The 56,318-nt window shown below is 65.9% G+C and carries 51 protein-coding genes and 1 tRNA gene (1 of these 52 running past the window's edge); 37 read left to right on the forward strand and 15 right to left on the reverse strand.

Features of this window, described 5'->3' with window-relative positions:
• Positions 1-187: 187 nt before the first annotated feature.
• Positions 188-264, forward strand: a tRNA-Met gene (locus tag WS75_RS22365).
• 275 nt (positions 265-539) lie between these two features.
• Positions 540-953, forward strand: a complete 414-nt coding sequence (locus tag WS75_RS22370) for an HNH endonuclease (RefSeq protein ID WP_082729702.1) — start codon at positions 540-542, stop codon at positions 951-953.
• 4 nt (positions 954-957) lie between these two features.
• Here the strand turns inward: WS75_RS22370 and WS75_RS22375 are convergent, their stop codons facing one another.
• Entirely contained in the window at positions 958-1,290 is a 333-nt protein-coding gene (locus tag WS75_RS22375) for a hypothetical protein (protein ID WP_179948938.1), read from the reverse strand.
• 252 nt (positions 1,291-1,542) lie between these two features.
• Here WS75_RS22375 and WS75_RS22380 point away from each other — a divergent pair, with 252 nt between their 5' ends.
• From WS75_RS22380 to WS75_RS22385, 3 genes are all read left to right on the forward strand, one after another.
• Positions 1,543-1,779, forward strand: coding sequence for a hypothetical protein (locus WS75_RS22380; RefSeq protein ID WP_059683247.1), 237 nt, complete (start codon positions 1,543-1,545; stop codon positions 1,777-1,779).
• Between the two features lie 170 nt (positions 1,780-1,949).
• Positions 1,950-2,183 carry an integrase core domain-containing protein gene (locus WS75_RS32680; protein ID WP_373558511.1) on the forward strand — a complete coding sequence of 78 codons (234 nt, stop codon included), beginning with the start codon at positions 1,950-1,952 and terminating at the stop codon, positions 2,181-2,183.
• Between the two features lie 362 nt (positions 2,184-2,545).
• On the forward strand, positions 2,546-3,223 hold the full coding sequence (locus WS75_RS22385) for a class I SAM-dependent methyltransferase (RefSeq protein ID WP_059683249.1): 678 nt from the start codon (positions 2,546-2,548) through the stop codon (positions 3,221-3,223).
• Between the two features lie 879 nt (positions 3,224-4,102).
• On the opposite strand, the gene WS75_RS22390 is transcribed toward WS75_RS22385, so the two are convergent.
• Both WS75_RS22390 and WS75_RS22395 read right to left on the reverse strand, forming a co-directional pair.
• The gene (locus WS75_RS22390; RefSeq protein WP_059683251.1) at positions 4,103-4,567 is read right to left on the reverse strand and encodes a plasmid fertility inhibition factor family protein; all 465 of its coding nucleotides are present in this window, start codon (positions 4,565-4,567) and stop codon (positions 4,103-4,105) included.
• Positions 4,568-5,373: 806 nt separating this feature from the next.
• A complete protein-coding gene (locus tag WS75_RS22395) occupies positions 5,374-6,117 on the reverse strand; it encodes a DUF695 domain-containing protein (RefSeq protein ID WP_059683253.1) in 744 nt (247 codons plus the stop codon).
• 204 nt (positions 6,118-6,321) lie between these two features.
• Between WS75_RS22395 and WS75_RS22400 the strand changes: the two genes are divergently transcribed.
• Together WS75_RS22400 and WS75_RS22405 are read left to right on the forward strand one after the other, a co-directional pair.
• Complete coding sequence (locus WS75_RS22400) at positions 6,322-6,630, forward strand: hypothetical protein (protein ID WP_059683704.1); 309 nt, start codon at positions 6,322-6,324, stop codon at positions 6,628-6,630.
• Positions 6,631-6,750: 120 nt separating this feature from the next.
• Positions 6,751-7,224 (forward strand): VOC family protein, encoded by a 474-nt coding sequence (locus WS75_RS22405; RefSeq protein ID WP_059683254.1) that lies wholly within the window; start codon positions 6,751-6,753, stop codon positions 7,222-7,224.
• Between the two features lie 73 nt (positions 7,225-7,297).
• On the opposite strand, the gene WS75_RS22410 is transcribed toward WS75_RS22405, so the two are convergent.
• Entirely contained in the window at positions 7,298-8,269 is a 972-nt protein-coding gene (locus WS75_RS22410; protein ID WP_059683256.1) for a GGDEF domain-containing protein, read from the reverse strand.
• 250 nt (positions 8,270-8,519) lie between these two features.
• Between WS75_RS22410 and WS75_RS22415 the strand changes: the two genes are divergently transcribed.
• Complete coding sequence (locus WS75_RS22415; protein ID WP_059683707.1) at positions 8,520-8,738, forward strand: hypothetical protein; 219 nt, start codon at positions 8,520-8,522, stop codon at positions 8,736-8,738.
• 181 nt (positions 8,739-8,919) lie between these two features.
• On the opposite strand, the gene WS75_RS22420 is transcribed toward WS75_RS22415, so the two are convergent.
• Both WS75_RS22420 and WS75_RS22425 read right to left on the reverse strand, forming a co-directional pair.
• Positions 8,920-9,543, reverse strand: coding sequence for a phospholipase D family nuclease (locus WS75_RS22420; RefSeq protein WP_059683258.1), 624 nt, complete (start codon positions 9,541-9,543; stop codon positions 8,920-8,922).
• A 206-nt stretch (positions 9,544-9,749) separates the two neighbouring features.
• Positions 9,750-10,232, reverse strand: a complete 483-nt coding sequence (locus tag WS75_RS22425) for a winged helix-turn-helix transcriptional regulator (protein ID WP_059606626.1) — start codon at positions 10,230-10,232, stop codon at positions 9,750-9,752.
• A gap of 169 nt (positions 10,233-10,401) precedes the next feature.
• Here WS75_RS22425 and WS75_RS22430 point away from each other — a divergent pair, with 169 nt between their 5' ends.
• Together WS75_RS22430 and WS75_RS22435 are read left to right on the forward strand one after the other, a co-directional pair.
• Entirely contained in the window at positions 10,402-10,839 is a 438-nt protein-coding gene (locus tag WS75_RS22430) for a PaaI family thioesterase (RefSeq protein ID WP_059606628.1), read from the forward strand.
• A gap of 201 nt (positions 10,840-11,040) precedes the next feature.
• A complete protein-coding gene (locus WS75_RS22435) occupies positions 11,041-12,093 on the forward strand; it encodes an NADP(H)-dependent aldo-keto reductase (protein WP_059683260.1) in 1,053 nt (350 codons plus the stop codon).
• Between the two features lie 85 nt (positions 12,094-12,178).
• On the opposite strand, the gene WS75_RS22440 is transcribed toward WS75_RS22435, so the two are convergent.
• Both WS75_RS22440 and WS75_RS22445 read right to left on the reverse strand, forming a co-directional pair.
• Positions 12,179-13,465, reverse strand: a complete 1,287-nt coding sequence (locus WS75_RS22440) for an MFS transporter (protein WP_059683263.1) — start codon at positions 13,463-13,465, stop codon at positions 12,179-12,181.
• A 35-nt stretch (positions 13,466-13,500) separates the two neighbouring features.
• Positions 13,501-14,922 carry a M20 family metallopeptidase gene (locus WS75_RS22445; RefSeq protein ID WP_059683265.1) on the reverse strand — a complete coding sequence of 474 codons (1,422 nt, stop codon included), beginning with the start codon at positions 14,920-14,922 and terminating at the stop codon, positions 13,501-13,503.
• Between the two features lie 164 nt (positions 14,923-15,086).
• Here WS75_RS22445 and WS75_RS22450 point away from each other — a divergent pair, with 164 nt between their 5' ends.
• The 4 genes from WS75_RS22450 to WS75_RS22465 all read left to right on the forward strand — a co-directional run bounded on the left by WS75_RS22450 (position 15,087) and on the right by WS75_RS22465 (position 18,844).
• On the forward strand, positions 15,087-16,022 hold the full coding sequence (locus WS75_RS22450; protein ID WP_059683267.1) for a LysR family transcriptional regulator: 936 nt from the start codon (positions 15,087-15,089) through the stop codon (positions 16,020-16,022).
• 82 nt (positions 16,023-16,104) lie between these two features.
• Entirely contained in the window at positions 16,105-17,232 is a 1,128-nt protein-coding gene (gene mnmH / locus WS75_RS22455; RefSeq protein WP_059683269.1) for a tRNA 2-selenouridine(34) synthase MnmH, read from the forward strand.
• Positions 17,229-18,287 (forward strand): permease, encoded by a 1,059-nt coding sequence (locus WS75_RS22460; RefSeq protein WP_059683271.1) that lies wholly within the window; start codon positions 17,229-17,231, stop codon positions 18,285-18,287. Before mnmH ends, WS75_RS22460 begins: the two co-directional genes overlap by 4 nt.
• Before the next feature lie 134 nt (positions 18,288-18,421).
• Entirely contained in the window at positions 18,422-18,844 is a 423-nt protein-coding gene (locus WS75_RS22465) for a hypothetical protein (protein ID WP_059449632.1), read from the forward strand.
• Between the two features lie 51 nt (positions 18,845-18,895).
• On the opposite strand, the gene WS75_RS22470 is transcribed toward WS75_RS22465, so the two are convergent.
• A complete protein-coding gene (locus tag WS75_RS22470) occupies positions 18,896-19,729 on the reverse strand; it encodes an ABC transporter permease (protein ID WP_059683273.1) in 834 nt (277 codons plus the stop codon).
• Positions 19,730-19,735: 6 nt separating this feature from the next.
• On the reverse strand, positions 19,736-20,650 hold the full coding sequence (gene nodI, locus WS75_RS22475; RefSeq protein WP_059606650.1) for a nodulation factor ABC transporter ATP-binding protein NodI: 915 nt from the start codon (positions 20,648-20,650) through the stop codon (positions 19,736-19,738).
• A gap of 326 nt (positions 20,651-20,976) precedes the next feature.
• Between nodI and WS75_RS22480 the strand changes: the two genes are divergently transcribed.
• Positions 20,977-21,474: a universal stress protein gene (locus tag WS75_RS22480; protein ID WP_059683275.1), complete on the forward strand. Its 498-nt coding sequence runs from the start codon at positions 20,977-20,979 to the stop codon at positions 21,472-21,474.
• Positions 21,475-21,564: 90 nt separating this feature from the next.
• Here WS75_RS22480 and WS75_RS22485 read toward each other — a convergent pair whose 3' ends face one another.
• Genes WS75_RS22485 through lexA form a run of 3 tightly spaced genes read right to left on the reverse strand, consistent with a single transcriptional unit; the run spans position 21,565 to position 23,305 of the window.
• A complete protein-coding gene (locus WS75_RS22485) occupies positions 21,565-22,263 on the reverse strand; it encodes a DUF2939 domain-containing protein (RefSeq protein ID WP_059683277.1) in 699 nt (232 codons plus the stop codon).
• Between the two features lie 29 nt (positions 22,264-22,292).
• Positions 22,293-22,631: a hypothetical protein gene (locus WS75_RS22490; RefSeq protein ID WP_059683279.1), complete on the reverse strand. Its 339-nt coding sequence runs from the start codon at positions 22,629-22,631 to the stop codon at positions 22,293-22,295.
• A gap of 26 nt (positions 22,632-22,657) precedes the next feature.
• Positions 22,658-23,305 (reverse strand): transcriptional repressor LexA, encoded by a 648-nt coding sequence (lexA, locus tag WS75_RS22495; RefSeq protein ID WP_006754655.1) that lies wholly within the window; start codon positions 23,303-23,305, stop codon positions 22,658-22,660.
• 264 nt (positions 23,306-23,569) lie between these two features.
• On the opposite strand from lexA, the gene WS75_RS22500 reads away from it, so the two are divergent.
• From WS75_RS22500 to WS75_RS22585, 18 genes are all read left to right on the forward strand, one after another.
• The gene (locus WS75_RS22500) at positions 23,570-24,607 is read left to right on the forward strand and encodes a sulfate ABC transporter substrate-binding protein (RefSeq protein ID WP_059683281.1); all 1,038 of its coding nucleotides are present in this window, start codon (positions 23,570-23,572) and stop codon (positions 24,605-24,607) included.
• Between the two features lie 135 nt (positions 24,608-24,742).
• Positions 24,743-25,639 carry a sulfate ABC transporter permease subunit CysT gene (cysT, locus tag WS75_RS22505; RefSeq protein WP_059683283.1) on the forward strand — a complete coding sequence of 299 codons (897 nt, stop codon included), beginning with the start codon at positions 24,743-24,745 and terminating at the stop codon, positions 25,637-25,639.
• On the forward strand, positions 25,636-26,586 hold the full coding sequence (cysW, locus tag WS75_RS22510) for a sulfate ABC transporter permease subunit CysW (protein WP_059683285.1): 951 nt from the start codon (positions 25,636-25,638) through the stop codon (positions 26,584-26,586). The genes cysT and cysW overlap by 4 nt, the downstream gene beginning before the upstream one ends.
• A gap of 13 nt (positions 26,587-26,599) precedes the next feature.
• A complete protein-coding gene (locus WS75_RS22515; protein ID WP_059683287.1) occupies positions 26,600-27,658 on the forward strand; it encodes a sulfate/molybdate ABC transporter ATP-binding protein in 1,059 nt (352 codons plus the stop codon).
• 80 nt (positions 27,659-27,738) lie between these two features.
• On the forward strand, positions 27,739-28,665 hold the full coding sequence (locus WS75_RS22520) for a CysB family HTH-type transcriptional regulator (RefSeq protein WP_044843605.1): 927 nt from the start codon (positions 27,739-27,741) through the stop codon (positions 28,663-28,665).
• A 372-nt stretch (positions 28,666-29,037) separates the two neighbouring features.
• On the forward strand, positions 29,038-29,988 hold the full coding sequence (locus WS75_RS22525; RefSeq protein ID WP_059683289.1) for a sugar ABC transporter substrate-binding protein: 951 nt from the start codon (positions 29,038-29,040) through the stop codon (positions 29,986-29,988).
• Between the two features lie 145 nt (positions 29,989-30,133).
• Positions 30,134-31,747, forward strand: coding sequence for a sugar ABC transporter ATP-binding protein (locus WS75_RS22530; RefSeq protein WP_059683291.1), 1,614 nt, complete (start codon positions 30,134-30,136; stop codon positions 31,745-31,747).
• On the forward strand, positions 31,744-32,763 hold the full coding sequence (locus tag WS75_RS22535; RefSeq protein ID WP_059683293.1) for an ABC transporter permease: 1,020 nt from the start codon (positions 31,744-31,746) through the stop codon (positions 32,761-32,763). The genes WS75_RS22530 and WS75_RS22535 overlap by 4 nt, the downstream gene beginning before the upstream one ends.
• Before the next feature lie 38 nt (positions 32,764-32,801).
• Positions 32,802-33,833 (forward strand): LacI family DNA-binding transcriptional regulator, encoded by a 1,032-nt coding sequence (locus WS75_RS22540; protein ID WP_059683295.1) that lies wholly within the window; start codon positions 32,802-32,804, stop codon positions 33,831-33,833.
• On the forward strand, positions 33,830-34,759 hold the full coding sequence (gene rbsK / locus WS75_RS22545; protein ID WP_059683297.1) for a ribokinase: 930 nt from the start codon (positions 33,830-33,832) through the stop codon (positions 34,757-34,759). The genes WS75_RS22540 and rbsK overlap by 4 nt, the downstream gene beginning before the upstream one ends.
• Before the next feature lie 277 nt (positions 34,760-35,036).
• On the forward strand, positions 35,037-36,791 hold the full coding sequence (locus WS75_RS22550) for a methyl-accepting chemotaxis protein (protein ID WP_059683300.1): 1,755 nt from the start codon (positions 35,037-35,039) through the stop codon (positions 36,789-36,791).
• A 509-nt stretch (positions 36,792-37,300) separates the two neighbouring features.
• The gene (locus WS75_RS22555; protein WP_059524460.1) at positions 37,301-39,223 is read left to right on the forward strand and encodes a PrkA family serine protein kinase; all 1,923 of its coding nucleotides are present in this window, start codon (positions 37,301-37,303) and stop codon (positions 39,221-39,223) included.
• A gap of 125 nt (positions 39,224-39,348) precedes the next feature.
• Positions 39,349-40,617: a YeaH/YhbH family protein gene (locus WS75_RS22560; protein ID WP_059683302.1), complete on the forward strand. Its 1,269-nt coding sequence runs from the start codon at positions 39,349-39,351 to the stop codon at positions 40,615-40,617.
• Complete coding sequence (locus WS75_RS22565) at positions 40,614-42,293, forward strand: SpoVR family protein (RefSeq protein ID WP_059683304.1); 1,680 nt, start codon at positions 40,614-40,616, stop codon at positions 42,291-42,293. Before WS75_RS22560 ends, WS75_RS22565 begins: the two co-directional genes overlap by 4 nt.
• Before the next feature lie 235 nt (positions 42,294-42,528).
• Positions 42,529-43,833 (forward strand): MFS family transporter, encoded by a 1,305-nt coding sequence (locus WS75_RS22570; RefSeq protein ID WP_059683307.1) that lies wholly within the window; start codon positions 42,529-42,531, stop codon positions 43,831-43,833.
• A gap of 457 nt (positions 43,834-44,290) precedes the next feature.
• Positions 44,291-45,106 carry an ABC transporter substrate-binding protein gene (locus tag WS75_RS22575; protein ID WP_059683710.1) on the forward strand — a complete coding sequence of 272 codons (816 nt, stop codon included), beginning with the start codon at positions 44,291-44,293 and terminating at the stop codon, positions 45,104-45,106.
• Positions 45,107-45,212: 106 nt separating this feature from the next.
• Complete coding sequence (locus WS75_RS22580) at positions 45,213-45,935, forward strand: amino acid ABC transporter permease (RefSeq protein ID WP_059683310.1); 723 nt, start codon at positions 45,213-45,215, stop codon at positions 45,933-45,935.
• A gap of 2 nt (positions 45,936-45,937) precedes the next feature.
• A complete protein-coding gene (locus tag WS75_RS22585; RefSeq protein WP_059683712.1) occupies positions 45,938-46,663 on the forward strand; it encodes an amino acid ABC transporter permease in 726 nt (241 codons plus the stop codon).
• A gap of 138 nt (positions 46,664-46,801) precedes the next feature.
• Here the strand turns inward: WS75_RS22585 and WS75_RS22590 are convergent, their stop codons facing one another.
• Positions 46,802-48,067, reverse strand: coding sequence for a M23 family metallopeptidase (locus tag WS75_RS22590; RefSeq protein ID WP_059683312.1), 1,266 nt, complete (start codon positions 48,065-48,067; stop codon positions 46,802-46,804).
• A gap of 341 nt (positions 48,068-48,408) precedes the next feature.
• Complete coding sequence (locus WS75_RS22595) at positions 48,409-49,056, reverse strand: TetR family transcriptional regulator (RefSeq protein ID WP_059683314.1); 648 nt, start codon at positions 49,054-49,056, stop codon at positions 48,409-48,411.
• 150 nt (positions 49,057-49,206) lie between these two features.
• Between WS75_RS22595 and WS75_RS22600 the strand changes: the two genes are divergently transcribed.
• The 4 genes from WS75_RS22600 to WS75_RS22615 all read left to right on the forward strand — a co-directional run.
• Positions 49,207-50,394 (forward strand): MexX/AxyX family multidrug efflux RND transporter periplasmic adaptor subunit, encoded by a 1,188-nt coding sequence (locus WS75_RS22600; RefSeq protein WP_059683315.1) that lies wholly within the window; start codon positions 49,207-49,209, stop codon positions 50,392-50,394.
• A 19-nt stretch (positions 50,395-50,413) separates the two neighbouring features.
• On the forward strand, positions 50,414-53,551 hold the full coding sequence (locus WS75_RS22605) for a multidrug efflux RND transporter permease subunit (protein ID WP_059683317.1): 3,138 nt from the start codon (positions 50,414-50,416) through the stop codon (positions 53,549-53,551).
• Complete coding sequence (locus WS75_RS22610) at positions 53,548-55,014, forward strand: efflux transporter outer membrane subunit (RefSeq protein ID WP_059683319.1); 1,467 nt, start codon at positions 53,548-53,550, stop codon at positions 55,012-55,014. The genes WS75_RS22605 and WS75_RS22610 overlap by 4 nt, the downstream gene beginning before the upstream one ends.
• An 832-nt stretch (positions 55,015-55,846) precedes the next feature.
• Positions 55,847-56,318, forward strand: partial view of a fimbrial protein gene (locus WS75_RS22615; protein WP_059683715.1) — the 5' portion only. Its footprint extends 41 nt past the window's final position; 472 of the gene's 513 nt are visible here — the first part of the coding sequence; it begins with the start codon at positions 55,847-55,849; its stop codon lies beyond the right edge, outside the window.

Raw genomic sequence — 56,318 nt, forward strand, 5'->3', positions numbered from 1 at the left:
TCTTTCACCGATTGAGTTTGAGCGGCGCTACGCGCTAAACGGCTCGTGAGTGTCTATGAAACTCTGGCCGGTCCACGTCCTTAAAGTCAGGCGTCAGGTTACGCAATCGTCCTCAAACGCTCCACGGTTTCCCGCGATGAACCTTTTTTTTATTGCAGTGATGCGTCAGTTCACCTACAATCGCGGCCGCGGGGTGGAGCAGTCTGGCAGCTCGTCGGGCTCATAACCCGAAGGTCATAGGTTCAAATCCTATCCCCGCAACCAACAGCGAAGCCCGCTCTGCGACAGCAAGCGGGCTTTTTGCTTTGTGCCAGCACGTGTTCGAGTGGCATTTGAGGCGGGGTTTAAGTTGAAGGCCGAAGGCGACTCGAGAGGCTTGCCTGGTTGGCTGGGCATTGCCCCGGGTTGGACCGCCCGCCTGGCCTTGTCGGCTGGAGTTGGTAGTTCGAATCTCATTACCCGACCATTTATTGAAGCCCGCAAGGTGAAAGCCTCGCGGGCTTTTTCGTTTATGCGTCCAATCCGCATGAGGCACGCCTATGGCCGCCCGCCCGATGAAGCCCTGCAAGCACCGGGGATGCGGTGCGCTTGTTACGGATGGTAAGTCGCATTGCGATCAGCACGCGCCCGAGGCCGTCAAGTGGAAGCCGGATACCGTTCGCGGCAATCGCCATGCGCGGGAATACGGAAGCGCGTGGGAACAGATCAGAATGCGCATCCTGCACCGTGATGCTGGCCTTTGTCAGCCCTGCCTGCAAGCTGGGCGCGTGACGGCAGCAACTGCCGTCGACCATGTTATCTCGAAGGCGCGAGGTGGGACCGACCGCGACGAGAACCTGAAAACGATCTGTCGTGACTGTCATGCTGGCAAGACGGCGCGCGAGCGCTTCATGCAGGCATGGCTGCGCGGCTTGCAGCCGATGAGCACGGCTAGCTCCGACGTTGTGAGGTAGGGACTCATCGCCGCACCATAATGCAAAGGTCGGCGCGGCGCCGGACCCCTGACATGTACGCGTCGAGATCGCCCGTCATGACGACATACGTGCACGGCGCGGCAGGGATGCCGAGATAGCCGTCGCGCTGCATCACGTGCTTCTCGGTGCCAGCGAGCATATAGTTCGGCAGCTTGACGCGCTGGCGGCGCACGCGGTCGAGCGAACCGGCGGCGACGAGCTGCTCGAGCACCGGCCGCAGTTCCAAACCGCTTCGCGAGATCGGAGGGGCTCTGCACTTCGCGTTATTGGACGCGAAGTACTGATCGTACGTATCGCAATCGACGTTGTTCTCCATGTGGACGAATGCGGATTCGATACCGAATGCAGCGAAGAGCGTCTCGTAGTTCGCATCTATGTCGAGGTTTGGGACTGCCGGGTGCGACAGCATGTCGTACTTGTCGCGCACGATCGCGCGCGGCGCAGACCTTCGAGTCTTGCCAGTGCGGTTGCGCGCAGGGTGTCGGTGGTGGTCATAGTGTGGTCCTCAGGGTGTCGGAAGGTTGTATTGCATTCGTGCTAGGCTCCGAGGCACATTGCGGAGGTTGTCATGCAGCGAACAATCCAGTACCGCGGCTTTGAAATTGATGTCCAACTGACTTCATCCGCTCCGGACATGTACGACGTCACCTTCCAGATAAAGGGTCACGACAATCTCGGTATCCTTGGTGCGCGTGGACATCGGATACAGATTCGAAACGGCCCATTTACCCGACGCTGGGCATACCTCGTGGCCGAGATCGCGGGTCAGGCGGCGATTGATGTTTTGCTTGGTCCCGCCGAGTGATCTGCGTCCTCGGCCGTCAATTCGAGCGCTAGGCCTTTTCCTGGGCTAAGGTTCTCGGCCGGCGTGCCGTTATCTGCTGAGGACAGTCCTCGTGCCTCGAATGCTGTTCTGATTTCTTGCCCGCTCACGTTCCGCGTGAGCGGGCTATTTTCGTTTTGGGTGGTCATGGTGTGGTCCTCAGGTGGTCGAGCATCAGCCGCGGATGCGATGAATGCCTGAACGAGCACAGGTTCGTCTCAATGCGCCATGCCAAGCGACTGATTGAGGAATGGAGTATCGAGTACAACACCGAGCGGCCTCATAGTTCGCTCGGCTATCTGACGCCTGTGCAGTTCGCACAGGCGCACGATGCAAAGCAGCGGTTTTTTGACCCTGACCCAAGAAATAGTCCAGTTCAAAAGTAGAGAAATTCGGCCATCCGTGTGAATCTCAAACGCCTTGAACACGGGAATCCTGACACCCCCCGCACTGCATGGCCATCGACGGCTTTGGATGCTAGTTGAGCCGCAACGAATATTGGACGGCCAACCGTGGAGCGTTGCATCTCGCCGGCCCGGCGCCGCCTGCTTCGGCTGATCGGTCTCTGCTGCGCGCGACAATACAGCGAAAACGCGGCTCGCTGAAGCACGAAACCGGAAGGCGATGCGAAGAAAAGTAAGATCGCCCCCATTTTTCTATCAAGCGAATCACTTTTCAGACATATCTGATATGAGTCGCGATTGTCGGCTGGTATACAAATTTATACCTATCGCCGCCAGCACCACAAATGAAACATCGCGACTACAGCTGCTACCTTCACGGTCAAACGGAATGCATGAAGCAGCTGCTCCAGTATTTCGCAGCCCGATGCCACGGGAAGACCAGAATCCTCGATGTGCCGTCAGGTTCCGGCGTGTTCGCCGTATCATTGCATGCGGTCGGCCATGATGTAGTGCAGGCAGGCATCCATGGCTACGAGGATTCCGTCGTAGCCTACATGGAGGCTCCCCTCGCGTTTCAGAATGACGAGTTCGGTGCAATCACGTGCCTTGAAGGGGGCGAACACATACCGAATCCGGAGAATCTCAATTCGGAGTTGGTTCGCGTAACGCGGCGGAATGGCATCATCATCGATTCAACGCCGAATGTTTCGAATCTGCATTCGCGCTTGCAGTTTCTCTTTACCGGTACTTTCTTCCAGTTCGATGCGCGTGGTGTGCGCCAGACTCACGGGGCGTCGATTGGTCGTGGCCACGTGAGCCCGTTCACGCCGCTTCAACTGATCTATGTGTTTGGTGCGATGGGCTGCACGCTCAAGGATATCCGCATCGATCGCTGCAAGCGCATGGCGCTGCTCCTGTTTTACCTGCTCCTGAAGTCCATCTCGATCCTGTGGACCCGGAAAATCACGGGTGGAACTGCCGTCGGAACATGCCCGGCGTTGCGAGTCTTAGCCGCCTCCTGACGGGATTCACGCCGATTTTCGGTCGATCGCAAATTTTGATCTTCGAAACAATGCAGTGACCGAGATGCGCCGATACATAGGCCATGAAAAAACCGTCGCGAACCAGCTCCGAGAATCGTGGCTCTTCCAGTCCGACACATTCAGTCGAAATATGATGCGGAACTTCTGGCTCGAGTTACTCATAACTGCATGCACAGCACCTTCGTTAGCACATCATTTCCGTACAGAACGAATGGCAAAAATCTGCCGAAAAATCGGCCTGCCATGCAACATCAATTTTTGGACGATGGTGTTTCATCCTCGCTATTGGCACCTCCGGAGTTTGAGGCAGTGGGAGGTTCATCTTACGTGTCAAGAAGATGCCGAGGGCAAACTGATACGCGACTAAACCGTCGCCGACTCATTGTGTGTTGACTCTTCGAATGCTGAGCTGAAATCTGCAGATTGGCGGAATAAGCCAGTGACTTGGCATAAATCACCAAAGATTAACACTCTTACATTGGTGTAATATTGCGATTCCTCGTGCCCTCAGCTTTGAAGGGCCGTTCGGTCCCGACAACCCGGAAGGCGTCGGGACATTTTTTTGCCAGCGGTGCCCTCGTGCAGCATCTTGTGCGAGTCGCGATTCAACCCACCGTCGAAAATATCGGCGCGGACAGGGTTCATCTTTCGGGGCTTGAGGGCAAGGTCCGCGCGATTGGCGTCTACGAGCACAATGGATGCGATTGGCAGGCGCTGAAACCAGCTTCGTTGGCTCGACGGAAGTCGCTGACCGGATCTATGTGATCGAAGCCTGCCGGCCTGCCGGCACCGGGTCCAGCGTTCGCACGTTGCACGACCCATTCCGCAAGCGACGGAAAAGACGACGCATTGCGCCAGTCACTCGCCGCAATACCGTATCAGCAAATCCGCCTCCGTTTCATGTACCTCGACCGGCAGGCTCGTCGCCCCGGCATACGCCAGATATCGCGCGCGATGCTGACCGTTTCGGAACGACGCGACGCCGACTTTCGACAGCCCCGGAATGCCGAACAGCGTCCGCGTTCTCGTCTCGCGAAAGGTGATGAAGGGCATCTCGGGAATCCGGGCTTGGGCCGGGTTGAGGAAGTCGCGGATGCCGGCGGCCTTGCCGGGCGCCCAGTACTGAACCGATGGCAACACATAGTCCGTGGTGTCGCGATCGGCGCAGGCGAGCAGTTTCGTCAGGTCGACCGTCACGACGCGATGTCGCGAGTCGTCGGATGCGAATACACGCTTGAGATGCGTGGAGGCATAGGCGGCATGCCCCGGAAGCTGGATGATCCAGACATCGACACCATCATGTTGTGCCCGAGCGAGTGACATTGTTTCCTTGGGGGGCAAGTGATTTTTGTGGCGGGAGTGTAGCAGCACGGCCACAGCCGCTGAGCAGTCGGATATCCGGAATCGACAGGGCGAGATCATGCGCGACAGACCGCGGCGCGGAATCGATCACGCAATGGATACGGGACGCGACAGCCACGTATTTTCAGTCGAGGTCGAAAGCTCGCGAGAACATCGCGATACTGCTTGCACGGAATGACGTGCAGCCCCGGATTCACACAAGACTCGCGCAGCGCGTGAAGCCGGACCGGCGCAGCGCGTCATAACCCCCGTCCTGCAAGCGGCCGACGGGCGTGATGATGATCGGGGCCATCGTGTTGCTCCCCGTGATCCGCGTGATTGCCGCACAGGCCTTAGGCGTCGGGCTTGGACCGTGGCGTGCTGCATGCTGCGCCAGGCACGCGGACGCTCCGTATGAAAGGGTGAGTTGCCGCACAGACGGTCGCACGGGGCACGATCACAATCTGGCCGGTTGACCGTTCTACCCCGGCCCGGTCAACCATTTCCCCGCTCGCTCGCGCAGGAGCGGGGGCTTTTTCCCCGCACGACGCATGCAAGCCGCGTCGGCGGAAACGGACAGGCGTTCGGCAGGCGGCGTCTCGCGCCACGGCATCCGTTCGCCCGATCCGCATGAATCGCTTTCCTCGTGCCTGAGCGGTTGCTTGGGCCCATCGCCGGTTACGGCCGGCGATGCCTTGGTCCCGGCAGCGCACCGTCGCGCTGCCGGGATGCTTTTTGTACCGAACCCGTCAAGGTCCGACACGCGCGCAACGCGCGTGTCGGACGGATCAGCCCGCCTGTTCGACGCTGGTTTCCCAGCCGTCGTATTCGCCGCCGAGCGAGCGCACCTCGCGATTGATCTCGAGCGTATGGTGCGTGATGTCGGCCAGCACCATCGTGCCTTCGTGCGCAAACCTCACGGCCGATTTGCCGTCCTCGGTCGGCGCGACCGATTCGACCAGATAGCCTTTCGACTCGGCCCAGTCGGCGAACTGGTGCGCGTCGCTCGGTTCAGGGAAGTAAGCCCAGTGCATCACGCGGCGGCTCACGTCGCTCACGTCGCCTTTCTGCCGCAGCGCATCGAGCACGCGCACGTCGCGCATCAGTTGCCAGTCGTCGTCGGTCGGGTAGAGCGTGCGCCAGTACGTTTCCTTGTCCGGATCGTCCTGGTACGCGTACTGAAGCGCGTAGGTCGTGTGCTCGGCCAGCGAGTCGACGATCTCGGCTGCGGCTTCCTCGTCGAACGGCACGTAGAACAGGAAATCCTGGTTGCCTTCGACCGTGATGCGGCCGACCTGCACGCCGTTTTTCGCGGTCACTGCGGCGTCCAGCAGATCTTCGACTTTCGTGAGACCGGCGAACTCGTCGCTGCTCGGCAGGCCGTCGGGCGTCGGATGCTCGAGCGTGACGCGCACGCTGAACAGCGACGTGCGCGGATCGCTTTCGGCGATTTCCGCAAAGCCGTGATTGAAGCTGATGAAGGCCTGATGGTCGCCCATTCTGGCAGGGAAGGTTCCCCAGGCGTCGGTCATGTGTTTCTCCCGTGCACGATTGTCTGTTGACGGTTGCAAAGCGTCCCAATGTATCATCGAAAATCGCGTTGGCCGAAGCCGCGTGCGGGGATGATCGTGCGTCAGGCTGGTCCGGTGGCGGCACGAATTCACGTGCTGTCGCGCCATCGCCGGTTTCCATCGTCCGGCGTTCGTCCGGCCGCAATCGTTTCGAAGGAGATTCCGATGTCGATGTTCGCGGTGAATGGTGTCCGAATCGACGTGCTCAGCGCGCGTGTGACGCATGTGCGCTGGGCAGCCGTCAATCCGGCGGACCGGTCGTGGGCGGCGACGCCGAGCGAGGCGTCGGTGGCGGAAGTCGCGCGTGCGCTTGCAGCGGGTAACGACGTGTGCGCAGTATTCGACGAAGCGGACGGGACGGCGGTGGGGCCGAGACTGAAGCGCGTGCTCTATCGCGACGCGTCGGAAGGGATCGAACTCGACATCGATGCGACTAACGAGTCGCGTACGCTGCGTGACCTTCCGCAGATCTGAGAAAAAATGTTTGCAGGGGTGTCGATTTCCGTCGAGTCCGCCCGTCGTAGCATCGGAGGCGTGCGCATCGTGCGTCCGTCCCGATTTCCGACACGATAACCGACTGAAGGAGCGACACTCATGGCCACGTCCGTCAACCCGATCCCGGAAGGGATGCGCACGCTGACACCGCATCTGATCTGCGCCGGCGCAGCCGCCGCCATCGACTTCTACAAGCGTGCGTTCAACGCGACCGAACGGTTTCGCCTGCCGACCCCGGACGGTCGGCTCGCGCACGCGTGCCTCGCAATCGGCGATTCGACACTGATGCTCGTCGATGAAATGCCGGAGCACGGCGCACTCGGGCCGAAGACGCTGAACGGCACGGCGGTCTGCCTGCACCTGTTCGTACCGGACACCGATGCGGCGATCGCACGGGCCGTCGCGGCCGGCGCGACAGTCAGGATGCCGGCCGCCGACATGTTCTGGGGAGATCGCTATGGCCAAGTGGAGGATCCGTTCGGCCATCGCTGGTCGATCGCGACCCACCAGCGCGACCTGACGCCCGAGCAGATCGCGGAAGCGATGGCGAGCGCGCCGCCGTGCGGAAGCTGACCGAACGGCACGTATCGGACCGAACGGGGCTTGCGGCAGCGGCGGCGCGTATGGGCGAGCGGTTCATCCGTGCTCAGGCGCCGGCGGCTTTGCGGCGCTGCTTGTCCTCGTACATGTGGCGATCGGCCGATTCGAGCAGGTCGGCCACGGTGCAATGTTGCGCGGGATCGTATGCCACGTAGCCGACACTGAACCGGATCGCATAGCCGCGTGCGTCGGCCGCGTTGCGCAGCGCGAGTGCCTGCGTGACGCGCTCGATCGGCTCGCCGATGTCGGCCGGATCGCTGCCGCTCAACAGCACGACGAATTCGTCGCCACCGAGTCGGGCGATCACGTCGCTGTCGCGCAGCGCGCCGGTCAGCGTGTCCGCGAAGGCCGTGAGCGCGCGGTCGCCTTCGGCATGGCCGAAGCGGTCGTTGATCGCCTTGAAGTCGTTCAGGTCGAAGAACAGCAGCACCGCGTGCCGGCCCACGCGTTCGCACAGGCTCAGCACGTGGCGCGCGAGAATCTCGAAGCCGCGCCGGTTCGTCAGTTGGGTCAGCTCGTCGGTCGTCGCGAGATGCAGCGCCGCGATTTCGCGTTCGGTCATGTGCGCGAGATCACCGAGCAGCGCGAGTTCGTCGACGGAGAGTTCGCGTGGCCGCGTGTCGATCAGGCACAGCGTGCCGACGGGTGCGCCGTTCGGCGCGGCAAGCGGCCGGCCCGCGTAGAAGCGGATGCCGGGCTGGCCGGTGACCATCGGATTGTCGTGGAAGCGATCGTCGTTGAGCGCGTCCTGGATCACCATCGTTTCGTCCGCGAGCAGCGCATGGGCGCAGAACGAGACGTCGCGCGAGGTCTGCGCGGCGGCGAGACCCGGATGACTCTTGAACCACTGGCGATTCTCGTCGACGAGGCTGACGAGTGCGATCGGAACGTCGAACAGCCGGCGCGCGAGGCGCGTGAGGCGGTCGAACCGTTCTTCCGGCGGCGTGTCGAGGATCGACAATGAATGAAGCGTCTCGAGCCGGGCCGCCTCATCGACCGGTTTGGGAGCAATCTGCATGGGCTTTTGTCTCTGGTCCCGGCTGCGGAGCCGGTCATCAATCGTCTGTATGTCACTCGGTGCGTGCGCAAGCCCGTCCGCGCATTCCTGCCGATATCGCCGCGCACGCCGAACAGTATCGCGCATTCGCCATTGCGCTGCACGTCGTGTCGTGCGTCGCATGCCGGGCACGCAATTCGATGCCCGGCGGCTCAAGCTCTTCGGCGCGATGCCGTAAACACGCCAAGATCAATTGCTCATCCACCGCACCATGGTTCGAATTCTGTACGCGGGGTATCTCGCGTTGGCGCTGTATCTGCTCTATCCGATGGTTCAGGACACGCTGGCCGTCAGTGCGGACTGTGTGCTCGGCGCGCTGCCGGGCGGGACTCGCGATCGACCGCAGCCTTCGGCTAGCGATGCGCGTGCGCATGCGAGCTGGTGTGTCGCGACCACGCAGATCGCGGAGCGATCACCCGACATCCACTGATTTCATCAACCGATTCCACCGATCGCGGCGCCGTCATGCCCGGTATGCAGGCCATTCGGCCAGATTGACCGGCGTGCCATGCGCACCGATCATCGACGACATCCCGGCGCGAATGCCCGCAACGATGCGCGTCGGCCGCGCCGCATGCGAACGGTGCCTGACATCGCACGCGTACGAACGGTCAGTACGTCGAGCGGTACGGCGTACCCTGGTCGAAGCGGCTTTTCCAATGCGCAAGGTAGCGCGACGCGAGTTGCGGATTGTTCCAGACCACGACGACGTTTTCGGAATTGCGGCTGGCGGCCGAGGCGCTGTAATTGAACGAGCCCGTCTCGACATGCTCGGCATCGACCACGACATACTTGTCGTGGTGGATCGCATAGGCGTCGATCGTGCGTGTCGGAATGCCCGCGTTGACGAGCAGGTTCAGTGCCTGCTTGCTGCTCTTCGCGCGATTGCCCTTGTCGTCCACGACGACCGCGACATTCACGCCGCGGCGCTTCGCGGCGAGCAGCGCGCGCGTGACGGGCGGCGACGTGAACGAGTAGGCGGCCACGCGAATCGAGGTGCGCGCGGCGCCGATTGCCTTCAGCACGAGCGCCTCGGCACCGCCATCGGGCGAGAACGCAGATTCGACAACCTGCGTGGCGGGCGCCTCATGTGTCGGGGCCGGCAGAATTCGCGCGATGAAGTCGATCGCCTGCTGCAGCAGCGATTCGTTTTGCGTCTTGCCGAAGGCGGCGAAGGGCGTGGCGAGCAGGGAGGCGGCGAGACAGGCAGCGGCGAGGCGTTGGCGCGACAACATCTTGGACAGCGAATGATTTTGAGACAGCGGGCCGTGAGTGTAACGCAGACACGGCGGCGCGGTCACGCGCGGATGCGAATGCGCGACATCGTGTGACGGTCCGTCGCGGTCGACGCGATGACGTTCATCGTGCCGAGCGGGAACTGCATGGGCTCCGTGATCGTGCGGCGCTGCCATGCGGCACGACACCCGCTTCGCGCCATGCGTCAGGCATCGAGCGGTCCGGCCGCCTCGCGCGCGATCCATCCGGGTCCGGGCTCCGGCTGCACGTCGTGCGCGTCAAGCGGCTCGCCGCACGCCGAGCACACCGCGACCGCGTGCATCAGCTGACCGCAGGTGCGATGGCGCAATTGCACCGGCGGGCCCTGGCCGTCGTCCTTCCAGCGATCGCCCCATGTCATCAGCGCGAGCAGGGCCGGGTAGAGGTCGAGGCCTTTTTCCGTCAACCGGTACTCGAAGCGCGGCGGGCGCGCCTGGTACGCGCGCTTGACCAGCACGCCTTCGTCGACGAGGCGCGCGAGCCGCTCGGCCAGTACGTGGCGCGTGAGTCCCAGTTGCGTCTGGAACGCATCGAAGCGGCGGCAGCCGAGAAACGCGTTGCGCAGGATCAGCATGGTCCACCGATCGCCGAGCACGGCGAGCGTGCGCGCGACCGAACAGTTCAGCGTGCCGATGTCATCCCATTTCATGATCGATTCTCGTGCGGCGGTTCAGCGAAGGAGCGGGTTGGATTATAGAACTTGCCTTCGGTTGCAACGGGCGGTGGTTACGTTGACAAGCCCGGGGCGGTTGTCAATAATGAGTTCCAATTTAGAACTTACTCGCGCGGCGACGCGCGTTCAATCAGGAGACAACCCGATGAATCCGCTTTCCCTGTCCGGTCTCGAACTGCTGCGCGCGGCCGCGGCGGGCGACCTGCCGCTCGCGTCGATCTCGGAAACGATCCCGATGAGGCCGCTGGGCGTCGAGCTCGGTTACGTGAAGATGTCCGCGCGTGCGGACGGCCGGCACCTGAATCCACTCGGCGGCGTACACGGCGGGTTCGCCGCGACGGTGCTCGACTCGGTCACGGGCTGCGCGGTGCATTCGATGCTCGACGCGGGCGTCGGTTACGGCACGGTCGACCTCCACGTGAAAATGCTGCGCCCCGTGCCGCGCGACGTCGACCTGATCGCGGAGGGGCGCGTGATTCACCTGTCGCGTTCGCTCGGCGTCGCGGAAGGCACACTGAAGACGCCGGACGACAAGATCGTTGCGCACGCATCGGCGACGTGCTTCATTCAGCGGCCGCAATGACGCAGCGGGTGCCGTCCTGATATCAGCCCGGCCGTCCGGCCTCATCCGGACCATGCACGCGCATGCGAAAGCCCCCGTACCGCGAATGAGCGAGGGGCGGGCGCACATCGAAGGCGGCCTGTAAGCGAACGCATCGGCCGTCTGAAGCGCTCGCTTCAATGTGATAGCGTTTCTGCTTTCCACTGACGCGACAGGAACAGCATGGAATACCGCACACTCGGCGATTCAGGCATCGAGGTCAGCCTGATCGGTCTCGGCACGATGACGTGGGGCGAGCAGAATTCTGAACGCGACGCCCACGAGCAGATCGATTTCGCGCTCGGGCAGGGCGTCACGCTGATCGATGCCGCGGAAATGTACCCGGTGCCGCCGAAGCCCGATACCCAGGGACGCACGGAGCAGTACATCGGCACCTGGCTCGCGCAGCATCGCGCGCAGCGCGACCGAATCGTGCTCGCGACGAAGATCGCGGGCCCGGCGCGGCAGCCGCACAATCCGCGTCATATTCGCGGCGAAGGCAACCAGTTCGACCGCAAGAACCTGACCGAGGCGCTCGACGGCAGTCTCAAGCGCCTGCAGACCGACTATGTCGACCTGTATCAACTCCACTGGCCCGATCGCAGCACGACGACATTCGGCCGCCCCGCGTATCCGTGGGTCGACGATGCGTACACGGTGCCGATCGAGGAAACGCTGGGCGTGCTCGCGGAATTCGTGAAGGCCGGCAAGGTCCGCGCGATCGGCGTGTCGAACGAAACGCCGTGGGGCGTCGCGCAGTTCCTGCGCGCGGCGGAGAAGCTCGGTTTGCCGCGCATCGCCAGCATCCAGAATCCGTACAGCCTGCTGAACCGCACGTTCGAAAACGGCCTGTCCGAGTTCACGCATCGCGATGGCATCGGCCTGCTCGCGTATTCGCCGCTCGCGTTTGGCTGGCTGTCCGGTAAGTACGAGAACGGCGCGCGTCCGGCCGGCGCGCGCATCACGCTGTTCGAGCGCTTCCAGCGTTACAGCAAGCCGCAGGCCGTCGAGGCGACGTCGCGCTACGTCGCGCTCGCGAAACGACACGGGCTGTCGCCCGCGCAGCTCGCGCTCGCGTTCGTCAACAGCCGGCCGTTCGTGCGCAGCAACCTGGTCGGCGCGACGTCGCTCGCGCAACTGAAGGAGAACATCGGCAGCATCGACGTGACGTTGTCCGACGAGATCCTCGCCGAGATCGACGCGCTGCACGAACTGCAGCCGAACCCGGCACCGTAAACGGCGAGCGGCCCGCGCGGCACGGTGCCGCGACGGGCCGCGTCCGGCGCGCATTGCCGCGCCGCGGTTTCCGTCGAGAGCGGGGTCAGCGCATCCCGAGCCGCGTGCGCGCGACCATCAGTGCGACGAGACTCAGCACCGCGCAACCCATCAGGTACAGCGCCGGCGACAGCCGGTTGCCGGTCGCGCTGATCAGCCACGTGATCACGAACGGCGCGAAGCCGCCGAACAGCGTGACGCCCGCGTTGTAGCTGACGGCGAGGCCGGTCGCGCGGGTCTGCGACGGAAACAGTTCGGCCATCAGCGCCGGCAGCGCGCCGCAGTAGGTCGCCTTCAGCAGCCCGATCCAGATCAGCGCCGCGAGCATCGTCGCGAACGACGCGTGATGCGTGAGCCACACGAACGTCGGCCATACGGTGGCGAGCATCAGCAGGGCTGCCGCCGCCATCACGCGGATCCGCCCGGTGCGATCGGACAGATGGCCGACGAGCGGCGTGACGAGCGTCAGCACGAAGCCGGTCGCGAGCGTCGCCGCGAAGCCCGTCGATGCGGGCAGTCCGAGCTGCTTGATCGCATACGTCGGCATGTACAGCACCATGTAGTTGATCGCGGTCGAGATCACGAGCACCCCGATCGACAGCAGCACGCGCATCTTCTGGTCCGCGAACAGCTCGCGCACGGGTGCTTCGGAGCGCGCCTGCGTTTTGAACTCGATCCCCTCGTCGACGTAGCGGCGGATGTAGAGCCCCACTGGGCCGATCGCGAGGCCGAACAGGAACGGCACGCGCCACCCCCAGCTTTCGAGTTGCGCGACGCTCAGCGTCGATGTCAGCAGCGCACCGAAGCCCGATGCGAGCAGCGTCGCGAGGCCCTGGCTCGCGAACTGCCAGCTCGACATGAAGCCGCGCCGCTGCGGCGCGTGTTCGACGAGGAACGCGGTCGAGCTCGCGAATTCACCGCCGGCGGAAAAGCCCTGCATCAGCCGCGACAGCATGATCCCGAGCGGCGCGAGGATGCCGATCGATGTGTAGGTCGGCATGAGCGCGATCAGCAGCGTGCCGGCCATCATCATCACGATCGACAGCAGCAGCGACGCCTTGCGGCCCGCGCGGTCCGCGTAGGCGCCGAGCACGAAGCCGCCGATCGGCCGGATCAGGTACGACAGCCCGAACGTGCCGAGCGTGAGCAGCAGCGACGTCGCTTCGCTCGTCGTGGGGAAGAACAGCTTGGCGATCGTCACCGCGAAAAAGCCGTAGACGATCAGGTCGAACCATTCGAGCGCATTGCCGATCGACGCGGCGAAGATGATGCGCCGGATCTTCGCGGCGCTGGGTCGCGCGGCGTCCTGCGAGGTCAGGGTGGTCGTATTCATCGTGTGAGCAGGTCCCGAGAAAGGGGCAAAGCGCGTTACAGGGCGGCACCGGCCGCGGCGGGTGCCGCGTGGCGAACAGGCGGCGCGGCCTCGCCGAGATCCCAGAAGAGGCCGGCCATCATCTGCAGTCCCTCGCGCACGACGCTCGCGAGCAAGTGCTCGTCGGGCGCGTGCTGCGAGCACGCCGGATACGAGTGCGGCACCCACAGCGTCGGCAGCCGCAGCGTATCGGCGAATACTTCGTTTGGCAGCGTGCCGCCGAGGTTCGGCAGGATCGCGGGCTTCTTGCCGGTCGTGCGCGCGAGCGACGCGACCGCCCAACGGACCCACGGATCGTCCGGCGACAGGCGCGTCGCGGGCGCGCCGCGTTCGACGTCGATCTCGATGTCGGCGAAACCGTGCGCATCGAGATGCGCGCGCAGGTGCGCATGCAGCGCTTGCCAGTCAGTGCCGACCACGAAACGCAACTGGCAATGCGCGTATGCGACCGGCGGAATCGCATTGACCGGATGGTCGGGATTGCCAGCCTTGAACGCGAGAATCTCGAACGTGTTCCAGCCGAACACGCGCTCGGCGGCGGAGAGGCCCGGCTCGCCCCAGTCGGCGTCGAGCGCGGGATCGCCGGGACCGCCGCCGACGGACAGGTCGGCGAGCGCGGCGCGTACGGCGGCCGGGATCGGCGGCGGGCGCAGCCCGGCGACACGGATTGCGCCGCGCGCGTCGACGAGGCTCGCGAGCGCATTCGCGAGCACGGTCGCCGGGTTGCGCAGCAGGCCGCCCCAGTTGCCCGAGTGATGGCCGCCGTCGCGTGCGCGCAGGCTGAGCTTGAAGTTGACGGAGCCGCGCGAGCCGAGGAACACGGTCGGACGTTCGGCGGTGACGCGCGGTCCGTCGGACGCGATCAGCACGTCGGCCGCGAGCGCGTCGCGCTCCTGGCGGCACAGCGCGTCGAGGCCCGGAGACCCCGTCTCCTCACCCATCTCGATCAGCAGCTTCGCGTTGAAGCCGAGCCGGCCGCCTCGCGCGTCGAGCACGCTCGCCAGCGCGGCCAGGTTGATCGTGTGCTGGCCCTTGTTGTCGGCACTGCCGCGGCCGTACCAGCGATCGCCGTCGACGGTCAACGTCCACGGCGACAGCGGCGCGCGCCATTGCGCGTCGTAGCCGCGCACGACGTCGCCGTGACCATAGACGAGCACGGTCGGCAACGCGTCGTCCTCGTGGCGCGACGCCAGCAGGAACGGGCCGCCGCCGTCGACGGGGTTCTCGACGATGCGCGACGTGAAACCCAGACGCGTGGCCTCCGGCGCGATTTCGTCGGTCAGGTAGGCGCGCAGCGCGGCGCTCGAGCCGCTGTCCTGGCTTTCGGTGCGCAGGCCGACGCGGCGGCTCAGGGTCGCGAAGACCGCGCCCGATTCGAACTGGTTCAGCGCGTGCTGGATGGCGGCGGTACGGCTCAAGACGTGTCTCCTGTATCGGTTTTACGGCGGGCGCGGCGCGCACGGCCTAGAGTGCGATCGATTCTAGAAAGCCGTTTTCTTTGTCACAATGATCGAATTTCGAACATTACTTTGCCGAAAAGGCAAAGCGGAGCGGCCTGGACGACGGGCCTGGGGACAGAACGATGGCGGTTTTCCTGCATGGTCTTGCGTTGCGGTATTTCGTCGAGGTGGCGCGCACCGGGTCGATCAGCGACGCTTCCACGAAGTTGCACGTGGCCGTCTCGGCGATCAGCCGGCAGATCGCGAAGCTCGAGAGCGAGCTCGGCGCGCCGCTGTTCGAGCGCCGGCCGCGCGGGATGGCGTTGTCGGAGGCCGGCGAACGGCTGCTGGGTTTTGCGCAACGCAGCCTGCTGGAGGCCGAGCATGTGATGAAGGAAATCGGCGGGCTGGAGGCGCTGCACGGCAGCCTGTTGAAGGTCGCCTGCTCGGAGGGGTTCGCGATCGATTTCCTGCCAGGCGTGCTGGCAAGCTTCAAGGCGCGCCACCCGGGCGTCGATTTCTCGGTGTGGGTTGTGTCGCCGGCGGAGGCGACACGGCGCGTGCGCGACGGCGATGCAGACATCGGCCTGACGTTCAGCCTCGCGCCGGAGCAGGGCGTGCGCGTCGAACACACCGAGCGTGCGCCGGTCTTCGCGCTCGTGCGGCGCGACCATCCGCTCGCGGCGCGCGATTCGGTGTCGCTCGCCGATGTCGCGCGGCATCCGCATGTGCTGCCCGAGGCCGGCACGACGGTGCGCCAGCTGATCGACATCGCGTGCGTGCTCGACGGGCTCATGCTCGAGCCGGAACTGACCAGCAACAACACCGCGGTGATGTACCGCTACGCGCAGCGTACCGGCGCGGTGATGTTCACGGGGCTGCTGTCGGTGCGCGACCGTTTCGACGCGGACGGCTTCGTCGCCGTGCCCGTCACGAATCCCCAGTTGCGTGAGCGCAGCATCCAGGTGCAGACCATGGCGGGGCGCGATCTTCCCGCGTCGGTGCGCGCGTTTCGCGACCATCTGATCGACGTGATGAGCCGCGCATCGCCCCCGCCGGTCGCCGTGCGCGGCCCGTGACGCCCGGGCATGAGATAATCGCAAATCCGCCTTCCATGCCCGTGCGGCTCGCCGAGCCGCATCGCCCCTGTTCGACGCCAAATTGAAGAACCTGATTGTCACCCTCGATCGCGCCGGCGAGTTCGACGAGATCATCGACGTGCGCACGCCGCTCGAGTACGCCGAGGACCATATTCCCGGCGCGCTGAACGCGCCCGTGCTCAGCAACGAGGAGCGCGTGATCGTCGGCACGATGTACCGTCAGGTGTCGCCGTACGAAGCGACGCGCGTCGGCGCGGCGATGGTCGCACGCAACATCGCGCGCCATCTCGACACCACGTTCGCCGACCGTCCGCGCAACTGGCGGCCGCTGATCTACTGCTGGCGCGGCGGCAAGCGTTCGGGTTCGATGACGAACTGGTTCAACCTGATCGGGTGGCAGGCGCGCCAGCTCGAAGGCGGGTACAAGGCGTACCGCCGCTCGGTGTGCGCGACGCTCGATACGTTGCCGACGCGGTTTCGCTACATCGTGCTCGTCGGTCACACGGGCTGCGGAAAGACGCGGCTCCTGAACGCGCTGCGCGACGAAGGGGCACAGACGCTCGATCTCGAGGCGCTCGCGAGGCACCGTGGCTCGCTGCTCGGTGCGCTGCCGGGTGTGCCGCAGCCGACGCAGAAGTCGTTCGATTCGGGGCTCGTCGGTACGCTCGAGCGTTTCGACCCCGCGTGGCCCGTGTTCGTCGAATCGGAAAGCCGCAAGATCGGGCTCGTGCAGCTGCCGCTCGCGTTGCTGGACGCGTTTCGCGCGGGGCCGTGGGTGCAGGTCGAGGCGGCGCATGACGAACGTATCGCTTTCCTGCTCGAAGACTACGCCCATCTGTTCGATGACCCGGCCACGTTCAAGTCGCAGCTCGATCGACTGATCGGCCTGCATAGCCGCGAAGAGGTCGCGCGCTGGAACGCTCTGATCGACGCGAACGAGCGCACGGAACTGTTCCGCACGCTGATCGACAAGCATTACGATCCTGCGTATGCGCGCACCTATCGTTCGTCGTACGACAAACCGAATCGCGTGCTGACGTTCACGTTCCGGCCGAATGCGGCCGACGGGCGCCAGCAGGCGCGCGCGCTGCTCGACGCGCTCGCGCTGGCCGGGCTGCCGTCATCGCCGGCTGGCGGCGCGGCGGCGGGAACCGATACCGACAACAACCCCACAAGCACCACACGATGACGACCACACGCCCTCAACCCAGTCCAGCGCTCGGCTGGATGACCTTCCTGCTGATCGCGGTCGCGGGACTGTTCTACGTGAAATGGTTCCCGTATTACAACAAGGCGTTCGTCGCCGCCGAGCATCATTCGATCGGCCAGTCGATCCTGATGGGCACGTCGGCGAGCGCTCCCGAGCCGTCGCTGAAGGCGGCGCTCGACTACGCGTGGGCGTACGGCAAGGCGATCTGGCAGGCCATGGTGCTCGGCCTGCTGCTCGGTTCGGCCGTGCAGGCGCTGCTGCCGGCGCACTGGGTTGCGCGCGTGCTCGGCCGCACGGGCTTCGGCAGCGTCGCCGCGGGCGGCCTGCTTTCGCTGCCCGGCATGATGTGCACGTGCTGCGCGGCGCCGGTCGTCGCGGGCCTGCGCGCGCGGCACGCGTCGCCGGGCGGCGCGGTCGCGTTCTGGCTCGGCAACACGGTCTTGAATCCGGCCGCGCTGGTGTTCATGGGCTTCGTGCTCGGCTGGCACTGGAGCGCGCTGCGGCTCGTGCTCGGCGTCGCGATGGTATTCGGGATCGGCTATCTGCTGAACCGTGTCGCGCGCCCCGAGGACCGCAGCGTCGACGACGCGCAACTCGCCGCGCTGGCGGCCGAGCAGGCCGCCGCGGGCAATCCGTTCGTCCGCTGGATCAAGCTGCTCGCACGCATGGCCGTGCGGCTCGTGCCCGAATACATCGTGCTCGTGCTGCTGCTCGGCGCGGCGCGCGCGTGGCTGTTCCCGCATATCGGCCCGGACATCGGCAATCATCTCGGCTGGATCATCGCGTTCGCGGTCGCGGGCACATTGTTCGTGATCCCGACGGCCGGCGAGGTGCCGATCATCCAGGCGATGCTATCGCTCGGCATGGGCGTCGGCCCGGCTGCCGCGCTGCTGATGACGCTGCCGCCGATCAGCGTGCCGTCGCTCGCGATGCTCGCGCGTTCGTTCAAGCCCTACATGCTGGCGATCGTCACGGGCCTTGTCGTCGTGTTCGGGATCGTGAGCGGGCTGCTCGCGATCGCGTTCGGGTTCTGACGGACACGCGGGCGGGCCTGCGCGATGGCTACCGTGCCGCGCGCCGACCGATCCCGCCGCGCGACGGCCGTATTCATCCGGCGCCGCCGCTTCACGCGTGCGGTGCCCTTTACAAGAAGCAAACAGGAAAACGCATGACCCAACCGAAGATTCATCCTCGACTCGAAAAGGCGCTGACGCGCGGCGATCTCGCGATCCGCCAGGCCAATTCCGCGCGGGCAACTGCCGTGCTGAACGCGCTCGGCACGATGATCATCGAAGCCTCCGCCACGATCGGCGTCGAGGCCAGCATCGACATTCCGCAGGGCGACCGCATTTACGATCCGGTGAACGGCCTGTGGCCGCAGAAGATGCTGGTGTCGTTCGACGGTCCGGTCGACGAGGCCGACGCGGAAGAGCTGCGCGCGGTCTATCTCGTCGCCGACGACCCGGGAACGCAGTTCCGCGTCGAATGGCATCGCGCCGACGGCAAGCTCGGCCGCCACGAAGGCGGCCCGCTGGCGACCGTCGCATTCCTGACCGACGTCGAGATCCCGTGGAGCGACGACGACGAATAACGTCGTCGCCGTTTCACTGCAGCATCGAGCGGGCGCCGTGCGCGCCGGCCGTCAGCGCATCATCCGCCGCCGGAACAGCCACGCGGAGACCACGAATCCGCCGACCGCATAGCCGGCGAGCACCGCGAGATGCAGGCCGACGTCCGCCGCCGGCCGGCCGAGCATCGCGGGGCGGATGAGTTCGACCGCGTTCGCGAGCGGCAGCACGTGTGCCGCGTGCTGCGCGACCGGCGGCAACTGCGTGATCGGGAAGAACACGCCCGACAGCAGCAGCATCGGCGTCAGCACGAGCGTCTGATAGAACATGAAGAAGTCGTAGGACGGCGCGAGCGCGGTAACGATCATCGCCGTGCTCGCGAACGCGAGGCCGGCGAGTGCGATCACGGGCAGTGCCGCGAGCATCGACGGAAACCGCGCATAGCCGAGCAGGCCCGCGACGAGCATGATCGCGACGCCGGACAGCAGCGCCTTGCTTGCCCCCCAGACAATCTCCCCGAGCACGATGTCGCCCAGCGCGAGCGGCGTGTGCATGATCGCTTCCCAGGTGCGCTGCACGTGCATTCGCGAGAAGCCCGAATACATCGATTCGAAGCTCGCGGACATCATCACGCTCGAACTGACCGTGCCGGCCGCGAGGAACGCGATATACGACACACCGTCGACGTGGCCGAGCATCAGGCCGAGCCCGAACCCCAGCCCGAACAGATAGATCATCGGATCGGCGAGATTGCCGAACAGCGAGGCGAGCGCGAGCTTGCGCCACACGAGGTAGTTGCGTCGCCAGACGGCAATCCAGTTGGTGGCATTCGCGGGCAGCGCGATCGCGAAGCGTGATTCGCGTGGCGGTGCGGACGGCGCGGCGGCGGAATAGTTGCGTACGTCCATGATCGATCAGTCCTGCATTTCGCGGCCCGTGAGCCGCAGGAACACGTCCTCCAGATTGGCCGGACGGTGCAGATAACGCAATCCCGTGCGACCCTTGAGTCGCGCACTGAGCGGCTCGGGATCGGTCACGTAGCAGAACAGCGTCTCGCCGCTGATCTCGGTGTGCTTCGCGAACGGCGCCAGTTCGTCGCGCAGCGCGACCGGGTCGAGCCCGTAGATCTCGATCACGTCGCAGCCGATCTCCGATTCGATCAGCGCGTGCGGCGCGCCTTCGGCGATCTTGCGGCCTTCCTCGATCACGCACAGCCGGTCGCACAGGCGCTCGGCTTCTTCCATGAAATGCGTGGTGATCAGGATCGTCTTGCCGCGCGCGAGCAGCGACCGCAACCGCTCCCACATCAGGTGCCGCGCCTGCGGATCGAGGCCCGTCGTCGGCTCGTCGAGCACCAGCACGTCGGGATCGTTGACGAGCGCGCGTGCGAGCGTCAGACGGCGCTTCATGCCGCCCGACAATTCGCCGACCTTCGCATCCGCCTTGTTTTCCAGCTTCGCGAATTCGAGCAGGGGTTGCACGAGCGCACGTGCGGCGTGTGCCGACATGCCGAAATAGCGGCTGAACACGAGCAGGTTTTCGCGGACCGTGAAGTCGGGGTCGAGGTTGTCGAACTGCGGGACGACACCGACGCGCTGGCGCGCATGCCGTGCGCGTGACGGAACCGGCTCGCCGCAAAGTGAAATGGTGCCGGCGTCGGGATACGCGAGGCCGAGCAGCATCTTCAGCGTCGTGGTCTTGCCGGCGCCGTTCGGCCCGAGCAGGCCATAGCATTCGCCGGCCTGCACGTGGAAGGACAAATCGTTGACGACGAGCTTGTCGCCATAGCGCTTTTCGACGTTCCGGAAATCGATCGGTGCAACGGACATGGGCAGGTTGTCGTTGTAAGCGGACGCGGACGCGTTTCGCGGCCGGTCGGACGGGCATGCCGCCGGCGAACGGATCGGGTGAATGCGTGTCACATGAGCATGACCGAGGCGAACGCACGTCGACGGCACGGACGGGCCATTCTAGTGCATCGGCTGCGTCTCTTCAGGGCGGGCTCGCGCGGCACGGTGCATGCGCACACGGATCGTGCACCGCACCATCGCCGACGCGCCCCGCGTGGCGAATCAGCGTTTTCCATCCCTTGCGTCCGGAATTGCGGCGCACCATGATGAGTGCATAGGGTATGAAGTCGCGATAGGGAGGTCTCATGGCTAGCTACAACAAGATTCTGCTTTGCTACGACGGCACGCTCGAAGGACGCAAGGCATTGCGGTGCGGTGCCAATCTTGCGCTGGACCTGAAGGCGGAAACGCATTTGTTGTCGGTCGTCGACATGCGCTCGAGCATCGCGCAAAGCGCAGGGCTGCTGACCGACGTCGCGTGCGGCCGCTTCGAGGAAACGGCGCGCGAGATACTGCAGGAAGGCGTGGACTGGCTGCGCGAGCGCGGCGTTCAGGCGGAAGGCCATTTCGCATTCGGCTATCCGATCGACGAAATCGCGAATCTCGCGACGGAATTGAAGGCCGACCTCGTCGTCGTCGGCCATCGGTGCCGCAGCGGGTTGTCGAGATGGTGGATGGGTTCGGGCAACACGCAACTGCTCGATCGCGTGAACTGCAGCATTCTGGTCGCATGTTCGTCGGCGGAAGAGCAAAAGGCCGAGATCGCACGTGAACGCGAAGCGGCCACCGCGAGCGGCAAGTGACGCAACGATAGTGTGGCCGGCCGGGTCGTATCGCGATTCGTGCCGGTCGCGCGCAGTGCCGCTAGCGGCATCCACGCCGATTGCGGCCGATCAGGCGTGCAGGTCGATCGCGGACAGCTTCCACGAGAACAAGCCGAAGCGGTGGAAGATCGCCGCATAGCGTGTGCCGTCCGCGCTGCGCTGGTAGGTCACGACAAATTCATCGATATTCCGGTAGCCGGCGCTCGTTTGCTGCGGATGGGCCGCCTCGCCGGAGTTGGCCGGTGCGGGGGCGGTGGTTGGCGCAGATGCGGCGGCGGCGGTGGCATTGCTGGCCGGTACGAGGGCGCTCGCCGGATTGGCCGGCGGCGCGGCCGGTGCATTGGCGGGCGCAGCACCTGACGGCGGGCCCGACCATTCGGGCGGTCGTTCGCCCGGATTGCCGCGTGGGGGAATGCCGCTCATCAGCGCCGCTACACCTTCCGGTGTCGCATAGGCATCGACCAGGGGGCCGATCAACGCAGATCCGATCAGCGCGCCAATCACCGCGAACGGATTGTCCTTCTTCACTGCGTCGATTCGGCGCATCAACTCTTCCGTGACCTGCTGCTTGAGGCTGATGCGCAGCGACGGAAAATCGACGTACTCGCTGACCGCTTGCGCATCGCGCGCATCGATCGCCGATTTCAGGCGACCGAGCGCGACGTACGGCGATGCGTACGCATAACCGATCGCCATCAGGACGGCGATGGCCAGCACGACGATCAGCAATGGCTTGAGCCGCCACGCGCGGCCCGAAGATCCAGTCACGATGCCTCCGGTGCGGACATGTTCCGCAATCAGAGACCGCCGTTCGTGGCCGATCGTTCCTCGGCGATGCAGCGATCGATCATCCGGCACACGGCATCGATCGTCCCGACCATGATCAGGCGCGACCGGCCGTGATAGACGCGCACGGGCGCACGGCGCGCCGGTTCCGCGTGATTCAGGCCGCCGTTCAGCGAGACCCGCGCGAATGCGGGAAGTGCTGACGGCAGCAGCGACGCCTGCCGTTCAACTGCGACTTCTTGGCTCACCACGGGCGCCGCAGCGGACAGCGGCGCGCAGGGCGTGCGGCCGCGCAGGTGACGCAGGCGGCCGAATTGACGGAAAGGCAGCAGACGGGAAAGGCGTTCCATGATGTTCTCCTCAGCGAGACCGATTGTCAGAGTTCGCCCGAGCGGATCAGCCCGACGGCGATGCCTTCCAGCGCAAACTCCGCGCTGCCGGCCTTGACGAAGATATTTTCGTAATCCGGGTTCTCCGCGATCAGCTCGAGGCCGCCGGGCCGGCGCATCAGGCGCTTGACCGTGACGTCGTCGCCGAGACGCGCGACGATGATCTGACCGTCCTTCGCTTCCGTGCGCTTTTGCACGGCGAGGAGGTCGCCATCGAGAATGCCGGCGTCGCGCATCGACAGGCCGCGCACCTTCAGCAGGTAATCGGGCTTGCTGGTGAACAGCGCGGGATCGCACGCGTAATGCTGCGAGATGTGCTCCTGCGCGAGGATCGGGCTACCGGCCGCCACGCGGCCGACGAGCGGCAGCGACAGTTGCATCAGGCCGGCGTGCGGCAGCGTGAACTGGTGCGGGGCGTCGTCGATGCCGAGCAGGCGGATGCCGCGCGACGCGCCGGCGGCCAGCTCGATCACGCCCTTGCGCGCCAGCGCACGGAGGTGTTCCTCGGCCGCGTTCGGCGAGCTGAAACCCAGCTCTGCCGCAATCTCGGCGCGCGTGGGCGGGAAACCGGAGCGCTCGATCGCGCGGCGGATCAAGTCGAACACTTGCTGCTGACGGGCGGTGAGTTTGGTCATGGCTTAACTGTATGGATAGACAGTGAGCTGTATTTTTATACAGTACTTCGCGAATTTCAAGTGTTACTTGAGGTTCGACGCGATCACGCCGGTTCCGGCGCGATTTCGCGACGTCCTGACGCCGGTTTGTCTGCCGCAACCGTCCGTCCCGTCTGCGTTAGCACTTTTGAGTATTAAAAAATGAAGAACGATTATTTTTAATCATGTAACCCGTTCGTTAGACTGGCCCGACATCGCAATACCGACAACACTGGAGAACCAAGGATGGGCAAGCGCAATACGGGGCTGGTGGGCGGAGTGGGCCGCCTGATCGCAACACTCGCGCTGGGCGCGGCGGCGGCGCTGGGCGTCGCGACGCACGCCCAGGCCGATGTGACGTTCCTGAACGTGTCCTACGACCCGACGCGTGAGCTGTATCAGGACTTCAATCAGGCGTTCGGCAAGGAGTGGAAGGCGAAGACGGGCGAGACGGTCAACTTCAAGCAGTCGCACGGCGGCTCGGGCGCGCAGGCGCGCTCGGTGCTCGACGGCCTGCAGGCCGACGTCGTGACGCTCGCGCTCGCCTACGACATCGACGCGCTCGCCAACAAGGGCCTGGTCAACAAGGACTGGCAGAAGCGCTTGCCCGACAACGCATCGCCGTACACGTCGACGATCGTGTTCCTCGTGCGCAAGGGTAATCCGAAGGGCATCAAGGACTGGGACGACCTGACCAAGCCGGGCGTCTCGATCGTCACGCCGAACCCGAAGACGTCGGGCGGCGCGCGCTGGAACTACCTGGCCGCGTGGGCGTATGCGGTGCACAAGCCGGGCGGCAACGAGCAGACGGCGAAGGAATTCGTCACGAAGCTGTACAAGAACGCGGGCGTGCTCGATTCCGGCGCGCGCGGCGCGACGACGAGCTTCGTGCAGCGCGGAATCGGCGACGTGCTGATCGCATGGGAAAACGAGGCATTCCTGTCGGTCAAGGAATTCGGCACCGACAAGTTCGAGATCGTCGTGCCGTCGGTGAGCATCCTGGCCGAACCGCCCGTCGCGGTGGTCGACAAGGTGGTGGACAAGAAGGGCACGCGCAAGCTGGCCGACGCGTACCTGAACTTCCTGTACAGCCCGCAGGGCCAGGAGATCGCGGCGCGCAACTACTACCGGCCGCGTTCGAAGAACGTGCCGGCGGAGCTGACGAAGCAGTTCCCGAAGCTGAAGCTGTACACGGTCGACGACACGTTCGGCGGCTGGACGAATGCGCAGAAGACGCATTTCGCGGACGGCGGCGTGTTCGATTCGATCTACAAGCCGCAGTAACGCCACGCAGCAAGCCATAACGACAGCGGCGCGCCACGAGAGCGCGCCGCATCCCCGACGGGCCGCCGGCGCAATGCATCGCGCCGGCGGTTTGCGTCGGACCCATGAGCAGCATCGACCCAGCAAGAGCATCCGATGACGACGTACACCTTTCGCAAGCCGAGCGCGCTGCCCGGTTTCGGCGTGACGCTCGGCATCACGGTGGCTTATTTGAGCCTCGTGGTGCTGATTCCGCTCGCCGCCACGTTCATGAAGACCGCGACGCTGTCGTGGGACCAGTTCGTCACCGCCGTCACGTCGCCGCGCGTGCTCGCGTCGTACCGGCTGACGTTCTCCGCCGCGCTCGGCGGCGCATTGATCAACGCCGTGTTCGGCTTTCTCGTCGCGTGGGTGCTCGTGCGCTACACGTTCCCGTTCAAGCGCCTCGTCGATGCGATCGTCGACCTGCCGTTCGCGCTGCCGACGTCGGTCGCCGGCATCTCGCTTGCCGCGGTCTATGCGACCAACGGGTGGGTCGGCCAGTATCTCGCGCCGTTCGGCATCAAGATCGCGTTCACGCCGGTCGGCGTGCTGGTGGCGCTGACCTTCATCGGGCTGCCGTTCGTCGTGCGCACCGTGCAGCCGGTGCTCGAGGATTTCGAGCGCGAACAGGAAGAGGCCGCCGCGTGCCTCGGCGCATCGCGCTGGCTGACGTTCCGCCGCGTCGTGTTGCCGGCCGTGCTGCCGGCGCTGCTTACCGGCTTCGCGCTGGCGTTCGCGCGCGCGCTCGGCGAGTACGGGTCGGTCATCTTCATCGCCGGCAACGTGCCAATGAAATCCGAGATCACGTCGCTGCTGATCATCACCAAGCTCGAGCAGTACGACTATGCGGGCGCGACCGCGCTGGCGGTCGTGATGCTGGTCGTGTCGTTCCTGATGCTGCTGTTGATCAACTCGCTGCAGTGGTATCTCCAGCGCCGCACGAGCAAGGGCGCGAGCGGCCCCGCGCCGGCGACCGTCACCGTCGCCGCCGCAGCAGGAGGCCAGCAATGAACCAGGAGGCCACCGTCGTGCTGAAAACCCCGCCGTCGGCCGCGCAAGGGCGTGCGGCGAATCGGCTCGACCCCGTCAGCGAGTCGCGTGTCGTGCGCTGGCTGCTCACGGGCATCGCGCTGGCGTTCCTCGCGTTCTTCCTCGTCGTGCCGCTCGCCGCGGTGTTCTTCGAGGCGCTGCGCAAGGGCGTCGGCTTCTATCTCGAATCGCTCGCCGATCCCGACGCATGGTCGGCGATCAAGCTGACGCTGACCGTCGCCGCGATCGCGGTGCCGTTGAACCTCGTGTTCGGCGTATGCGCATCGTGGGCGATCGCGAAGTTCGAATTCCGCGGCAAGGCGTTGCTGACCACGCTGATCGACCTGCCGTTCTCCGTGTCGCCGGTGATCTCGGGTCTCGTCTACGTGCTGCTGTTCGGCGCGCAGGGCTGGCTCGGGCCGTGGCTGCAGGATCACGACGTGCAGATCATCTTCGCGGTGCCGGGCATCGTGCTCGCGACGATCTTCGTCACGTTCCCGTTCGTCGCGCGCGAGCTGATCCCGTTGATGCAGGCGCAGGGCACCGACGAGGAGGAGGCCGCGCGCGTGCTCGGCGCGTCGGGCTGGCAGATCTTCCGGCGCGTGACGCTGCCGAACGTGAAGTGGGGCCTGCTGTACGGCGTGATCCTGTGCAATGCGCGCGCGATGGGCGAATTCGGTGCGGTGTCGGTCGTGTCCGGCCACATCCGCGGCGTGACCGACACGATGCCGCTGCACGTCGAGATCCTGTACAACGAATACAACTTCGCGGCGGCGTTCGCGGTGGCGTCGGTGCTGGCGCTGCTCGCGCTCGTCACGCTCGCGCTGAAGCTGCTCGCCGAACGTCACCTCGCCGCCGAGCTGGCCGGCGCACGCGACGACGTTCCCGCTCATGCCGGCCCCGTCGCCGCCATTTCGTCGAAATCGTAAAGAGGCAACCAGAATGGGTATCACCGTCCGTCACCTTCAGAAGCGCTTCGGCGATTTCACCGCACTCGACAACGTATCGCTCGACTTTCCGCCGGGCGAGCTCGTCGCGCTGCTCGGGCCGTCCGGCTGCGGCAAGACCACGCTGCTGCGCGTGATCGCGGGCCTCGAGCACGCGGACGCCGGCCAGGTCGTGCTGCAGGGCCTCGACGTCGCGTCGGTCGGCGCGCGCGATCGCCAGGTCGGCTTCGTGTTCCAGCATTACGCGCTGTTCCGCCACATGACCGTGTTCGAGAACGTCGCGTTCGGGCTGCGCGTGAAGCCGCGCCGCGAGCGGCCGTCGGAAGCCGTGATCCGCGACAAGGTGCACGAATTGCTGAAGCTCGTGCAGCTCGACTGGCTCGCGCAGCGCTATCCGTCCGAGCTGTCGGGCGGCCAGCGCCAGCGGATCGCGCTGGCCCGCGCGCTCGCGGTCGAGCCGAAGGTGCTGTTGCTCGACGAGCCGTTCGGCGCGCTCGACGCGAAGGTGCGCAAGGAACTGCGCGGCTGGCTGCGCCGCCTGCACGACGATCTGCACATCTCGACGATCTTCGTCACGCACGACCAGGAGGAAGCGCTGGAAGTGGCCGACCGGATCGTCGTGCTGAACCGCGGTCACGTCGAGCAGGTCGGCAGCCCGCAGGATGTGTACGACCATCCGCAAAGCGCGTTCGTCTACGAGTTTCTCGGCGCGGCGAACCGGCTGCCGGGCACGGTCGCCGGACGCGGCTTCGTCGCCGAGGGCGCCGCTGCGCCGATCGAGGTCGACGCCGACTTCGCGGGCCCCGCGAACGCGTACGTGCGGCCGCACGACCTGCAGCTTTGGCCGGCCGGCGAAGGGCACCGGGACGGCATCGCGGTGGACGTGCGCCGCGTGATCCCGCTCGGCGGCTCGGTGCGGGTCGAACTCGAGGCACGCACGGGCGGCGCGCTCGAAGCGGAGCTCGATCGCGATGCGTGGCGTGCGCTCGCGCTGCAGGTCGGCGACGGCGCGACGGCCGTGCCGCGCGCGGTTCGCGTATTTCCCGCACACTGACGCCCATACACGGTAATGAGAAGAGGGCGGATACCGCCCCGGATCGACATTCGAACAACGACAGCCCAAGAGGCATACCCATGAATTTTCAGCAATTGCGTTTCGTGCGCGAAGCCGTGCGCCAGAACATGAACCTGACGGAAGTCGCTAACGTGCTGTACACGTCGCAGTCGGGCGTGTCGAAGCAGATCAAGGATCTCGAGGATGAACTGGGCGTCGACATCTTCATTCGGCGCGGCAAGCGGCTCACGGGGCTCACGGAGCCGGGCAAGGCCGTGCACCAGCTGATCGAGCGGATGCTGCTCGATGCGGAGAACTTGCGCCGCGTCGCGCGCCAGTTCGCGGACCAGGACAGCGGCCACCTCGTCGTCGCGACGACCCACACGCAGGCGCGCTATGCGCTGCCGAAGGTGATCCGCCAGTTCACCGAGGTGTTCCCGAAGGTGCATCTCGCGCTGCGCCAGGGTAGCCCGCAGCAGATCGCGCAAATGATCCTGAACGGCGAAGCCGATCTCGGCATCTCGACCGAGGCGCTCGATCGCTATCCGGATATCGTCACGTTCCCGTGCTATTCGTGGCACCACACGGTGGTCGTGCCGAAGGGGCATCCGCTCGTCGGCCGCGAAAACCTGACGCTCGACGAAATCGCCGAGTACCCGATCATCACGTATGACCAGGACTTCACGGGCCGCTCGCACATCGACCAGGCGTTCGCGCAGGCCGGCGCCGTGCCCGACGTCGTGCTGACCGCGATCGACGCGGACGTCATCAAGACCTACGTCGAGCTCGGGATGGGGATCGGTGTCGTCGCGGCGATGGCCTTCGATCCGCAACGCGACACCGGGCTCGTCGCGCTCGACACGCAGCACCTGTTCGAGGCGAGCACGACGCGCGTCGGGTTGCGCAAGGGCGCGTTCCTGCGCGCGTATGCATACCGGCTGATCGAGATGTTCGCGCCACACCTGAACGAAGCCGAAATCGCCGGGCTGCTGCGCGAAGCGGTCTGATCGAGCAAGTGATGTTTCGGGAGAGCAGCAGGCGCCCGCCGGGCGGCCGCGACGAAGCGGCGCCGCCGCACCCCGTGTAACGCGCCGCAATCGGAGCGCGCAATCGCGCACTCCGAATAAACCCTTAAATATTGATCAGACGGGTTGCGCGTCGACCCGAAACGGTACAGCATACCCCTCACTCCGCCGGCGTCCCCGCCGGCGGTGGCGCGTCGACGACAGCACGCGCCAGGCAGTCGGCCGTCTGCCTCGTTTCCATTCCTTGGTACCGACAAGCAGCATCGATGGCCAATGCCTGGGTAGTGTCGAGCAAACGTTTGCTCGCATTAAAACAACAGTCCGGCCCGTCGGGCCAGTCGCCAGGAGATATGTATGAATGTCCGCTTTCGCCGTCGCTTCCTGACCGCCGCGCTTGCCGCCGTCGCGGTCGCTGCCGCACCGGCCGTCCATGCCCAATCGGCAGGCAAGCCGAAGGTGGCGCTCGTGATGAAGTCGCTCGCCAACGAGTTCTTCCTGACGATGGAAAACGGCGCGAAGGAATATCAGAAGCACAACGCCGGCCAGTTCGATCTGATCACGAACGGGATCAAGGACGAGACCGACACCGCGAACCAGATCCGCATCGTCGAGCAGATGATCGTGTCGAAGGTCGATGCGATCGTGCTCGCGCCGGCCGATTCCAAGGCGCTCGTGCCGGTCGTGAAGAAGGCGGTCGACGCGGGCATCATCGTCGTGAACATCGACAACCGGCTCGATCCCGACGTGCTGAAGTCGAAGAACCTGAACGTGCCGTTCGTCGGCCCCGACAACCGCAAGGGCGCGCGCAAGATCGGCGACTACCTCGCGAAGCGGCTGAAGGCGGGCGACCAGGTCGGCATCATCGAAGGTGTGTCGACGACGACCAATGCGCAGCAGCGCACGGCCGGCTTCCAGGATGCGATGAAGGCGGGCGGGATGAAGGTCGTGTCGGTGCAGTCGGGCGAATGGGAGATCGACAAGGGCAATGCGGTCGCGTCCGCGATGCTGAACGAATACCCGAACCTGCGCGCGCTGCTGTGCGGCAACGACAACATGGCGATCGGCGCCGTGTCCGCCGTGCGCGCGGCCGGCAAGCAGGGCAAGGTGGCCGTGGTCGGCTACGACAACATCAACGCGATCAAGCCGATGCTGAAGGACGGCCGCGTGCTCGCGACGGCCGACCAGTACGCGGCGAAGCAGGCCGTATTCGGTATCGACACGGCGCTCAAGGCGATCGCCGAGCATCGCAAGCAGGCCGACATGTCCGGCGTGGTCGAGACGCCGGTGGATCTCGTGACGAAGTGACGCCGCGCCGGTGCGGCCGCCGCCCTCAAGAATCCGGCGCGGCGGCCGTTATCCGGTGTGAGCGCGATCACGGCCACTGCATGCACATGCACTAGTGAGCGTCACACCCGCGCGCCGCGTGCGCGCGGCCGCAACCAGGATCGCGATGGAACCGACCTTCCAACCCTCCCGTTCAGCTGTTCCCGTGCTGTCCGTCTCCGGCGTGGGCAAGACCTACGCCGAACCCGTGCTCGCCGACGTCACGCTGACGCTCGCGGCGGGTGAAGCGCTCGCGCTGACGGGCGAGAACGGCGCAGGAAAGAGTACGCTGTCGAAGATCATCGGCGGGCTCGTCGACCCGACGACCGGCACGATGCAGCTCGGCGGCCAGGCCTATGCGCCGGCGAGCCGCACGCAGGCCGAGGCGCTCGGCGTGCGCATGGTGATGCAGGAGCTGAACCTGCTGCCGACGCTGACGGTTGCCGAAAACCTGTTTCTGAACCGTCTGCCGCGGCGCTTCGGCATCATCGATCGCGCGCGGCTGCGCGACGATGCGCGTGCCGCGATGGCGCAGGTCGGGCTCGACGCGGTCGACCCCGATACGCCGGTCGGCGCGCTCGGCATCGGCCACCAGCAGATGGTCGAGATCGCGCGCAACCTGATCGGCGACTGCCGCGTGCTGATCCTCGACGAGCCGACCGCGATGCTGACCGCGCGCGAGGTCGAACTGCTGTTCGAGCAGATCGACCGGCTGAAGGCGCGCGGCGTGGCGATCGTCTACATCTCGCACCGGCTCGAGGAGCTCGCGCGCGTCGCCGAGCGCGTCGCGGTGCTGCGCGACGGCCGGCTCGTGCATGTCGGCGACATGGCCGCGACGACGTCCGACGGGCTCGTCACGCTGATGGTCGGGCGCGAGCTCGGCGAGCACATCGATCTCGGCGCGCGCCATCTCGGCGCGCCGCGACTCGTCGTGTCGGGCATGACGCGCGGCACGGCCGTGCAGGACGTGTCGCTCGAAGTGCGTTCGGGCGAGATCTTCGGCATCTCGGGGCTGATCGGCGCGGGGCGCACCGAGCTGCTGCGGCTGATCTACGGCGCAGATACGCCGGACGCCGGGATGATCGCGGTCGGCAATCCGCTGAAACCGGCGCACATCGGCTCGCCCGTCGACGCGGTGAGGCACGGCATCGCACTGATCACCGAGGACCGCAAGGGCGAAGGGCTGCTGCTGTCGCAGTCGGTCACGTCGAACGTGTCGCTCGGCCAGCTCGACCGGCTCGCGCGCGGCGGCATCGTCGATACGGCGCGCGAGACGGCGCTCGCCGAGCAGCAGATCGACGCGTTGCGGATCCGCACGCACGGCGCCGCGCAGGCGGTCGGCGAACTGTCGGGCGGCAACCAGCAGAAGGTCGTGATCGGCCGCTGGCTCGCGCGCGACATGGGCGTGCTGCTGTTCGACGAACCGACCCGCGGCATCGACGTCGGCGCCAAGTTCGAGATTTACACGCTGATGGGCGTGCTCGCGCGCGAGGGCCGTGCGCTGGTGGTCGTATCGAGCGACCTGCGCGAGCTGATGCTGATCTGCGACCGGATCGGCGTGATGTCGGCCGGCCGCATGACCGCCGTGTTCGAACGCGGCAACTGGACCCAGGATGCGCTGCTGGCCGCGGCGTTCGCCGGCTTCGGCCGCGCAGCGCTGCCGGACGGCGTGCGGCATCCGGATGCGGAAGGCGCGCCGCGCGCGGCTTCCGGCACTTCGACCACAGGACGACAGCAATGACCCAGCCTCCCGTATCCCCGAGCGACGCAGGCGCGCAGCAGACCGCGACGGGGCGCCGCGCGCGCACGCTGTCCGGCACGCGGCTCGGCGTGTCGAACTATCTCGGGCTCGCCGGCGCGCTCGCCGCGATGATCGCGCTGTTCTCGGCGCTGAGTTCGCATTTCCTGACCTACGATACGTTCAGTACGATCGCGAACCAGATTCCCGATCTCGTCGTGATGTCGGTCGGGATGACCTTCGTGCTGATCATCGCCGGCATCGACCTGTCGGTCGGCTCGGTGCTCGCGCTGGCCGCGTCGATGGTCAGCGTGGCCGCGCTGAAATGGCAGTGGGGGCCGCTGCCGGCCGCGCTGATCGGGATCGCGGTCGCGACCGCGACGGGCTCGCTGACGGGCGCGATCACGGTCGGCTGGCGGATTCCGTCGTTCATCGTGTCGCTCGGCGTGCTCGAGGCCGCGCGCGGCGTCGCCTACCAGCTGACGAATTCGCGCACGGCCTACATCGGCGACGCGTTCGATTTCCTGTCGAATCCGATCGCGCTGGGCATCTCGCCGGCGTTCCTGATCGCGGTCGCAGTGATGATCGCGGCACAGTTCGTCCTCACGCGCACCGTGTTCGGACGCTATCTCGTCGGGATCGGCACGAACGAAGAGGCGGTACGGCTTGCCGGGGTTAACCCGCGTCCGTATAAAATCCTCGTATTCGCATTGATGGGCGCGCTCGCAGGGCTCGCGTCGCTGTTCCAGATCTCGCGGCTCGAGGCCGCCGATCCGAACGCGGGCGCGGGCGTCGAGCTGCAGGTGATCGCAGCCGTCGTGATCGGCGGCACGAGCCTGATGGGCGGGCGCGGTTCGGTGATCAGCACGTTCTTCGGTGTGTTGATCATCTCCGTGCTGGCGGCGGGGCTGGCGCAGATCGGCGCGAACGAGCCGACCAAACGGATCATCACCGGGGCGGTGATCGTGGTCGCAGTCGTGCTCGACACGTATCGCAGCCGGCGCGCGCGCGCGCGATAGAACTACTACACGGAAAGCAGACCAGAGAGAAACGGGAAATGGCGACGATCAAGGATGTGGCAGCCATGGCGGGCGTGTCGTTTACGACCGTCTCGCACGTGGTGAACAATTCGCGGCCGGTGTCCGCGGATGTGCGTGCGAAGGTCGAAGGTGCGATCCGCGAGCTGAATTACGTACCATCGGCCGTGGCGCGCTCGCTGAAGGCGCGCTCGACGGCGACCATCGGCCTCGTCGTGCCGAACAGCACGAATCCGTACTTCGCGGAGCTTGCGCGCGGCATCGAGGACCAGTGCGCGGCCAACGGCTATTGCGTGTTCTTCTGCAACTCGGACGACGATCCCGTGAAGCAGCGCAACTACCTGCGCGTGCTGCAGGAAAAGCGCATCGACGGGCTGATCGTCGCATCGGCCGGCGAGGACACGGTGCTCGCGCAGACACTCGCGGACGCGCATGCGCCGCTCGTCGTCGTCGACCGCAACATCGAGGGGCTTGCGGCCGACCTCGTGCAGATCGACCACGAACGCGGCGCCTACCTGGCGACGCGTCACCTGCTCGAACTCGGGCACGCGAAGATCGGCTGCATCACCGGGCCGACCGAGACGGCCGTCAGCGCGATGCGCGTGCACGGCTTCATCCGCGCGATGGCCGAGCGCGGGATCGACATCGTGCCGGGCGCGATCGCGGAAAGCGATTTTTCGTGCCTCGGCGGCTACCACGCGGCATCGCGGCTGTTCGAGTCGGTGCATCCCAGCGCGATTTTCGCGGGCAACGACCTGATGGGCGTCGGCGCGCTGCGCGCGGCGGCCGAGCGCGGCATGCGCGTGCCGGACGACTGCTCGATCATCGGCTTCGACGACATCGAATTCTCCCGTTACACATACCCGGCGCTGTCGACGGTCGGCCAGTCGGTGCGCGCGCTCGGCGAAATGGCCGCGCAAACGCTGATCGAGCGGATCGGCGGCGGTTCGACGGCCGCGCCGAGTCGTCGTCGCGTCGTGTCGCCGCGTCTCGTGCTGCGCGAATCGACGGCGGTCTACCGCGAGCCGCCCGCGCCGGGCGGCCGCCCATGACGGCGCGTGCGGCGGGCGCCGGCCGCGTGACGGTGGTCGGCAGCCTCAACATGGATCTCGTCGTGCGTGCGCCGCGGCTGCCGCTGCCGGGCGAAACGCTCGCCGGGCACGCGTTCGCGCAGGCGGCGGGCGGCAAGGGCGGCAACCAGGCCGTTGCCGCCGCCCGGCTCGGCGCGCAGGTCGCGATGATCGGCTGCGTCGGCGCGGACGCGCACGGCGCGGCACTGCGCGCCGGCCTCGACGCCGAGGGCATCGACTGCACGGGGCTCGCGACGAGCGCGTCGGCGTCGACCGGCGTCGCGCTGATCGTCGTCGACGACGCGAGCCAGAACGCGATCGTGATCGTCGCGGGCGGCAATGGCGAAGTGACGACCGATACGGTGGCGCGGCACGAGGCCGCGCTCGCCGCGACAGACGTGCTGATCTGCCAGCTCGAGACGCCGCCGGACGCCGTGTTCGCGGCGCTGTCGGCCGGGCGGCGGCTTGGCCGCACCGTGGTGCTCAATCCGGCGCCGGCCGTCGCGCCGCTGCCGGACGGCTGGCTGCCGCTGGTCGATTACCTGATCCCGAACGAAGTGGAGGCGGCCGCGCTGACCGGGCTGCCGGTGCGCAATCCGGACGAGGCGGAAGCCGCAGCGCGTGCGCTGCACGAGGCCGGCGCGCGCAACGTGCTGATCACGCTCGGCGCGCGCGGCGTGTTCGCGCTGACGGCCGACGGCGTGGCGCGCCATTATCCGGCACCCGTCGTCAAGGCCGTCGACACGACCGCGGCCGGCGATACCTTCATCGGCGGATTCGCCGCGCGGCTCGCGGCAGGCGAGGCCATCGACACGGCCATCCGCTTCGCGCAACGCGCGGCGGCGTTGTCGGTCACGCGCGCCGGCGCGCAGCCGTCGATTCCCACCCTCGCCGAACTGGCCGAATAGGGCTGGATCGCGCATCTCGGCCGGCGCGTGCGCAAGCACGGGCCGGCCATCTTTCCCCGATTTCCCGATCACGATGCTTGCCACGCGATTTCGCGATGCGCGCCTGCGATGTTTCGACCCTATTGTTCGCCATTGTGTAATGGACTAATGAATTGTTAAAAAAATTGATGTGAATACCATCAAGCTGCGCAACATCCGGTCGTAAATACACCAGGACGAAACACCGTTTCGAAAAACGGGCCTGGCCCGTTCATGACGACGCAATACAGGAAGAATGATGGTGATCGGAAACCTGACGATACGTGCGCGCATCGGTTTGACGATGGCGTTTCTCGCGGTACTGCTGGGCGTGATCGGCGTGCTGGGCGTGTACGGTATGACGCGCGCGAACGACGCGACGCGCGAGATTTTCACGAACCAGATGCCGAGCGCGGTCGACGTGGCCGTTGCCGAAATGTACGCGGCGCGCGAGCGCCTGGCGCTCGATCGCGCCGCGCTGCTGGCGGGGACGCCCGAATCGGCTGCCTCGGTGGAGCGTAGCCGCGCGATGCGCGCGCAGTCCGACGAGTGGTGGAAAAAGTACCTCGCGCTGCCGCGCGATGCGGAGGAGGATCGTCTCGCGCAGGACGTCGCCGCGAAGCGGCAGGCGCTACAACGCAGTTGCGACACGTTCGGCGGCATTGTCGCGACGGGCGACCACGACCGGATCGGCGAGGGCGCCAAGCAGCTCCAGGTGCTTTACAACGATCTCGCGGTTTCGAGCGAGGCGCTGCGCAATTTCCAGTTCACCGCCGCGCAGTCGGGCTTCGATCATTCGGAATCGACGTTCGACACGCTGCGCTTGCTGTCGATCGTCCTGCTGGCGGCTGGTCTGGTTGCCGCGGTGCTGTCGTGGTTGACGCTCAGTCGTGCGATCGGCCGTCCGCTCGCGGACGCGCTCGCGCATTTCGACGCGATCGCCGCGGGCGACCTGCGCCGCTCGATCGTGGTGCATCGGCGTGACGAAATGGGCCAGCTTCTCGACGGCCTCGCGAAGATGCAGCGCGGGCTGGTCGACACGGTGCGCACCGTGCGCGGCGGCAGCGAATCGATCGCGACCGCGGCCCGCCAGATCGCCGCCGGCAACATCGACCTGTCGTCGCGCACGGAAGAGCAGGCGTCCGCGCTGCAGGAAACCGCATCGAGCATGGAGCAGCTGACCGGCACCGTGAAGCAGAACGCGGACAATGCGCGGCAGGCAAGCGCGCTGGCCGCGAACGCGTCGGAGATTGCAAACAAGGGAAATACGGTGGTCAGCCAGGTGGTCGGCACGATGGGCGAGATCAACGACAGCTCGGCGAAGATCGCGGACATCATCGCGATCATCGAGGGCATCGCGTTCCAGACCAACATTCTGGCGCTGAACGCGGCCGTCGAAGCTGCGCGCGCCGGCGAGGAAGGCCGCGGCTTCGCGGTCGTCGCGGGTGAGGTGCGCAGCCTCGCGCAGCGTTCGTCGAGCGCGGCCAAGGAGATCAAGGCGTTGATCGACGCGTCGGTGGAGCGTATCCGGACGGGCTCGACGCTGGTCGACGAAGCGGGCCGCACGATGAGCGACGTGATCGGCGCGGTGCAGCGCGTGACGGACATCATGGGCGAGATCGCGGCGGCGTCCGAGGAGCAGAGCGGCGGCATCGACCAGGTCGCGCGCGCGGTCGCGCAGATGGACGAGGTCACGCAGCAGAACGCCGCGCTCGTCGAGGAGGCGGCGGCCGCCGCGCAATCGCTCGATGAGCAGGCCGCGCGCCTGCGCGAAACGGCGTCGGTGTTCCGGATCGATGACGATGCGGCAGCGCCGGTCGCCGCCGCTGCGCGTCAGGCGCCGCGCGCGGTGGCCGCACCGGCTGTCGTGCCGGTTTCGCCCTCCGCACCGTCCTCGGCGCGCAACGACCGCGATGCAGCATCGAAGCGCGCGGCGCCGGCTCGCAAGCCGGCGGCCGCGGCTGCCGCACCCGCACCGGTGGCTGCCGGCGCGGACGACTGGGAAACGTTCTGAGTCGCGCGCGCCGCGCATCTATCCCCATTTGGTAGCACACGACGCCCGCGACATGCGGGCGTCGTCGTTTCGACGACCGATGAAATGTGACAGCGCGCGTGAACGTGCGTGCGTCGCTACGCGTTGCATGTGCGCATCCGCGCTACGGGTATCTCCGGACGATGCGAAAAAATTTTGTAACGGTGCGCGCGGCGTGTCGTCGAAAACGTCTGCTCGAACGTATAGGGATGAAGGGGGGAGTGAAGGGTGCGGCGACGACGGCGGAGGCATCCAACGTACGAGATGTTCCGATGCTCGACGAGACGTGGCGGATGCAGTTTGTGCGGCTCGGGAGATCGATTGTAAAGCGTCGAAATGCGTTGTCCAAGCGGTGTTGTCGAGAATGACGAACTTCATACGAAGAGTTCGTGAAAAAAAATAAGAAAGGGTTTAGGATGAATTCGAACGCGCTTGCTTCTGCGCAGTCATAGAAGGCAGGCACGTCTTCAGACTCAGGCGAGGGAGGTAGCATGGATATTTACAGCAGCTTCGCGAACCGCTTCGAAAAAACGCGAGAGGAAGAGTTCTCGCTGGAGGAGTACCTCGCGCTCTGCAAGAACGATCCGTCAGCGTACGCCACGGCCGGCGAACGCATGCTGGCTGCAATCGGGGAACCGGAACAAGTCGATACCCGCAACGACCCGCGCCTGTCGCGGATCTTCGCGAACAAGGTTATCAAGGTCTATCCCGCGTTCCGTGAGTTCTACGGAATGGAGGAAGTGATCGAGCAGGTGGTCGCGTACTTCCGCCACGCTGCGCAAGGGCTCGAGGAAAAGAAGCAGATCCTCTACCTGCTCGGCCCGGTGGGCGGCGGGAAGTCGTCGATCGCCGAGCGCCTGAAGCAACTGATGGAACGCGTGCCGTTCTATGCGCTGAAGGGTTCGCCCGTCAACGAATCGCCGCTCGGGCTGTTCGACTACGACGAGGACGGCCCGATCCTCGAAGAGCAATACGGCATTCCACGCCGCTACCTGAAGAGCATCCTGAGTCCGTGGGCCGTCAAGCGCCTGCACGAATACAACGGCGACATCCGCCAGTTCCGCGTGGTGCGCCGCTTTCCGTCGATCCTTCGGCAGATCGGCATCGCAAAGACGGAGCCTGGCGACGAGAACAACCAGGACATCTCGTCGCTCGTCGGCAAGGTCGACATCCGCAAGCTCGAACAGTACGCGCAGGACGATGCCGATGCGTACAGCTACTCGGGCGGCCTGTGCCTGGCGAACCAGGGCCTGCTCGAATTCGTCGAAATGTTCAAGGCGCCGATCAAGGTGCTGCACCCGCTGCTGACCGCGACGCAGGAAGGCAACTTCAAGGGCACCGAAGGATTCGGCGCGATTCCGTTCGACGGGGTGATTCTCGCGCACTCGAACGAGTCGGAGTGGAAGGCATTCCGCAACAACCGCAACAACGAGGCACTGCTCGACCGGATCTTCGTCGTGAAGGTGCCGTACTGCCTGCGCGTGTCGGAAGAGACGAAGATCTACGAGAAGCTGATCCGCAATTCGTCGCTGGCCGAAGCCGTGTGCGCGCCGGGAACGCTGAAGATGATGTCGCAGTTCTCGGTGCTGTCGCGCCTGCACGAGCCGGAGAATTCGAGCCTGTTCTCGAAGATGCAGGTGTATGACGGCGAAAATCTGAAGGACACCGATCCGAAGGCGAAGTCGTACCAGGAGTATCGCGACTACGCGGGCGTGGACGAAGGGATGACGGGCGTGTCGACACGCTTCGCGTTCAAGATCCTGTCGCGCGTGTTCAACTTCGATTCGAGCGAGGTCGCGGCGAACCCCGTGCACCTGATGTACGTGCTCGAACAGCAGATCGAACGCGAGCAGTTCCCGCCGGAGACCGAGCAGAAATACCTGTCGTTCGTGAAGGACGTGCTCGCGTCGCGCTATGCGGACTTCATCGGCAAGGAGATCCAGACGGCTTATCTCGAATCGTATTCGGAGTACGGGCAGAACATCTTCGACCGCTACGTCACGTATGCGGACTTCTGGATCCAGGATCAGGAATTCCGCGATCACGACACGGGCGAGAGCTTCGACCGCGCCGCGCTGAATGCGGAACTGGAGAAGATCGAGAAGCCGGCCGGGATCAGCAATCCGAAGGATTACCGCAACGAGATCGTGAACTTCGTGTTGCGCGCGCGGGCGGCGAACGCCGGGAAGAACCCCGTATGGACGAGCTACGAGAAGTTGCGCGTCGTGATCGAGAAGAAGATGTTCTCGAATACTGAGGAGCTGTTGCCGGTCATTTCGTTCAACGCGAAGGGGTCGGCGGAGGAGCAACGCAAGCATGAGGACTTTGTGAACCGGATGGTCGCGAAGGGCTATACGCCGAAGCAGGTGAGGCTGCTTTGCGACTGGTACCTGCGCGTGCGCAAGTCGTCATGACGCGCGCGGTACCGCGCCCGTACGGCGAGTCCGTACGGGCACCTTCAGAGGCGCCGCCCGCATGACGGCAGACGGCATGCGCGGCGAGTGCCCCGGCAGATCGATTTTCGAGCGGGAGACCGGGAGTGCTTCATCAAATCATCGACCGCAGGCTGGCCGGCAAGAACAAGAGCATCGCCAACCGCGAACGCTTTCTGCGTCGCGTCAAGAACTACATTCGTCGTGCCGTGTCCGACGCGGTGCGCGACCGTAGCATCAAGGATATCCAGAGCACGCAAAGCATCACGATTCCGCGCAAGGACATCGCCGAGCCGAATTTCCGGCACGGGCCTGGCGGGCGTCGTGAATACGTGCACCCGGGCAACGAAGACTACGTGCGCGGTGACAAGATTCCGCGTCCGCAGGGCGGCTCGGGTGGCGGCGGCAGTCAGGCGAGCAACGAAGGCGAAGGGCAGGACGACTTCGTGTTCGAGTTGTCGCGCGACGAATTCATGCAGTATTTCTTCGACGATCTCGAACTGCCGCGCCTCGTGAAGACGCACCTGCTGACGGTGCCGAGCTGGAAGAACGTGCGCGCGGGCTGGTCGGCGGAAGGCACACCGAACAACATCGACGTCGTGCGCTCGCTGCGCAGCGCGCTCGGCCGGCGCATCGCGCTCGGCTCGCCGCTCGTCAACGAGTTGCGCGAGCTGGAAGCGCAGCTCGAGGCGATGAAGATCGATCCGGAAGACCGCCGCGCGGAAATCGCGACGCTCGAGGCCGAGATCCATCACCTGAAGGGGCGCATCTGGCGGATCCCGTTCATCGATCCGTTCGACCTGCGCTACATCAACCGCGTGAAGCAGCCGCAACCGTCGAGTCAGGCCGTGATGTTCTGCCTGATGGACGTGTCGGGCTCGATGGACGAGCAGCGCAAGGATCTCGCGAAGCGCTTCTTCATCCTCCTGTACCTGTTCCTGAAGCGCAATTACGAGCGCATCGAGGTCGTATTCATCCGTCACCACACGCGTGCCGAGGAGGTCGACGAGGACACCTTCTTCCATTCGACCGAAAGCGGCGGCACGGTCGTGTCGAGCGCGCTCGAGCTGATGCGCAAGGTGATGAACGAGCGCTACTCGCCGACCGAGTGGAACATCTACGGCGCGCAGGCGTCCGACGGCGACAACTGGACCGACGATTCGCCGAAGTGTCGCAAAATCCTGGAAGAGGATATCCTCACGAAGACGCGTTACTTCGCGTATATCCAGGTCGCACCCGAAGAGCAGAACCTGTGGCTGGAGTATGCGCAACTGGCGCTGTCGCAACCGCACCTCGCGATGAAAAAAGTCGAATCGGCTGCCGACATTTACCCGGTGTTTCGCGAATTGTTCGAAAAGCAGGTGGAAACGTCATGACGACCCGCCATCTGCACAACGAGTCGCGCGGCTACGCGCCGCGCCCTTCCGGCGACGACACGGCCGGCCCTGCCGCATCGCAGCAAAGCGGCCGGACCGAACCGGCGGCGCCGGCCGCCGACTTGCCCGGTGCCGGGCAGAAGGAAGCGCGTATGAACGTTGCCGAACGCAAGCCGCTGCCGTGCCCGTCCGACTGGACCTTTGAACTGCTCGAGGAATACGACACGCACATCTCGCAGGTCGCCGAGCAGTACGAGCTCGACATCTACCCGATCCAGCTCGAACTGATCAGCGCCGAGCAGATGATGGATGCTTATGCGTCGGTCGGGATGCCGGTCAACTATCGCCACTGGTCGTTCGGCAAGCACTTCCTCGCGACCGAGAAGAGCTATCGCCGCGGCCAGATGGGGCTTGCCTACGAGATCGTCATCAACTCGAATCCGTGCATCGCGTATCTGATGGAAGAGAACACGATGACGATGCAGGCGCTCGTCATCGCGCACGCGGCGTACGGGCACAACTCCTTCTTCAAGGGCAACTATCTGTTCCGGCTGTGGACCGACGCGCACGCGATCATCGACTATCTCGTGTACGCGAAGAACTACGTCGCCGAATGCGAGGAGCGCTACGGGCTCGACCGCGTCGAGGAACTGCTCGATTCGTGCCATGCGCTGATGAACTACGGCGTCGACCGCTACAAGCGGCCGCAGAAGCCGTCGCTGTCGAAGGAAGCCGCGCTGCGGCGCGAGCGCGAGGCGTATCTGCAGTCGCAGGTCAACGAGCTGTGGCGCACGCTGCCGGGCAAGAAGCCCGAGCAGATGGAGGAGCAGGAGGAGCGCTATCCGCCCGAGCCGCAGGAGAACCTGCTGTATTTCGCGGAGAAGAACGCGCCGCTGCTCGAGCCGTGGGAGCGCGAAGTGATCCGCATCGTGCGCAAGATCGGCCAGTATTTCTATCCGCAGCGGCAGACGCAGGTGATGAACGAAGGCTGGGCGACGTTCTGGCACTACACGCTGCTCAATACGCTGTACAACCAGGGCAAGCTGGAAGACGGCTTCATGATGGAGTTCCTGCATTCGCACAGCAACGTGGTCTATCAGCCGCCCGTCACGAAGCCGTACTACAGCGGGATCAACCCGTATGCGCTCGGCTTCTCGATGATGAGCGACATCCGGCGGATCTGCGAGGCGCCGACGGAAGAGGACTACAAGTGGTTTCCGGAGATCGCGGGCACACCGTGGCTGCCGGCGATGCACTACGCGATGCGCAACTTCAAGGACGAGAGCTTCATCGCGCAGTACCTGTCGCCGAACCTGATCCGCGAGATGCGGCTGTTCTCGGTGCTCGACGACGACATGCGCGATTCGCTCGAGGTATCGGCGATCCACGACGAGTCCGGCTACCAGTACGTGCGGCAGGCGTTGTCGCGGCAGTACGACATCCATCACCGCGAGCCGAATATCCAGGTGTGGGCGGTGAACACGCGCGGCGACCGCAGCCTCACGCTGCGCCACTTCATGACCGACAATCGCCATCTGTCGAACGACAGCGACGAAGTGCTCAAGCACATGGCGCGGCTCTGGCAGTTCGACGTGTTCCTGGAAAGCGTCGACGAGGCCGGCACCGTGCGCAAGCGCTACGAGTGCCGCTACGTGCCGCCGGAGGTGCGTGTCTGAGCATCGAGACCGGGAATAGTTTGCACGGGACGCCAGCCTCGCGGCTGGCGTTTTCATATGACGAACGCGTGGCGGGAGAAAATTTTTCTACATCCGGACGAACCCGGAAAGCTTGTTACTTTACATTTCGCTAAAATCCCGTAGCGCCGTGCGCCGGAACCGGTGCCACGTGCGACCGCTCGCGGCGGCCCCCAGCCGTCTCGCCCAGAAAGCATTAAAAGGAACAGACCAACCCATGGACGTCCAGACCGACCAAGCTGCGCTGTCCGCGCAAGACACCCGGCGGCGCGTATTCGCCATCGTCGGCGCCTCGTCGGGCAACCTCGTCGAGTGGTTCGACTTCTACATCTACTCGTTCTGCGCGCTGTACTTCGCACCGGCGTTCTTCCCGAGCGGCAACACGACGACGCAGCTGCTGAACACGGCCGGCGTGTTCGCGGCCGGCTTCCTGATGCGTCCGATCGGCGGCTGGCTGTTCGGCCGCATCGCCGACCGTCATGGCCGCCGCGCGGCGATGATGATCTCGGTGCTGATGATGTGCGGCGGCTCGCTCGTGATCGCAGTGCTGCCGACCTACGCGCAGATCGGCGCGCTCGCACCGGCGCTGCTGCTGGTCGCGCGTCTGTTCCAGGGCCTGTCGGTGGGCGGCGAATACGGGACGAGCGCGACCTACATGAGTGAGGTCGCGCTTAAAGGGCGGCGCGGCTTCTTCGCGTCGTTCCAGTACGTGACGCTGATCGGCGGCCAGCTGTGCGCGCTGCTGGTGCTGGTGATCCTGCAGCAGGCGCTGTCGAATGACGAACTGAAGGCGTGGGGCTGGCGCATTCCGTTCGTCTGCGGCGCGGCGGCCGCGCTGATCTCGCTGTACCTGCGCAAATCGCTCGACGAGACGTCGACGAGCGCATCGCGCGACAAGAAGGATGCGGGCACGATCCGCGGCGTGTGGCGTCACAAGGGCGCCTTCTTCACGGTGGTCGGCTTCACGGCCGGCGGCTCGCTGATCTTCTACACGTTCACCACGTACATGCAGAAGTACCTGGTGAACACGGCCGGCATGCACGCGAAGACGGCCAGCAACGTGATGACCGTCGCGCTGCTCGTCTACATGCTGATCCAGCCGGTGTTCGGCGCGCTGTCCGACAAGATCGGCCGCCGCACGTCGATGATCCTGTTCGGCGTGTTCGCGGTGATCGGCACGGTGCCGCTGATGCACGCACTGAAGACCGTGACGAGCCCGATGGCCGCGTTCGCGCTGATCACGATCGCGCTCGCGATCGTCAGCTTCTACACGTCGATCAGCGGCCTCATCAAGGCCGAGATGTTCCCGCCCGAAGTGCGCGCGATGGGCGTCGGCCTGTCGTATGCGGTCGCGAACGCGATCTTCGGCGGCTCGGCCGAGTATGTCGCGCTGTGGTTCAAGTCGAAGGGCAGCGAGGAAACCTTCTACTGGTACGTGACCGCGCTGTGCGCGATCTCGCTGCTCGTGTCGTGGCGGATGCGCGATCCGAGCAAGGTAGGGTATCTGCGTCACGAACCGTGATCGGCGGGGCAGCCTCGCGAAGCTGCCCGCATCGACCGGCAACGTGCAACGGGACGGCGCTCCGCCACACAGGCGGCGCGCCGTTTTTTCATGCGCGCCGGCTTCGCATGGACGCGTGCAAGCTCATCGCGGGACGCGCGATATCGATATCGGAATCGCTTCGTTGTTCGCCGCGGGCGGTGCTTTTATTCTGAACCCGTAGTTCGTGTGACACCTCCTTGACTGGGATTCGCGCCCGCTGCGTGCAGCGGGCGTCTTTTTTTCGAGGCGTTCCGCGGTGCCCGCCGTCCGCAAGCCTCATCACGAAAGCCGCAGAGCAAAGCACCATTTGTTGGTTCGGAATCGCCGCACGCGCTGATACGTTAGCGGCTTCGCGACGACACACAACGTCGCGATGTTCCTCGAACCGGCCGCCGCGCGATCCGCGGCGGCCTTCAAAACAAATCAGGTCGTGCTCATGAAAATCCACACTCTCGCTACGTGGCTCGTCGGGGCCGCACTCGTCACGGCCGGCACGGTCGCGCACGCGGACCGCCTCGACGACATCAGGAAGGCCGGCGTGCTGCGCGTCGCGACCTTCGACAGCAATCCGCCGTTCGGCTATGTCGACGGCAAGAGCCATCACATCGTCGGCCTCGACGTCGATTATGCGAAGGCCTTGGCCGACAAGCTCGGCGTGAAGCTGCAACTGCAGCCGACCAATCCTGCGAACCGCATCCCGTTCCTGACTTCCGGCAAGGTCGACCTGGTGCTCGCGAACTTCACGATCACCGACGAGCGCGCGAAGCAGGTCGACTTCAGCATCCCGTATTTCTCGTCGGGCCAGCAGTTTCTCGCGAAGAAGGGTGTGCTGAAATCGGCCGACCAGTTGAACAGCCTGCGCGTCGGCGCGGACAAGGGCACGACGAACGAAATCACGCTGCGCGAGAAATTCCCGAATGCGACGATCGTCGCGTACGACGACACGCCGTTCGCGTTCGCCGCGCTGCGCGCCGGCAACGTGCAGGCGATCACGCAGGACGGGCCGAAACTGATCGGCCTGCTCGCGAACGTGCCCGACAAGCAGAACTACGAGATCCCGGCGTTCACGATTTCGAACGACTACATGGGCGTCGGCGTACCGAAGGGCGAGACGCGCCTGCTCGGCTTCGTCAACGACACGCTGAAGGGCCTCGAGGCGAACGGCCGCGCGGGGCAGATCTACGACGCGTGGTTCGGGCCGACGACGAAGACGCCGCTCACGCGCATCTTCCGCATCGGCGACAAGACCTGAGTCCCACACCAGGTGCGCCGCGTTCCGCCGCCGGTCAAGCCGGTGCGCAGGGGCCGCGGCGCTTTCCGTTTCTTTTCGATCGCGCGCTTCGCGCCCGCACCACGGCATGCTCGGGTTGGCTCCCAAATATCTGTCCTGGCTCTGGCAGGGCTTCCTGCTGACGCTCGGCCTCGCGGCCGCGTCGGCGCTCGCCGCGACCGTCGGCGGGCTGCTGCTCGCCGTCATGCGGCATGCGCGCGGCGCCGTGCCGCGTACGCTGGCGGCCGGTTACGTCGTCGCGTTCCGCAACACGCCGCTGCTCGTGCAGTTGTTGTTCTGGTATTTCGGCGTCGCGTCGTTGCTGCCCGATACGTGGGTCGCGTGGCTGAACGCGCGCCATCAACTGAGCGCGGGCCCGTTCACGCTCGCGTGGCCGTCGTTCGAGTTCGTCGCGGGCTGGTTCGGGTTGAGCGCGTACACGGCCGCGTTCGTCGCCGAGGAATGCGAAGCCGGGCTGCGCGGCGTGCGCCGCGCGCAGCATGATGCGGCTGCGGCGCTCGGCCTCACGCCAATGCAGTCGCTGCGCTACGTCGTGCTGCCGCAGGCCGTGCGTATCGCGCTGCCGCCGTTGTTCGGCCAATACATGAATCTCGTGAAGAACTCCTCGCTCGCGATGGCGATCGGCGTCGCCGAGCTGTCCTATGCGTCGCGGCAGGTCGAGACCGAGACGTTCAAGACCTTCGCCGCGTTCGGTGTCGCGACCGTGCTGTACATCGCCGCGGTAGCCGCGATCGAGGCCGGCGCATACGCGGCCACGCAATGGCGCGACCGGCTCGGGGCGGGGCGCTGACGATGGACTTCTCGCTGCTGCTCGACAACCTGCCGTACCTGCTGGTCGGCGCGTTCCCGGACGGCGCGCTCGGCGGTGCCGCGCTGTCGCTCATGCTCGCGATCGCGTCGGCGCTCGCGTCCGCGGTGCTGGGCGTCGCGCTCGGCGTCGCGATGGCGCTCGCGCGCGGCCCGCTGCGCGTGCTGCTGCTCGCGTTCATCGCCTTCTTCCGCGCGATTCCGGTGCTGATGCTGATCTTCTGGACGTATTTCCTGATGCCGATGCTGCTGCATATGGACGTGCCGGGGCTCGCGACGGTCGTGTGCGCGCTGGCGCTGATCGGCGGTGCGTATCTCGCGCATGCAGTACATGCGGGCATCGTCGCGGCAGGCGACGGGCAGTGGCAGGCGGGGCTGTCGCTCGGGCTCACGCGCTGGCAGACCGTGCGCTACGTGCTGCTGCCCCAGGCGATCCGGATCATGACGCCGTCGTTCGTCAACCAGTGGGTCGCGCTCGTGAAGGACACGTCGCTCGCGTACATCGTCGGCGTGCCGGAACTGTCGTTCGTCGCGACGCAGGTGAACAACCGGCTGATGGTCTATCCGGCGCCGATCTTCCTGTTCGTCGCGGCGATCTATCTGGTGCTGTGCACGTCGCTCGACGGCGCGGCGCGCTGGCTGCTGTCGCGTCGCCCGCGTGCCGAGCGTGTCGCGCAGGCGGCGGCCGAGCGCACGGAACCCGCGCGGTGACGGCAGCCGTGTGCGATGCCTGAGGCGCATTGGCCGCGATGAAGATCGATCGCTTGCGGCGATCCGCTGCGGGCCGCGTCGCCGCTGCTCGAGCGGCGACGGGCGTGATGAGGCTCGGGGTGCTTCGATGCGTCGGCGTCAGGACGCGCTGTAGTGCGTATCGAAGACCGCGCGCAGCGTCGACGGACCGGTCGCGAAGTCGCCCCACAGCGGGCCGTCGGTCTGCGCGAATGCGAACGGCGTCGTACTGATCGACGCGAGGCGGAAGCGCCATTGCGCCGCTTCCTGGCGGAACGCCGTGAGCTGCATGTCGGACAGCCCGGTCTGCGCGCTCGCGAGCGTGACGAGCGGATCGACCGGATCGTTCGCGACGCGCACTTCGAAGTGCAGGTGCGGGCCGGTGGCCGCGCCGGTCATCCCGACCGAGCCGATGCGCTGGCCCTGCTTCACGGTTTCGCCGGTCTTCAGCCCGCGCGCGAACGCGGACAAGTGTGCGTAGTAGGTCGAATAACCGTCCGCGTGATCGACGATCACGTAGTGGCCGTAGCCGCCCGGATCGGTGCCGACGAACGACACGACGCCATCGGCCGCCGCATTGACCGGCGTGCCGGACGGCGCGGCGAGGTCGACGCCGGTATGGAACGCCATCGCCTGCGACAGCGGGTGGATGCGTTCGCCGAAGAAGGAGCTGATGCGCGTCCACTTGACGGGCATCGTGAACGCGGCCGCCTCAAGCGGTGCGCCGTCGAGCGTGTAGTACGCGCCGTGGTCGGCGCCCGGCGCGCGGAACCAGATCGCGCCGAACGTGCGGCCCGCGACGCGCAGCTCGAGCGCGGTGAGGTGCGGCGTGCCGTTGTTGGTGTCGTACGCGAGGCGGTAGTAGTCGCCGCGCTGGGCGCCGGCGCGCATCGCGACCTTGCCGGTGACGAGATCGCCGAGCTGGATGCGTACCTCGGGCGGTACGTCGAGACGGTTCAGCGTATCGGACAGCGTGAGTTCGATGTCGCCCGCGCGCATCCCGTGCTGCTGTTCGGGCGGCGCCAACTGGAACAGGCTCGTATAGCCGAGCATGTCGTTGCGGTGCGCGCTGAGCGGCGCGAACAGGCCCGGCTGCAGGCTGCGCTCCCCGCGTTCATTGAGTTCGTCGCGCACGCCGATCGAGCGCGCGAGTTCGCTCGTCACGAAATGCTGCGCGGTGGGAAACGGCGTGTCGGACAGCACGCGCTGCGGCAGCGCGGCCGTGCCCGAATCGACGGCCCCGGGCAGTTGCGAGACGGCCGGCAGCGCGGCGGCGAGGCCAAAGGCGGCGAGGGCGCCGAGGACGGCGGCCGGCACGAGCGCGCGCACGAGGCGCTGCGCGCGGCCGGGCGCGAAAGCATCAGGGGTTGCGGCAGGCTTGACCAAGGGTGTCCACATCCAGGAAAGCGGTTCAAAGAGGTGTGGGCGGGAGCCATCGGCAGCATGTCCGCCGGGTGGCGACGGGGCAGGCGACGGGCGTGCAACAAAACAGGCCCCGCCGGGGGCCTGTGTCGTTTCCGTTCGACCCAACTCGCGGGCAGGCCCGCTTCGAACGGCGGCGTGAACTTTCCGGGTCGCACCCGGATTACCACGAAGACGCTAAAGAAAGATGACAGCGTCAGTCTACCGATGTTCCGCGAAACGTTAAAAATTTTAAAGAGGGTCAGCTAATTCGTTTCGCACTGCGGTAAATCGGGTTAAATCAGCATTTATTGCGCGGCTTTTCGTCAGGCAGGCAATTTTTGCGCACGCACGCGTAGCGCGCTGGACGTTCTGACCGCGTCGAAGCCGGCGTCGAGCATCGCTTCCGCGTCGTTCCACACATTGCCGCGCAACCGGTTGGTCCAGATCATCGACGCGAACACGCCTTCGAGCAGCGACACGAGATAGACGGCCGCGAGATGCACGTCGAGATCGGCGGCGAGTTCGCCGGCCGCGATCGCGCGGCGCAGCAGCGCCTTGGTGATGCGCAGTATCTGCAGCTCGAGCAGCATGCGGCGCCGTTGCAGCGCGCCGTTCTCCTCGCTCTGTTCGCACTTCGTATAGAGGATCACGAGCACGCGCTGCATCGAGCCCGGCTCGCCGCATCGCTGCAGGTAGTGCGACGCCGCGCGGCGCAGCGTGGCGAACGCGGGCAGGCTGTCGACCGCGTCGAAACCTTCCGACGTGCGTGCGAACGCGCGGTCGCACATCGCGAGACACACTTCCATCTTGTTGCGGTAGTGGCCGTACACGGCGCCCCGCGACATCCCGGCGGCCTCGGCGAGGTCCGCCATCGCGGTTTGCGCGACGCCTTTCTCGAGCAGGACGAGCTCGGCGGCGTCGAGGATCCGGTGCTTGATGGCGAGCGATTCTTCCCGGGTCTTGCGGGCCATGGCGTGAATTTCCTTACAGTTCGCTGTCGCTTAATTGACACAGTGACGCGGTTCGATTGCAACCACATGTATTTAATCAGTCGTGACTGATTATAATCGGCCACCCTGAGCCGCCGCATTGTATCGGCGGCGAACGATCCGAGGTCATACATGAACAACAAACGCTCCCTGGGGCGCCGCCTTCGGCTGGCGCCGTTCGCGCTTGCAGCCATGCTGCTCGTGACCGGATGCGGAAAGGGCGAACAGGACAAGGCGCCGGAGGCCATTCAGCACGCGACGGTCGTCACGGTGCGTCCGACGGCCGTGCCGATGACCGTCGAATTGCCCGGCCGGCTCGACGCGTATCGGCAAGCGCAAGTGCGCGCGCGGGTCGCCGGCATCGTCACCGCGCGGACTTACGAAGAAGGGCAGGAAGTGAAGCAGGGCGTGGTGCTGTTCCGCATCGACCCGGCACCGCTGAAGGCCGCACGCGACGCCGCACAGGGTGCGCTCGCGAAGGCGCAGGCCGCCGCGCTCGCGGCGAGCGACAAGCGCCGCCGTTACGACGACCTGGTGCGCGACCACGCGGTCAGCGAGCGCGATCACACGGAGGCCGTTGCCGACGACGCGCAGGCGAAAGCCGCCGTCGCCTCGGCGAAGGCCGAACTCGCCCGCGCGCAACTGCAGCTCGACTATGCAACCGTCACCGCGCCGATTTCGGGCCGCGCGCGGCGCGCGCTCGTGACCGAAGGCGCGCTCGTCGGCCAGGACCAGGCGACGCCGCTCACGACCGTCGAGCAGCTCGATCCGATCTACGTGAATTTCTCGCAGCCGGCGGCCGACGTCGATGCGTTGCGCCGCGCGGTGAAGAGCGGTCGCGCGACGGGCATCGCGCAGCACGACGTCACGGTGACGCTGTTGCGTGCCGACGGCACCGCGTATCCGCTGAAGGGCAGGCTGCTGTTCAGCGATCTCGCGGTCGACCCGACCACCGATACCGTCGAGATGCGCGCGCTGTTCCCGAATCCCGAACGCGAACTGCTGCCGGGCGCGTACGTTCGGATCGCGCTCGACGCGGCCGTCGACCAGCGCGCGATCCTCGTGCCGCGCGATGCGCTGCTGCGCACCGCCGACCGCACGTCGGTGCGCGTGGTCGGCGCGAACGGCAAGGTGAAGGACGTCGAGGTCGTCGCCGACCGGATGAGCGGACGCGACTGGCGCATCACGCGCGGCCTCGCGGGCGGCGAGCGCGTGATCGTCGACAACGCCGCGCAGTTCGCCCCCGATACCGCCGTCAAGCCCGTCGAGCAGGCAACGCCGACGAAGGCTGCGTCACAGGCGGCCGCCCGTCAAACCTGACCGGTTTACCGAGACCAACATGGCACGTTTCTTCATCGATCGCCCCGTCTTCGCGTGGGTGATCGCACTCTTCATCATGCTCGGCGGCGCGTTCGCGATACGCGCGCTGCCCGTCGCGCAGTACCCGGACATCGCGCCACCCGTCGTCAGCATCTATGCGACGTACCCGGGCGCGTCCGCGCAGGTCGTCGAGGAATCGGTGACCGCGCTGATCGAGCGCGAGATGAACGGCGCGCCGGGGTTGCTGTATACGTCCGCGACGAGCAGCGCCGGCGCGGCGTCGCTGTACCTGACGTTCAAGCAGGGCGTCAACGCCGATCTCGCGGCCGTCGAGGTGCAGAACCGGCTGAAGACCGTCGAGGCGCGGCTGCCCGAACCCGTGCGGCGTGACGGCATCCAGGTCGAGAAGGCCGCTGACAACATCCAGCTCGTCGTGTCGCTGACGTCGGACGACGGCCGGATGACCGACGTGCAGCTCGGCGAATACGCGTCGGCGAACGTCGTGCAGGCGCTGCGCCGCGTCGACGGCGTCGGCCGCGTGCAGTTCTGGGGCGCCGAATATGCGATGCGGATCTGGCCCGATCCGGTGAAGATGGCCGGCCACGGCCTCACCGCGTCGGATATCTCGTCGGCCGTGCGCGCGCACAACGCGCGCGTGACGATCGGCGACATCGGCCGCGGCGCGGTGCCGGACACCGCGCCGATCGCGGCGACGGTGTTCGCCGACGCGCCGCTGAAGACGCCGGCCGACTTCGGCGCGATCGCGCTGCGCACGCAGCCGGACGGCTCGGCGCTCTACCTGCGCGATGTCGCGCGCATCGAGTTCGGCGGCAACGACTACAACTATCCGTCGTACGTGAACGGCAAGACCGCGACTGGGATGGGCATCAAGCTCGCGCCGGGCTCGAACGCGGTGGCAACCGAGAAGCGCGTGCGCGCGACGATGGACGCGCTGTCCGCGTACTTCCCGCCGGGCGTGAAATACCAGATCCCGTACGAGACGTCGTCGTTCGTGCGCGTGTCGATGAACAAGGTCGTCACGACGCTGATCGAGGCCGGCGTGCTGGTGTTCCTCGTGATGTTCCTGTTCATGCAGAACCTGCGCGCGACGCTGATCCCGACGCTGGTCGTGCCGGTCGCGCTCGCGGGCACGTTCGGCGTGATGTACGCGGCCGGTTTCTCGATCAACGTGCTGACGATGTTCGGGATGGTGCTCGCGATCGGCATCCTTGTCGACGATGCGATCGTCGTCGTCGAGAACGTCGAGCGGCTGATGGTCGAGGAGGGGCTCGGGCCGTACGACGCGACCGTCAAGGCGATGACGCAGATCAGCGGCGCGATCGTCGGCATCACGGTCGTGCTGACGTCGGTGTTCGTGCCGATGGCGTTCTTCGGCGGCGCGGTGGGCAACATCTACCGGCAGTTCGCGCTCGCGCTCGCGGTGTCGATCGGCTTCTCGGCGTTTCTCGCGCTGTCGCTGACGCCCGCGCTGTGCGCGACGCTGCTCAAGCCGGTGTCCGGCGACCATCACGAGAAGCGCGGCTTCTTCGGCTGGTTCAACCGCTTCGTCGCGCGTGCGACGCAGCGCTATGCGACGCGCGTCGGCGCGATGCTGAAGAAGCCGGTGCGCTGGCTCGTCGTGTACGGCGCGCTGACCGCGGCGGCCGCGCTGATGCTCACGCAACTGCCGACCGCGTTCCTGCCCGACGAGGACCAGGGCAACTTCATGGTGATGGTGATCCGGCCGCAGGGCACGCCGCTTGCGGAAACGATGCAGAGCGTGCGCGAGGTCGAGTCGTATATCCGCAACGACGAGCCGGCAGCGTATACGTTCGCGCTCGGCGGCTTCAACCTGTACGGCGAAGGGCCGAACGGCGGGATGATCTTCGTCACGCTGAAGAACTGGAAGGAACGCAAGGCCGCGCGCGATCACGTGCAGGCGATCGTCGCGCGCATCAACGAGCGCTTCGCGGGTGCGGCGAACACCACGGTGTTCGCGATGAACTCGCCGGCGCTGCCCGATCTTGGTTCGACGAGCGGCTTCGACTTCCGGCTGCAGAATCGCAGCGGGCTCGACTACGCGGCGTTCAGTGCGGCACGCGAGCAACTGCTCGCGGCGGGCGGCAAGGATCCGGCGCTCACCGACCTGATGTTCGCCGGCACGCAGGATGCGCCGCAGCTCAAACTCGACATCGATCGCGCGAAGGCGTCGGCGCTCGGCGTGTCGATGGACGAGATCAACACGACGCTCGCGGTGATGTTCGGCTCCGACTACATCGGCGACTTCATGCACGGCACGCAGGTGCGCCGCGTGATCGTGCAGGCCGACGGGCTGCGCCGGCTCGATCCGGACGACGTGAAGAAGCTGCGCGTGCGCAACGCGCGCGGCGAGATGGTGCCGCTCGCGGCGTTCGCGACGCTGCACTGGACGCTCGGGCCGCCGCAGCTCACGCGCTACAACGGTTATCCGTCGTTCACGATCAACGGCTCGGCCGCGGCCGGCCACAGCAGCGGCGAGGCGATGGCCGCGATCGAGCGGCTCGCCGAGAAGCTGCCGGCCGGCATCGGCCACGCGTGGTCGGGGCAGTCGTTCGAGGAGCGGCTGTCGGGCGCGCAGGCGCCGATGCTGTTCGCGCTGTCGGTGCTCGTCGTGTTCCTCGCGCTCGCGGCGCTGTACGAGAGCTGGTCGATCCCGTTCGCGGTGATGCTGGTCGTGCCGCTCGGCCTGATCGGCGCGGTGCTCGGCGTCACGCTACGCGCGATGCCGAACGACATCTATTTCAAGGTGGGGCTGATCGCGACGATCGGTTTGTCCGCGAAGAACGCGATCCTGATCGTCGAAGTCGCGAAGGATCTCGTCGCGCAGCGCATGTCGCTCGTCGACGCCGCGCTCGAGGCCGCGCGCCTGCGGCTGCGGCCGATCGTGATGACGTCGCTGGCGTTCGGCGTCGGCGTGCTGCCGCTCGCGTTCGCATCGGGCGCCGCGTCCGGCGCGCAGATGGCGATCGGCACCGGCGTGCTCGGCGGCGTGATTACGGCGACGGTGCTCGCGGTGTTTCTCGTCCCGCTGTTTTTCGTGAGCGTCGGCCGCCTGTTCGACGTCGGCCCGCGCCGGCGCGGTGGATCGCAGCCGGCGACGATGGAGGGTTCGCAATGACGTTTTCCCTGAAGGCGTGCGCGACGCCGCGCGCTCGGGCCGCGCTGGCCGCCACCCTCGCGTTCGCGCTCGCCGGATGCTCGCTCGCACCGCGCTACGAGCGGCCGCCAGCGCCGGTGCCGGCCAGCTACACGCCGGTCGATGGCGACACGCAGCCGGCGGTCGAATCGGCTGCATCCGCCGATGCCGCGCTGCTCGACGACTGGCGCGCGTATTTCACCTATCCGGCGTTGCAGGCGTGGATCGATGCCGCGCTCGCGAACAATCGCGACCTGCGGATCGCGGCCGGCCGGCTCGACGAAGCGCGCGCGCTGTACGGCGTGCAGCGCGCGGACCTGATGCCGTCGGTCGACGCGAACCTCGGCTACGAACGCACGCGCCAGTACGACCCGGTCGTGCGCGAGAGCGCGGTGAGCGGGCTGTATCGCGCGGGCGTCGGCGTCAGCGCGTACGAGCTCGACCTGTTCGGCCGCGTGCGCAACCTGTCCGATGCGGCGCTCGCCGAGTATTTCGCGACGGCCGACGCGCAGCGCACGGTGCGCATCGGCGTGATTGCCGAAGTCGCCGGCGCGTATGTTTCGGAACGGTCGTTGCGCGAGCAACTGGCGCTGGCGCAGCGCACGCTCGACGCGCGCGAGCGCATCGCCGCGCTCACGCAGCGCCGCTACGCGGCCGGCACGAGCGACGCGATCGAGTTGCGTTCGGCCGAGATGCTGGTCGCGTCCGCGCGTGCGTCGCAGGCCGCGCTGCAGCGCGAACACGCGCAGTCGGTGCGCGCGCTGCAATTGCTCGCCGGCGATTTTGCACGCACCGTGACGGCGGACGGCACCGCGTTCGACACGCTCGCGATCGCGCCGGTGGCGCCCGGCGCGCCGAGCGCGCTGCTCGAACGGCGGCCGGACATCCGGCAGGCCGAGTCGCGGCTCAAGGCCGCGAACGCGCAGATCGGCGCCGCGCGCGCGGCGTTCTTCCCGCGCATCGCGCTGACGACCGACTACGGTTCGGTCAGCGATGCGTTCTCGAGCCTGTTCGCGGGCGGCACGAGCGTGTGGACGTTCGCGCCGCGCATCACGCTGCCGATCTTCGCGGGCGGCCGCAATCGCGCGAATCTCGACGTCGCGAACGCACGCAAGCACATCGCGGTCGCGGAATACGAGAAGACCGTGCAGACCGCATTCCGCGAAGTGGCCGACGCGTTCGCCGCGCGCGACTGGATCGATCGCCAGCTCGCGGCGCAGCAGGACGTCTACGCGGCCGACGGCGCGCGGCTGAAACTCGCGGAGCGCCGCTATGCGGGTGGCGTCGCGACGTATCTCGAACTGCTCGACGCGCAGCGCAGCACGTACGAGTCCGGGCATGAGCTGATCCGGCTCAAGGCGCTGCGGCTCGCGAATGCGATTGCGCTGTATCGCGCGCTGGGCGGCGGGTGGGCGCCGGCCACCGCTGGCGACACTGCCGCGTGATGTCTTGACCGGGACCGGGCAGGTGGCGGCGGCGCATTGCGATGCGTCGCCGCTGCCCCGGTCGGTGTTGCTGCTGTCGGGTGACCGGCCGCGATCGACGATACGTGCATGCGCGCTTCGTCGGTCCTGTTTTTCCTCCACGCAGTCGGGTTGAAGGGCCGCCTTCCACTCGACTCGCATTCCGGCGACCGATCGCGTCGCCGCCGGCCTCCGATCGTGCCGGATTTCCTCCTGTTTCAACGCCATCCAGTGCTGCGAATGTCGTCCCGGCGCACGGCTTTATGCGGCCGTTTTAATTCCGGGTTGACGATTCGATTAATTCACGTATTGCGAATAATCAGGGGCGACAAAGTGTCGCGGTAAAACGTTTATGCGGATTTGGCAATCGTTTGCGCGAAAGTTTCGCATCGTTGAATATCGCCCATTAATTTCCTGCCAGTTGAAAATCGGCGAATGGTTTCGTTGCGGTCAGGCAACGATGGCGGGATCGGACAGAATTTTGTCAGTTCACATCCGGTATCCGGAAAGTCCTTGTCCAGTAAAGAGATGCCTGGATATTTCAACCCATAAAAGGAATTGTCTTTAATTTTCAGTTGGTTCCTGAAAATAGAAAAGGACTGCGGATGAAAATTCGGAGATTCAGAATCGACGGGAAGGAGTGGGTTTTAAATGGCGTAAAACAAAGATTGTCATTGGGATTTGACAATGATTTACATAATTCTTTCATTCTTATCTCGATAATGCCGCCTCGTGACGGACGGGAGCCAACCACACGCTGCCTTTTGTATCCGCCACGTCGTCCATTCCCTTTGCAATCCTCTTGGAAAACGTCATGAAAAAAACCCTCCTGAGCGCGGTCGCACTCGCAGCCCTGTCCACCTCGGCCTTCGCAGCGGGCACCGGCACGATCAACTTCACGGGTGAGATCGTCGCGGGCGCATGCGGCATCGATTCGAACTCCGTCAACCAGACCGTGCAGCTCGGCAAGGTGCCCACCAACAAGTTCAAGCAAGCCGGCGACAAGTCGGACGCGGTGTCGTTCGACATCAAGCTGACGGACTGCGACACCAGCGTCGCGCAGAACGCGTACTTCACGTTCACCGGCACGTCGAGCACGGGCCAGCCGAAGCTGATCGCCACGATCGGTTCGGCAACCAACGTCGGCATCCGCCTGCAGGCCGCGTCGGGCGAATACCTCGACAACGGCGCCGAACAGAAGGCGCCGACCCTGCTGCAGAACGGCACCAACACCGCACGCTTCGCGGCAATGTACGAAGCCACGGCCGCCGGCGTGACGCCGGGTA

Source organism: Burkholderia sp. FL-7-2-10-S1-D7, assembly GCF_001524185.1.
Classification (GTDB): Bacteria; Pseudomonadota; Gammaproteobacteria; order Burkholderiales; family Burkholderiaceae; genus Burkholderia; species Burkholderia diffusa.

What these genes read in the sequence shown, in the direction of transcription:
- WS75_RS22370 (WP_082729702.1), top strand. Translation starts at nt 540, where the DNA reads ATGGCCGCCCGCCCGATGAAGCCCTGCAAGCACCGGGGATGCGGTGCG.
- WS75_RS22375 (WP_179948938.1), bottom strand. Translation starts at nt 1,290, where the DNA reads ATGGAGAACAACGTCGATTGCGATACGTACGATCAGTACTTCGCGTCC.
- WS75_RS22380 (WP_059683247.1), top strand. Translation starts at nt 1,543, where the DNA reads ATGCAGCGAACAATCCAGTACCGCGGCTTTGAAATTGATGTCCAACTG.
- WS75_RS22385 (WP_059683249.1), top strand. Translation starts at nt 2,546, where the DNA reads ATGAAACATCGCGACTACAGCTGCTACCTTCACGGTCAAACGGAATGC.
- WS75_RS22390 (WP_059683251.1), bottom strand. Translation starts at nt 4,567, where the DNA reads ATGTCACTCGCTCGGGCACAACATGATGGTGTCGATGTCTGGATCATC.
- WS75_RS22395 (WP_059683253.1), bottom strand. Translation starts at nt 6,117, where the DNA reads ATGACCGACGCCTGGGGAACCTTCCCTGCCAGAATGGGCGACCATCAG.
- WS75_RS22400 (WP_059683704.1), top strand. Translation starts at nt 6,322, where the DNA reads ATGTCGATGTTCGCGGTGAATGGTGTCCGAATCGACGTGCTCAGCGCG.
- WS75_RS22405 (WP_059683254.1), top strand. Translation starts at nt 6,751, where the DNA reads ATGGCCACGTCCGTCAACCCGATCCCGGAAGGGATGCGCACGCTGACA.
- WS75_RS22410 (WP_059683256.1), bottom strand. Translation starts at nt 8,269, where the DNA reads ATGCAGATTGCTCCCAAACCGGTCGATGAGGCGGCCCGGCTCGAGACG.
- WS75_RS22415 (WP_059683707.1), top strand. Translation starts at nt 8,520, where the DNA reads ATGGTTCGAATTCTGTACGCGGGGTATCTCGCGTTGGCGCTGTATCTG.
- WS75_RS22420 (WP_059683258.1), bottom strand. Translation starts at nt 9,543, where the DNA reads ATGTTGTCGCGCCAACGCCTCGCCGCTGCCTGTCTCGCCGCCTCCCTG.
- WS75_RS22425 (WP_059606626.1), bottom strand. Translation starts at nt 10,232, where the DNA reads ATGAAATGGGATGACATCGGCACGCTGAACTGTTCGGTCGCGCGCACG.
- WS75_RS22430 (WP_059606628.1), top strand. Translation starts at nt 10,402, where the DNA reads ATGAATCCGCTTTCCCTGTCCGGTCTCGAACTGCTGCGCGCGGCCGCG.
- WS75_RS22435 (WP_059683260.1), top strand. Translation starts at nt 11,041, where the DNA reads ATGGAATACCGCACACTCGGCGATTCAGGCATCGAGGTCAGCCTGATC.
- WS75_RS22440 (WP_059683263.1), bottom strand. Translation starts at nt 13,465, where the DNA reads ATGAATACGACCACCCTGACCTCGCAGGACGCCGCGCGACCCAGCGCC.
- WS75_RS22450 (WP_059683267.1), top strand. Translation starts at nt 15,087, where the DNA reads ATGGCGGTTTTCCTGCATGGTCTTGCGTTGCGGTATTTCGTCGAGGTG.
- WS75_RS22460 (WP_059683271.1), top strand. Translation starts at nt 17,229, where the DNA reads ATGACGACCACACGCCCTCAACCCAGTCCAGCGCTCGGCTGGATGACC.
- WS75_RS22465 (WP_059449632.1), top strand. Translation starts at nt 18,422, where the DNA reads ATGACCCAACCGAAGATTCATCCTCGACTCGAAAAGGCGCTGACGCGC.
- WS75_RS22470 (WP_059683273.1), bottom strand. Translation starts at nt 19,729, where the DNA reads ATGGACGTACGCAACTATTCCGCCGCCGCGCCGTCCGCACCGCCACGC.
- nodI (WP_059606650.1), bottom strand. Translation starts at nt 20,650, where the DNA reads ATGTCCGTTGCACCGATCGATTTCCGGAACGTCGAAAAGCGCTATGGC.
- WS75_RS22480 (WP_059683275.1), top strand. Translation starts at nt 20,977, where the DNA reads ATGGCTAGCTACAACAAGATTCTGCTTTGCTACGACGGCACGCTCGAA.
- WS75_RS22490 (WP_059683279.1), bottom strand. Translation starts at nt 22,631, where the DNA reads ATGGAACGCCTTTCCCGTCTGCTGCCTTTCCGTCAATTCGGCCGCCTG.
- lexA (WP_006754655.1), bottom strand. Translation starts at nt 23,305, where the DNA reads ATGACCAAACTCACCGCCCGTCAGCAGCAAGTGTTCGACTTGATCCGC.
- WS75_RS22500 (WP_059683281.1), top strand. Translation starts at nt 23,570, where the DNA reads ATGGGCAAGCGCAATACGGGGCTGGTGGGCGGAGTGGGCCGCCTGATC.
- cysT (WP_059683283.1), top strand. Translation starts at nt 24,743, where the DNA reads ATGACGACGTACACCTTTCGCAAGCCGAGCGCGCTGCCCGGTTTCGGC.
- cysW (WP_059683285.1), top strand. Translation starts at nt 25,636, where the DNA reads ATGAACCAGGAGGCCACCGTCGTGCTGAAAACCCCGCCGTCGGCCGCG.
- WS75_RS22515 (WP_059683287.1), top strand. Translation starts at nt 26,600, where the DNA reads ATGGGTATCACCGTCCGTCACCTTCAGAAGCGCTTCGGCGATTTCACC.
- WS75_RS22520 (WP_044843605.1), top strand. Translation starts at nt 27,739, where the DNA reads ATGAATTTTCAGCAATTGCGTTTCGTGCGCGAAGCCGTGCGCCAGAAC.
- WS75_RS22525 (WP_059683289.1), top strand. Translation starts at nt 29,038, where the DNA reads ATGAATGTCCGCTTTCGCCGTCGCTTCCTGACCGCCGCGCTTGCCGCC.
- WS75_RS22530 (WP_059683291.1), top strand. Translation starts at nt 30,134, where the DNA reads ATGGAACCGACCTTCCAACCCTCCCGTTCAGCTGTTCCCGTGCTGTCC.
- WS75_RS22535 (WP_059683293.1), top strand. Translation starts at nt 31,744, where the DNA reads ATGACCCAGCCTCCCGTATCCCCGAGCGACGCAGGCGCGCAGCAGACC.
- WS75_RS22540 (WP_059683295.1), top strand. Translation starts at nt 32,802, where the DNA reads ATGGCGACGATCAAGGATGTGGCAGCCATGGCGGGCGTGTCGTTTACG.
- rbsK (WP_059683297.1), top strand. Translation starts at nt 33,830, where the DNA reads ATGACGGCGCGTGCGGCGGGCGCCGGCCGCGTGACGGTGGTCGGCAGC.
- WS75_RS22550 (WP_059683300.1), top strand. Translation starts at nt 35,037, where the DNA reads ATGGTGATCGGAAACCTGACGATACGTGCGCGCATCGGTTTGACGATG.
- WS75_RS22555 (WP_059524460.1), top strand. Translation starts at nt 37,301, where the DNA reads ATGGATATTTACAGCAGCTTCGCGAACCGCTTCGAAAAAACGCGAGAG.
- WS75_RS22565 (WP_059683304.1), top strand. Translation starts at nt 40,614, where the DNA reads ATGACGACCCGCCATCTGCACAACGAGTCGCGCGGCTACGCGCCGCGC.
- WS75_RS22570 (WP_059683307.1), top strand. Translation starts at nt 42,529, where the DNA reads ATGGACGTCCAGACCGACCAAGCTGCGCTGTCCGCGCAAGACACCCGG.
- WS75_RS22575 (WP_059683710.1), top strand. Translation starts at nt 44,291, where the DNA reads ATGAAAATCCACACTCTCGCTACGTGGCTCGTCGGGGCCGCACTCGTC.
- WS75_RS22580 (WP_059683310.1), top strand. Translation starts at nt 45,213, where the DNA reads ATGCTCGGGTTGGCTCCCAAATATCTGTCCTGGCTCTGGCAGGGCTTC.
- WS75_RS22585 (WP_059683712.1), top strand. Translation starts at nt 45,938, where the DNA reads ATGGACTTCTCGCTGCTGCTCGACAACCTGCCGTACCTGCTGGTCGGC.
- WS75_RS22595 (WP_059683314.1), bottom strand. Translation starts at nt 49,056, where the DNA reads ATGGCCCGCAAGACCCGGGAAGAATCGCTCGCCATCAAGCACCGGATC.
- WS75_RS22600 (WP_059683315.1), top strand. Translation starts at nt 49,207, where the DNA reads ATGAACAACAAACGCTCCCTGGGGCGCCGCCTTCGGCTGGCGCCGTTC.
- WS75_RS22605 (WP_059683317.1), top strand. Translation starts at nt 50,414, where the DNA reads ATGGCACGTTTCTTCATCGATCGCCCCGTCTTCGCGTGGGTGATCGCA.
- WS75_RS22610 (WP_059683319.1), top strand. Translation starts at nt 53,548, where the DNA reads ATGACGTTTTCCCTGAAGGCGTGCGCGACGCCGCGCGCTCGGGCCGCG.